The 57671-nt window shown below is 65.0% G+C and carries 50 protein-coding genes (1 of these 50 running past the window's edge); 6 read left to right on the top strand and 44 right to left on the bottom strand.

Features of this window, described 5'->3' with window-relative positions; translation table 11 throughout:
• The 16 genes from QM797_RS13655 to QM797_RS13580 form a co-directional block, all read right to left on the bottom strand.
• On the bottom strand, positions 1 to 423 hold the 5' portion of the coding sequence (locus tag QM797_RS13655) for a primosomal protein N' (RefSeq protein WP_283276303.1). The gene continues 1545 nt to the left of window position 1, outside the view; 423 of the gene's 1968 nt are visible here — the first part of the coding sequence; it begins with the start codon at positions 421 to 423; its stop codon lies off the left edge, out of view.
• Between the two features lie 149 nt (positions 424 to 572).
• Positions 573 to 1787 (bottom strand): methionine adenosyltransferase, encoded by a 1215-nt coding sequence (metK, locus tag QM797_RS13650; protein ID WP_283276172.1) that lies wholly within the window; start codon positions 1785 to 1787, stop codon positions 573 to 575.
• A 184-nt stretch (positions 1788 to 1971) separates the two neighbouring features.
• Complete coding sequence (gene coaBC, locus QM797_RS13645) at positions 1972 to 3252, bottom strand: bifunctional phosphopantothenoylcysteine decarboxylase/phosphopantothenate--cysteine ligase CoaBC (RefSeq protein ID WP_502942342.1); 1281 nt, start codon at positions 3250 to 3252, stop codon at positions 1972 to 1974.
• Positions 3249 to 3554, bottom strand: coding sequence for a DNA-directed RNA polymerase subunit omega (rpoZ, locus tag QM797_RS13640; RefSeq protein WP_008716576.1), 306 nt, complete (start codon positions 3552 to 3554; stop codon positions 3249 to 3251). Before rpoZ ends, coaBC begins: the two co-directional genes overlap by 4 nt.
• 72 nt (positions 3555 to 3626) lie before the next feature.
• A complete protein-coding gene (gmk, locus tag QM797_RS13635) occupies positions 3627 to 4238 on the bottom strand; it encodes a guanylate kinase (RefSeq protein WP_283276170.1) in 612 nt (203 codons plus the stop codon).
• A gap of 5 nt (positions 4239 to 4243) precedes the next feature.
• Positions 4244 to 4564, bottom strand: a complete 321-nt coding sequence (mihF, locus tag QM797_RS13630; protein ID WP_027496987.1) for an integration host factor, actinobacterial type — start codon at positions 4562 to 4564, stop codon at positions 4244 to 4246.
• 209 nt (positions 4565 to 4773) lie between these two features.
• Entirely contained in the window at positions 4774 to 5601 is an 828-nt protein-coding gene (pyrF, locus tag QM797_RS13625) for an orotidine-5'-phosphate decarboxylase (RefSeq protein WP_283276169.1), read from the bottom strand.
• Positions 5598 to 8939: a carbamoyl-phosphate synthase large subunit gene (gene carB, locus QM797_RS13620; RefSeq protein ID WP_283276168.1), complete on the bottom strand. Its 3342-nt coding sequence runs from the start codon at positions 8937 to 8939 to the stop codon at positions 5598 to 5600. The genes pyrF and carB overlap by 4 nt, the downstream gene beginning before the upstream one ends.
• The gene (gene carA, locus QM797_RS13615; protein WP_283276167.1) at positions 8939 to 10069 is read right to left on the bottom strand and encodes a glutamine-hydrolyzing carbamoyl-phosphate synthase small subunit; all 1131 of its coding nucleotides are present in this window, start codon (positions 10067 to 10069) and stop codon (positions 8939 to 8941) included. Before carA ends, carB begins: the two co-directional genes overlap by 1 nt.
• The gene (locus QM797_RS13610; RefSeq protein WP_283276165.1) at positions 10066 to 10572 is read right to left on the bottom strand and encodes a PH-like domain-containing protein; all 507 of its coding nucleotides are present in this window, start codon (positions 10570 to 10572) and stop codon (positions 10066 to 10068) included. The genes carA and QM797_RS13610 overlap by 4 nt, the downstream gene beginning before the upstream one ends.
• Before the next feature lie 4 nt (positions 10573 to 10576).
• A complete protein-coding gene (locus QM797_RS13605; RefSeq protein WP_283276164.1) occupies positions 10577 to 11893 on the bottom strand; it encodes a dihydroorotase in 1317 nt (438 codons plus the stop codon).
• Positions 11890 to 12870, bottom strand: coding sequence for an aspartate carbamoyltransferase catalytic subunit (locus QM797_RS13600; protein WP_283276163.1), 981 nt, complete (start codon positions 12868 to 12870; stop codon positions 11890 to 11892). Before QM797_RS13600 ends, QM797_RS13605 begins: the two co-directional genes overlap by 4 nt.
• Complete coding sequence (gene pyrR, locus QM797_RS13595) at positions 12867 to 13454, bottom strand: bifunctional pyr operon transcriptional regulator/uracil phosphoribosyltransferase PyrR (RefSeq protein WP_283276162.1); 588 nt, start codon at positions 13452 to 13454, stop codon at positions 12867 to 12869. The genes QM797_RS13600 and pyrR overlap by 4 nt, the downstream gene beginning before the upstream one ends.
• 139 nt (positions 13455 to 13593) lie before the next feature.
• Positions 13594 to 14136 carry a transcription antitermination factor NusB gene (nusB, locus tag QM797_RS13590; RefSeq protein ID WP_283276161.1) on the bottom strand — a complete coding sequence of 181 codons (543 nt, stop codon included), beginning with the start codon at positions 14134 to 14136 and terminating at the stop codon, positions 13594 to 13596.
• A 1-nt stretch (position 14137) separates the two neighbouring features.
• Positions 14138 to 14701 (bottom strand): elongation factor P, encoded by a 564-nt coding sequence (gene efp / locus QM797_RS13585; protein WP_283276160.1) that lies wholly within the window; start codon positions 14699 to 14701, stop codon positions 14138 to 14140.
• A gap of 77 nt (positions 14702 to 14778) precedes the next feature.
• The gene (locus QM797_RS13580; protein ID WP_283276159.1) at positions 14779 to 15882 is read right to left on the bottom strand and encodes a M24 family metallopeptidase; all 1104 of its coding nucleotides are present in this window, start codon (positions 15880 to 15882) and stop codon (positions 14779 to 14781) included.
• Positions 15883 to 15989: 107 nt separating this feature from the next.
• On the opposite strand from QM797_RS13580, the gene QM797_RS13575 reads away from it, so the two are divergent.
• Positions 15990 to 16688, top strand: a complete 699-nt coding sequence (locus QM797_RS13575; protein ID WP_283276158.1) for a B-4DMT family transporter — start codon at positions 15990 to 15992, stop codon at positions 16686 to 16688.
• A gap of 88 nt (positions 16689 to 16776) precedes the next feature.
• Here the strand turns inward: QM797_RS13575 and aroB are convergent, their stop codons facing one another.
• The 13 genes from aroB to QM797_RS13510 all read right to left on the bottom strand — a co-directional run bounded on the left by aroB (position 16777) and on the right by QM797_RS13510 (position 35703).
• Positions 16777 to 17889, bottom strand: a complete 1113-nt coding sequence (aroB, locus tag QM797_RS13570) for a 3-dehydroquinate synthase (protein ID WP_283276156.1) — start codon at positions 17887 to 17889, stop codon at positions 16777 to 16779.
• 14 nt (positions 17890 to 17903) lie between these two features.
• Complete coding sequence (locus QM797_RS13565; protein ID WP_283276155.1) at positions 17904 to 18455, bottom strand: shikimate kinase; 552 nt, start codon at positions 18453 to 18455, stop codon at positions 17904 to 17906.
• Entirely contained in the window at positions 18452 to 19639 is a 1188-nt protein-coding gene (gene aroC, locus QM797_RS13560; protein ID WP_283276154.1) for a chorismate synthase, read from the bottom strand. Before aroC ends, QM797_RS13565 begins: the two co-directional genes overlap by 4 nt.
• Positions 19640 to 19651: 12 nt before the next feature.
• Positions 19652 to 20224, bottom strand: a complete 573-nt coding sequence (locus QM797_RS13555; RefSeq protein WP_283276153.1) for a prepilin peptidase — start codon at positions 20222 to 20224, stop codon at positions 19652 to 19654.
• A 104-nt stretch (positions 20225 to 20328) separates the two neighbouring features.
• On the bottom strand, positions 20329 to 21141 hold the full coding sequence (locus QM797_RS13550; RefSeq protein ID WP_283276152.1) for a shikimate dehydrogenase: 813 nt from the start codon (positions 21139 to 21141) through the stop codon (positions 20329 to 20331).
• 1 nt (position 21142) lies between these two features.
• Positions 21143 to 22525 carry an endolytic transglycosylase MltG gene (locus QM797_RS13545; protein ID WP_283276151.1) on the bottom strand — a complete coding sequence of 461 codons (1383 nt, stop codon included), beginning with the start codon at positions 22523 to 22525 and terminating at the stop codon, positions 21143 to 21145.
• Positions 22522 to 23097 carry a Holliday junction resolvase RuvX gene (gene ruvX / locus QM797_RS13540; protein WP_283276149.1) on the bottom strand — a complete coding sequence of 192 codons (576 nt, stop codon included), beginning with the start codon at positions 23095 to 23097 and terminating at the stop codon, positions 22522 to 22524. Before ruvX ends, QM797_RS13545 begins: the two co-directional genes overlap by 4 nt.
• A gap of 5 nt (positions 23098 to 23102) precedes the next feature.
• Positions 23103 to 25772 carry an alanine--tRNA ligase gene (gene alaS, locus QM797_RS13535; protein ID WP_283276147.1) on the bottom strand — a complete coding sequence of 890 codons (2670 nt, stop codon included), beginning with the start codon at positions 25770 to 25772 and terminating at the stop codon, positions 23103 to 23105.
• A gap of 43 nt (positions 25773 to 25815) precedes the next feature.
• Complete coding sequence (locus tag QM797_RS13530) at positions 25816 to 27198, bottom strand: replication-associated recombination protein A (RefSeq protein WP_283276302.1); 1383 nt, start codon at positions 27196 to 27198, stop codon at positions 25816 to 25818.
• Between the two features lie 73 nt (positions 27199 to 27271).
• Entirely contained in the window at positions 27272 to 28441 is a 1170-nt protein-coding gene (locus tag QM797_RS13525; protein WP_283276146.1) for a protein kinase family protein, read from the bottom strand.
• Positions 28442 to 28595: 154 nt separating this feature from the next.
• Positions 28596 to 29495 (bottom strand): transglutaminase family protein, encoded by a 900-nt coding sequence (locus tag QM797_RS13520; RefSeq protein WP_283276144.1) that lies wholly within the window; start codon positions 29493 to 29495, stop codon positions 28596 to 28598.
• Entirely contained in the window at positions 29495 to 32188 is a 2694-nt protein-coding gene (locus QM797_RS13515; RefSeq protein WP_283276143.1) for a circularly permuted type 2 ATP-grasp protein, read from the bottom strand. Before QM797_RS13515 ends, QM797_RS13520 begins: the two co-directional genes overlap by 1 nt.
• Positions 32189 to 32313: 125 nt before the next feature.
• Positions 32314 to 35703, bottom strand: coding sequence for a transglutaminase family protein (locus QM797_RS13510; RefSeq protein ID WP_283276141.1), 3390 nt, complete (start codon positions 35701 to 35703; stop codon positions 32314 to 32316).
• Between the two features lie 523 nt (positions 35704 to 36226).
• Between QM797_RS13510 and QM797_RS13505 the strand changes: the two genes are divergently transcribed.
• Complete coding sequence (locus tag QM797_RS13505) at positions 36227 to 36925, top strand: DUF2189 domain-containing protein (protein ID WP_283276140.1); 699 nt, start codon at positions 36227 to 36229, stop codon at positions 36923 to 36925.
• Between the two features lie 69 nt (positions 36926 to 36994).
• Here the strand turns inward: QM797_RS13505 and aspS are convergent, their stop codons facing one another.
• A complete protein-coding gene (aspS, locus tag QM797_RS13500; protein WP_283276301.1) occupies positions 36995 to 38806 on the bottom strand; it encodes an aspartate--tRNA ligase in 1812 nt (603 codons plus the stop codon).
• Positions 38807 to 38976: 170 nt separating this feature from the next.
• Between aspS and ypfJ the strand changes: the two genes are divergently transcribed.
• Positions 38977 to 39891, top strand: coding sequence for a KPN_02809 family neutral zinc metallopeptidase (ypfJ, locus tag QM797_RS13495; protein ID WP_283276139.1), 915 nt, complete (start codon positions 38977 to 38979; stop codon positions 39889 to 39891).
• Between the two features lie 9 nt (positions 39892 to 39900).
• On the opposite strand, the gene QM797_RS13490 is transcribed toward ypfJ, so the two are convergent.
• A complete protein-coding gene (locus QM797_RS13490) occupies positions 39901 to 40929 on the bottom strand; it encodes an Rv2578c family radical SAM protein (RefSeq protein WP_283276137.1) in 1029 nt (342 codons plus the stop codon).
• A gap of 126 nt (positions 40930 to 41055) precedes the next feature.
• Here QM797_RS13490 and QM797_RS13485 point away from each other — a divergent pair, with 126 nt between their 5' ends.
• Positions 41056 to 41526, top strand: coding sequence for a DUF3237 domain-containing protein (locus QM797_RS13485; protein ID WP_032377784.1), 471 nt, complete (start codon positions 41056 to 41058; stop codon positions 41524 to 41526).
• 11 nt (positions 41527 to 41537) lie between these two features.
• On the opposite strand, the gene QM797_RS13480 is transcribed toward QM797_RS13485, so the two are convergent.
• From QM797_RS13480 to QM797_RS13470, 3 genes are read right to left on the bottom strand one after another with little or no spacing between them, the layout of a single operon-like run.
• Positions 41538 to 42191: a hypothetical protein gene (locus QM797_RS13480; RefSeq protein WP_283276135.1), complete on the bottom strand. Its 654-nt coding sequence runs from the start codon at positions 42189 to 42191 to the stop codon at positions 41538 to 41540.
• The gene (gene hisS, locus QM797_RS13475) at positions 42181 to 43452 is read right to left on the bottom strand and encodes a histidine--tRNA ligase (protein WP_283276134.1); all 1272 of its coding nucleotides are present in this window, start codon (positions 43450 to 43452) and stop codon (positions 42181 to 42183) included. Before hisS ends, QM797_RS13480 begins: the two co-directional genes overlap by 11 nt.
• A gap of 2 nt (positions 43453 to 43454) precedes the next feature.
• The gene (locus QM797_RS13470; protein WP_283276133.1) at positions 43455 to 44147 is read right to left on the bottom strand and encodes an MBL fold metallo-hydrolase; all 693 of its coding nucleotides are present in this window, start codon (positions 44145 to 44147) and stop codon (positions 43455 to 43457) included.
• 192 nt (positions 44148 to 44339) lie between these two features.
• Between QM797_RS13470 and QM797_RS13465 the strand changes: the two genes are divergently transcribed.
• Together QM797_RS13465 and QM797_RS13460 are read left to right on the top strand one after the other, a co-directional pair.
• Positions 44340 to 45203 (top strand): peptidylprolyl isomerase, encoded by an 864-nt coding sequence (locus tag QM797_RS13465; RefSeq protein ID WP_283276132.1) that lies wholly within the window; start codon positions 44340 to 44342, stop codon positions 45201 to 45203.
• Positions 45200 to 46003, top strand: coding sequence for a peptidylprolyl isomerase (locus QM797_RS13460; RefSeq protein WP_283276131.1), 804 nt, complete (start codon positions 45200 to 45202; stop codon positions 46001 to 46003). The genes QM797_RS13465 and QM797_RS13460 overlap by 4 nt, the downstream gene beginning before the upstream one ends.
• Positions 46004 to 46069: 66 nt before the next feature.
• Here QM797_RS13460 and QM797_RS13455 read toward each other — a convergent pair whose 3' ends face one another.
• From QM797_RS13455 to QM797_RS13410, 10 genes are all read right to left on the bottom strand, one after another.
• Positions 46070 to 48442 carry a RelA/SpoT family protein gene (locus QM797_RS13455; RefSeq protein ID WP_502942341.1) on the bottom strand — a complete coding sequence of 791 codons (2373 nt, stop codon included), beginning with the start codon at positions 48440 to 48442 and terminating at the stop codon, positions 46070 to 46072.
• A 164-nt stretch (positions 48443 to 48606) separates the two neighbouring features.
• Positions 48607 to 49146, bottom strand: a complete 540-nt coding sequence (locus QM797_RS13450) for an adenine phosphoribosyltransferase (protein ID WP_283276129.1) — start codon at positions 49144 to 49146, stop codon at positions 48607 to 48609.
• Positions 49143 to 50846 (bottom strand): ABC transporter substrate-binding protein, encoded by a 1704-nt coding sequence (locus QM797_RS13445; protein ID WP_283276127.1) that lies wholly within the window; start codon positions 50844 to 50846, stop codon positions 49143 to 49145. Before QM797_RS13445 ends, QM797_RS13450 begins: the two co-directional genes overlap by 4 nt.
• Before the next feature lie 26 nt (positions 50847 to 50872).
• A complete protein-coding gene (gene secF / locus QM797_RS13440; protein WP_283276125.1) occupies positions 50873 to 52054 on the bottom strand; it encodes a protein translocase subunit SecF in 1182 nt (393 codons plus the stop codon).
• Position 52055: 1 nt separating this feature from the next.
• Complete coding sequence (secD, locus tag QM797_RS13435) at positions 52056 to 53825, bottom strand: protein translocase subunit SecD (RefSeq protein WP_283276123.1); 1770 nt, start codon at positions 53823 to 53825, stop codon at positions 52056 to 52058.
• A gap of 161 nt (positions 53826 to 53986) precedes the next feature.
• Entirely contained in the window at positions 53987 to 54397 is a 411-nt protein-coding gene (gene yajC, locus QM797_RS13430; protein WP_283276122.1) for a preprotein translocase subunit YajC, read from the bottom strand.
• 139 nt (positions 54398 to 54536) lie between these two features.
• A complete protein-coding gene (gene ruvB / locus QM797_RS13425; protein ID WP_283276300.1) occupies positions 54537 to 55565 on the bottom strand; it encodes a Holliday junction branch migration DNA helicase RuvB in 1029 nt (342 codons plus the stop codon).
• Positions 55566 to 55619: 54 nt separating this feature from the next.
• Complete coding sequence (gene ruvA / locus QM797_RS13420) at positions 55620 to 56225, bottom strand: Holliday junction branch migration protein RuvA (RefSeq protein WP_283276120.1); 606 nt, start codon at positions 56223 to 56225, stop codon at positions 55620 to 55622.
• Positions 56222 to 56839, bottom strand: coding sequence for a crossover junction endodeoxyribonuclease RuvC (ruvC, locus tag QM797_RS13415; RefSeq protein WP_032403327.1), 618 nt, complete (start codon positions 56837 to 56839; stop codon positions 56222 to 56224). The genes ruvA and ruvC overlap by 4 nt, the downstream gene beginning before the upstream one ends.
• A 106-nt stretch (positions 56840 to 56945) precedes the next feature.
• Positions 56946 to 57671 (bottom strand): YebC/PmpR family DNA-binding transcriptional regulator (locus tag QM797_RS13410; protein ID WP_283276117.1); only part of this gene is annotated, 726 nt, incomplete at its 5' end.

Raw genomic sequence — 57671 nt, 5'->3', positions numbered from 1 at the left:
AAGGCGACCGGACGCCAAGGCGTCGAGGAAATTCGGGCCGTGGGTATAGGCGGACCACGCCACGCGATCGACCGCAGGCTCGCTCGGAGGATCGACCACGGGTGTGGCTTCCGCCTCGACTCTCGCGTGGCGGGCCGGTACGGCCAGACGCAGCACGTCCGCTCGTGTTCCGGCGTAGCGATCCGCAACCACCTCGGCGAGCTCGGCGATCTCGGGAGTCAGAACCCGCTCCGCGGACACCACCCGTTCGAGCCATCCGAGTTTGCCGTCATGGTCGGTCTCGGCCAGCCTGGCCAGCACGAAACCGTCGACCAAACGGCCCGCGAATCGCACTCGTACGCGGACGCCGGGTTGCGCATCCGCACCGAGCCCCTCGGGAACGAGGTAGTCGAATTCGCGGTCCAGATGCGGAAGCGGCAACATCGGGAGTATGCGAGCGATGGGAAGACTCGACGCTGCCACCCGTGCCGAGACGTCCACCGCACCTCCCTCTCGACTGCTTCCTACCTCGATCGACGTGGATAACCGAGCCGGTGCGAGGGGAGGTGCGTACAGGACCGTCTTCGACGTGTCTACAGACCGGCCGCATCCCGGAGCTTGTCGGCCCGATCGGTGGATTCCCACGGAAGATCGATGTCGGTACGGCCGAAGTGACCGTATGCGGCCGTCTGCGCGTAGATCGGGCGGAGCAGATCGAGATCGCGGATGATGGCACCGGGGCGGAGATCGAACACCTCGCTGATCGCCGCCTGAATACGCGCGGGATCGGTCTTTTCGGTGCCGAACGTCTCGACGAACAACCCGACCGGCGCAGCCTTGCCGATGGCGTACGCCACCTGGACCTCGATACGATCGGCGAGCCCGGCGGCGACCGCGGTTTTAGCGACCCACCGCATCGCGTAGGCGGCACTGCGATCGACCTTGGATGGGTCCTTTCCGGAGAAGGCTCCGCCGCCGTGCCGCGCCATGCCGCCGTAGGTGTCGACGATGATCTTGCGTCCGGTCAATCCGGCATCACCCATCGGGCCACCGAGCACGAACTTTCCGGTGGGATTGACCAACAGACGCACATCGGAGGTATCCAGCGTCGGCACGTCCAATTCGGCGAGCACAGACCCGAGCACCTTCTCCCTGATATCGGGAGTGAGCAGGTTGTCGAGATCGATGTCGGCCGCATGCTGAGTCGAGATCACCACGGTGTCGAGGCGAACGGCGTTGTCACCGTCGTATTCGATCGTCACCTGCGTCTTGCCGTCCGGACGCAGGTACGGCAGCACCCCACTCTTGCGGACCTCGGTCAATCGCCGAGAAAGCCGGTGCGCCAACGCGATCGGCAACGGCATCAGCTCGGGAGTATCGGTGTTCGCGTACCCGAACATCAAACCCTGATCTCCCGCGCCCTGCCGATCGATCTCGTCGTCGGACAGCCCCTCGACCCGGGCCTCGTGCGAATGATCGACGCCCTGAGCAATTTCGGGAGACTGCGCGCCGATAGCGACGTTCACACCGCATGAATTTCCGTCGAACCCCTTGGCCGACGAGTCGTACCCGATCTCGAGCACCTTCTCGCGCACGATCTTGGGGATGTCGGCATATGCGGTGGTGTTGACCTCACCCGCGACGTGCACCTGGCCGGTGGTGACCAAAGTCTCGACGGCCACACGTGAACGCGGATCCTCCGTCAACAGAGCATCGAGTATCGAATCGCTGATGGCGTCACAGATCTTGTCGGGATGACCCTCTGTGACGGACTCGCTGGTGAAAAGCCGACTGCCGGACGTGCTCACGAACTTCCTCTCGACGCATGTTCCTGCCCGACCCGACGGCTCGCGCCGGTTGGGCACTACACGAAAATTGACGTTCCCTCGGTGTTATCGCCCCTGCGGGAACATGGCAAACCTGATCTCTACGATCGATACGACCGGTGCCCCGCACAGTAGCCGGGACAACATCGCTCGTGCACCCTTGGCATCATCGCGGATTCGAAGTCGGTCGAGGGCTCCTCGTATCGAGCATCTGCACCACCGAATCCAGCACGCGGCTCGCGAGCAGAGCTTTCGAGCCCTCTCCCAATGCAGCCTCGGAACCGTCGGCCCCGAGTAACCAACCGTCGTTGTGGTCCACCTCGAAAGCCTTGCCGTCACCGACCGCGTTCACCACAAGCAGATCGCAGCCCTTGCGTTCGAGCTTCGCCCGCGCGTATGTCAGCACATCGCCGTTCGCGTCGCCTGTCTCGGCGGCGAACCCGACGATCACGGTCGATGGCTCGATATCGCCGTCCCGTCGAGCCGCGACGAGGCCGGCGAGTATGTCATCGTTGCGGATCAACGGGATCGACGACGGCTCGTTGGCGCCCTTCTTGATCTTGCTTCCCGCGATGGACTCGGGGCGGAAATCCGCAACCGCGGCGGCCATGACCACTGCATCGACGCCGACGGCATGCTTGCGAACGGCATCCTGCATGTCCGAGGCGGTCTTGACGTTCACGACGTCGACTGCAGCCGGGGCGTCGAGGTCGCTGGTGTACCCGGCAACCAAGGTCACCTGGGCACCGCGCTGCGCGGCGACCCTGGCCAGCGCGTATCCCTGCTTGCCCGAACTGCGATTACCCAGAAAGCGAACCGGGTCGAGAGGCTCTCGGGTGCCTCCGGCGGACACCAGAACATGACGACCCTCGAGATCTCGTGGGAGCGCATCGTTTCTTTCGCTCACCAGCATCGACAATGCGAAGATCTCGTCCGGTTCCGGGAGCCGCCCCGAACCGGTGTCACGTCCGGTCAATCGCCCGGACGCCGGCTCGATCACGTGTGTGCCACGCGATCGAAGGGTGGCGACGTTGGCGACCGTGGCCGGGTGCTCCCACATCTCGGTGTGCATCGCCGGTGCGAGAACAACCGGGCACCGTGCAGTGAGAAGAGTTGCGGTGAGCAGGTCGTCCGCGCGCCCTCCCGCTATTCGGGCCATCAGGTCCGCGGTGGCCGGTGCCACTACGACGAGGTCCGCCTCTTGCCCCAGGCGCACGTGAGGAACTTCCGGAACGTCCGTGAAGACGCCGGTGTGCACCGGTTGGCCGGACAGCGCCTCGAACGTTGCCCGTCCGACGAACTCCAGGGCCGAGGCGGTCGGAATCACCCGTACCTGATGCCCGCTCTCGGTGAAACTGCGGATGAGCGAACAACTCTTGTAGGCGGCGATACCTCCGCCGACTCCGACGACAACGCGCAAGTCAGATTTCCTCTGTAGGGTTCTTATTCGCCTTCGGTGTGCTCGAGGAGGTCCGCGTGGATCTCGCGGAGAGCGATCGACAGCGGCTTCTCCTGCAGACCCGGCTCGACGAGCGGTCCCACGTACTCGAGGATGCCGTCACCGAGCTGGTTGTAGTAGTCGTTGATCTGACGCGCACGCTTCGCTGCGTAGATCACGAGGGCGTACTTGGACGAGGTGCGGGCAAGCAACTCGTCGATGGGTGGATTGGTGATGCCGAGCGGCGTGTCGTAGGCCGGCAGAGCGCTGCGTCCGTCGAAGTCGGAAACGGCCGCTGAAGTGCTGCTCACTGATGATCTCCTGAAATTGCATCGTTGGTGCTACGAACTAGCTGGTCGGGGCCTCGTGCGCCGTGGGAATGGTCAGCTGTTGCCGACCGACGACCTACCGACCAACAAGGATACCAACTGTTCGCACGAATGGTCGACATCGGTATTGACAACCACCGTGTCGAACTCGTCCTGCGCGGCCAATTCCACCCGCGCGGTCTCCAGTCGACGCTCCGTCGCCGCGCTTTCCTCGGTCGCGCGACCGACCAACCGGGCGACAAGATCCTCCCAGGTCGGCGGAGCCATGAACACCAGCAGAGCCTCCGGTTTGGATACGCGTACCGCCCGGGCACCCGCCAGATCGAGCTCGAGCAGAACCGGGCTGCCCGCCTCGAGAGCGGCATCGACGGGCGCGGACGGAGTGCCGGACCGCTGCAGGCCACCGTGGATGCTTGCCCACTCGAGCAGCTCGCCGTCGGCGATCATCCGGTCGAACTCGTCGGCAGGCACGAAGTGGTAGTCCTGTCCGTCGGTCTCACCGGGTCGCGGTGATCGAGTCGTGACCGACACGCTGAAGACCAGCTCGGGCAGCGCCGCGCGCACCAGCCGAACGACACTGGACTTGCCGACGCCGGAGGGTCCCGACAGCACCACCAACCGGCCGCGCTTGTTCTCCGGGACCGATGTCGCCGCAGTGTCACTCACAGTCGTCAGGCCTCGAAATCGAACTTCGTCAACAGCGCCTTGCGCTGCCGATCGCCGAGACCGCGCAGTCGACGGGTGGGCGCGATCTCCAATTCCGTCATCAACTCCGCGGCCTTGACCTTGCCCACCTTCGGCAGGGCCTCGAGCAGCGCGGAGACCTTCATCTTTCCGAGAATCTCGTCCGTCTCGGCGTCTTTGAGCACCTGCTTGAGATCGGTGCCGCCGCGCTTGAGGCGCTCCTTGAGCTCGGCGCGCGCTTTCCTGGCGATCGCTGCCTTCTCGAGGGCAGCGGCACGCTGCTCCGGGGTCAACTGGGGAAGGGCCACTGTCGGTTCCTCCGTCTTCTCGTTCTGGGCGATACGACGCACACGATCGTTGTCGGCACGTCGACCATCGGTGTTCCACTGCCGCAAACCGCGGTCATCGGCGCTCCGCACTGGCGATCCGCACTGTTCGTCGGCAGCGCTAGCGACCGTACCGACGACTCGCGTTCACCGCTAACTCGCCCCCTGGTGCCGGAGCGCAGCAGCGTCGACTATGCGAGACCGGCTTCGATCTCATCGCGCAACCGCGTCGCCGCGTCCCGCAATGCCGTCACCGACGGGCCGGCCGCCAGAACACCACGAGACGAGTTCGGGAGCACGAGCTCACGGCAATCGCGGAAGATGTCCGCGAGATCGGCAACCGTCGCCCCCTGCGCTCCCAGACCTGGCGCGAGGATCGGTCCGACGTAATCCGAGAGATCGAGTCCGTGATCACGCGTGGCACCGACGACCAGTCCCACGGTGTCGCGATCGACACGGTTACGTACGACCGCCGCGTCGACGATCGACTGAGCGACCGATCTGCCATCCGAGGCCGTGGCCTGCTGCAGAGTCGCCCCCTCGGCATTGGATGTTCTGGCCAGCACGAACACGCCGCGATGGTGGCGCACCGCACGCTCTACGGTCTCGTTCAGAGAATCGAAGCCCAGGTACGGCGACACCGTGACCGCATCGGAAGACAACGGCGACTCGGGCTCTATCCAGGCCTGCGCATACGCATCCATCGTGGTGCCGATGTCGCCGCGCTTCGCATCTGCGATCACCAGGGTGCCCGCATCCCGAAGCACACTGACAGTACGTTCGAGCACCGCGTACCCGGCAGATCCGTACGCCTCGAAGAAGGCCACCTGAGGCTTGACGATCGCCACCTCACCGACGAACGCCTCGACGCACAGCTCGGCGAACACCTCGAGACCGTCCGCCGAGCGTGGCAACTCCCATGCCTCGAGCAGCGCCGGATGCGGATCGATACCGACACACAGTCGACCGCGCGCACTCACCGCCGCGCGCAGCCGATCCGACCAACTCCGATGGCTCATTCCACTCCCAGCCCCTGCTTCAGCCCCGCATGCAGGTCCTGGAGCGAGCGGACGCCGATTCCGCCGGCGATACCGGCTTCGATGCCCTGCACTGCAGCCGACGCACCCTGCACCGTGGTGATGCACGGAATGTTCTGCGCCACTGCGGCGCTACGGATCTCGTACCCGTCGACGCGGGGACCGGAGTTTCCGTACGGGGTGTTGATCACCATCGCGATGTCACCTGCAAGTATCCGGTCGACGATGGTCCGCTCCCCCACCGGCACGTCCTCGCCGGACTGCTTGTACACCTGTTCGCATTTGATTCCATTGCGCCGCAACACATCTGCGGTACCTTCGGTCGCCAGGATCGTGAAGCCCAGATCCGCCAGTCGCTTCACCGGGAAGATCAGTGACCGCTTGTCCTTGTTCGCCACCGACACGAACACCGCTCCGCTCGCGGGCAACGAGCCGTATGCAGCGGTCTGACTCTTGGCGAAAGCGGTACCGAAATCGAAGTCGATTCCCATCACCTCACCGGTGGACTTCATTTCCGGGCTGAGCAGAGTGTCCACTCCGGTTCCGTCCGCACGACGGAACCGGTTGAACGGCAACACCGCTTCCTTGACTGCAATCGGGGCGCCGGCCGGGACGGTGCCGCCGTCCCCTGTCTCGGGCAGGATGCCTGCGGTCCGCAGCTCGGCAATACTCTCCCCGAGCATCACTCGGGCGCAGGCCTTCGCGAGCTGTACGGCAGTCGCCTTGGAGACGAACGGAACCGTGCGGCTCGCACGCGGGTTGGCTTCGAGGACGTACAGGATGTCGTCCTTGAGTGCGTACTGAACGTTGAGCAGGCCGCGCACGCCGATGCCCTTCGCGAGAGCCTCGGTGGATCGCCGCACGTTCTCGATGTCGGTCTTGCCGAGTGTGATCGGCGGCAACGCGCACGCCGAGTCGCCGGAGTGGATACCGGCCTCCTCGATGTGTTCCATGATTCCGCCGATGTACACCTCGGTGCCGTCGCACAGTGCGTCGACGTCGATCTCGACAGCATCTTCGAGGAAACGGTCGACCAGCACCGGGCGGTCGTCCGAGATCTCCGTCGCATTGGAGATGTACGTCGCGAGTGACGGCTCGTCGTACACGATTTCCATCCCGCGTCCGCCGAGTACGTACGACGGGCGGACGAGTACCGGGTAGCCGATGCCCGACGCGATCTCACGGGCTCCGTCGAACGTCGTCGCGGTGCCGTACTTGGCAGCGGGCAGGCCGGCAGCGTCGAGCACCTTGCCGAACTCGCCACGGTCCTCGGCGAGATCGATGGCCTCGGGCGATGTTCCGACGATGGGAACGCCCGCGGCCTTCAGCCGCTTCGCCAGGCCGAGCGGAGTCTGGCCACCCAGCTGGACGATGACCCCGCGCACCGTTCCCGAGGCGGCCTCGGCCCGGTAGACCTCGAGCACGTCCTCGAAGGTCAGTGGCTCGAAGTACAGGCGGTCGGCGGTGTCGTAGTCGGTGGAGACGGTCTCGGGGTTGCAGTTGACCATGACCGTCTCGTAGCCGGCCTCGGACAGTGTCAGTGCCGCGTGCACACAGCTGTAGTCGAATTCGATTCCCTGACCGATGCGGTTGGGACCCGATCCGAGGATCAGGACCTTGGGTCGGTCCGGCTGCGGCGCAACCTCGGACTCGGCTTCGGGATCGAGCTCGTAGGTGCCGTAGTGGTATGGGGTCTTGGCCTCGAACTCCGCCGCGCAGGTGTCGACCGTCTTGTAGACGGGATGTACACCGAGCTCGTCGCGCAGCGCACGCACGCCGTCCTCGCCGTCGAGTTCGGGGCGCAGAGCAGCGATCTGGCGGTCGGACAGGCCGTGGTACTTCGCCTGACGCAGCAGCGCCTCGTCGAATTCGGCCGCCTCGCGGACCTGGACGCCGAGTTCGTGGATCTGCTGGAACTGGTCGAGGAACCACGGGTCGATCTTGGTCGCCTCGAAGAGCTGCTCGAGAGTGGCGCCCATTGCGAATGCCTTCTCGATCCCGTACATCCGACCGTCCTGAGGAACGGACAGGTCCGCGAGCAGCGCTTCGAGGCTCTCCGCCTCCACCTCCGGGCCGGTCCAGTAGCCGGCCCGCTTCGTTTCGAGCGAGCGCAGCACCTTGCCGAATGCCTCGGTGAAGTTGCGGCCGATGGACATGGCCTCACCCACCGACTTCATCGTCGTGGTCAGAGTGCCGTCGGCACCGGGAAACTTCTCGAATGCGAACCGCGGTGCCTTGACGACCACGTAGTCGAGCGTCGGCTCGAAGCACGCCGGGGTTTCGCGTGTGATGTCGTTGACGATTTCGTCGAGCGTGTAACCGATGGCCAGTTTGGCGGCCATCTTGGCGATCGGGTAGCCGGTTGCCTTCGACGCCAACGCCGACGAGCGCGAAACACGCGGGTTCATCTCGATGACCACCAGTCGACCGTCGGTCGGATCCATCGCGAACTGGATGTTGCAGCCGCCGGTGTCGACGCCCACCTCGCGCAGGATGTCGATCGAGAGATCGCGCATCTTCTGATATTCGCGGTCGGTCAGGGTCATCGCCGGGGCGACGGTCACCGAGTCGCCGGTGTGCACGCCGACGGGATCGACGTTCTCGATGGAGCACACGATGACCACGTTGTCGCGGCCGTCGCGCATGAGCTCGAGCTCGTATTCCTTCCACCCGAGGATCGACTCCTCGATGAGGACGTTCGCCGTGGGCGACGCAGCGAGTCCGCCGCCGGCGATGCGGGTGAGATCCTGGTCGTTGTATGCAAGTCCCGATCCGAGACCACCCATCGTGAACGACGGTCGGACGACGACGGGGAAGCCCAATTCGGCGACGGTCGCACGGACCTCGTCCATCGTGTAACAGACGGCCGATTTCGCGGATTCACCGCCGACCTCGGCCACGATGTCCTTGAACTTCTGCCGATCCTCACCACGTTGGATCGCGTCGAAATCGGCCCCGATCAGCTCCACGCCGTATTTGGTCAGGATGCCTTGATCATGCAGTGCGACAGCAGCGTTGAGCGCCGTCTGGCCGCCGAGGGTGGCGAGCACGGCCTGGATCGGGTGGCCCTGCTCGGCCTCGCGGGCAAAGATCTTCTCGATGAACTCCGCCGTGATGGGCTCGACGTAGGTGGCGTCGGCGAACTCGGGATCGGTCATGATCGTCGCCGGGTTGGAGTTGACGAGGCTGACGCGGAGCCCTTCCTCGCGCAGCACTCGGCAGGCCTGGGTACCGGAGTAGTCGAACTCGCAGGCCTGACCGATGACGATCGGGCCGGATCCGATGACCAGGACGTGGTTCAGGTCTGTGCGGCGTGGCATTACTTCTTCTCCTGAAGGACGCTGGTGAAACGATCGAAGAGGTAGGCCGCGTCGTGTGGACCGGCCGCGGCCTCGGGGTGGTACTGCACGGAGAAGGCGCTCCCGTCGATCAGCTCGACGCCTTCGACGGTGCCGTCGTTGGCGCACGTGTGGCTGATCCGGGCGCGGCCGAAGTCGGTGTCGAACTCCTCGCCTGCTTCGCCTTCGAGTGCAAATCCGTGGTTCTGTGCAGTGATCGCGATGCGGCCGGTGGTGTGCTCGATCACCGGGATGTTCATGCCGCGGTGGCCGAACTTCATCTTGTAGGTGCCGCGGCCGAGCGCCCGCCCGAATATCTGGTTGCCGAAGCAGATACCGAACAGCGGCAGCTTCCGCTCGAGCACTTCTCTGGTCAACGCGACGCTGGTGTCGGCCGTGGCCGGGTCGCCCGGTCCGTTGGACAGGAAGACACCGTCGGGGTTCAGCTCCAGAACTTGCTCGATGGTGGTGTTCGACGGCACCACGTGCACGCGGATACCGCGCTCGGCGAACATCCGCGGAGTGTTGGTCTTGATACCGAGATCGACTGCGACGACGGTGAATCGAGCGTCGCCGGACGGCTCGATGGTGTAGCGGGCTCCGGTGGTCACTTCACCGGCGAGATCGGCACCGAGCATCGACGGCTGGCCGACCACCTGCCCGAGCATCTCGTCCGAGGTGCCGAGCGCGTCGCCCGAGAACACTCCCGCTCGCATCGAACCTCGGGTGCGCAGGTGCCGCACCAGGGCGCGCGTGTCGATTCCGGCGATGCCCACGACGTTCTGCGCCTCGAGCTGATCCTGCAGAGTCCCGGTCGAGCGCCAACTCGAGGTGCGGCGGGCCGGATCTCGGACGACGTAGCCGGCGACCCAGATCTTGTTGGGATCCTGAGCGCTGGCGGCTTCACCGTCCTCTTGGTTCCAGCCGGTGTTGCCGATCTGCGGCGCAGTTGCGACGACGATCTGTCGGTGGTAGCTCGGGTCGGTGAGTGTCTCCTGGTACCCGGTCATTCCGGTGCAGAACACGGCCTCGCCGAGGGTGCGCCCCTGTGCGCCGAATGTGGTGCCGCGGAATGTTCGGCCGTCCTCCAGAACAAGAACTGCGCTGCTCACGCGGTTTCCTCCTTGGTTTCTCCGGTGGCACTCGCTGTCCACACCGGGTAGATCTGCTTGTCGTCGGCCCGGAAGCCGGTGTCTATCTCGGTCCCAGTCGGCAGCTCCCAGCGAATCACCAGGAGCCCGTCCTTGGTCATCACCTTGCCTGCCAACCCGCGTTCGGTGCGGATCGCGCGAATCGATTCCGCCGGAATCCAGATGGGCGATTCGCCGTTTCGATCGAGAAGAATTCCCTTCTCGTATCGGGAGAGTTCACCGGTAGCGCGGTGGCCGATGTCGCCGACGGCGATCCGGTCCTGCCAGCTCGGCGCGATGGTGCTGCCGACGTACAGGCCGGTGGTCGGCTCGATGTGCGTGGCACCCAGATCGTCGGGCACGGCCGGGAATTCACCGATTCGGTCTTCTTGACGCTTCTGCCGTCCTCGCCAACCCCAGAAGATCAGCGCGATCATCAGCGCCCAGAACAGGATGAATCCGATGACGATGAGAACTCTGTCCACGGCTCTACTCCCCTGCCCTGTTCGCCACGACTCCGTCGCGGACGGTGATTCGTCCGCGCAACACGGTCGTGGTCACCTTCGAGGAGAAGGTCATGTCCTCGAACGGTGTGTTGTGCGCGACGCTGGCCAACTTCTTGCCCGATACCGTCCAGCTCGCGTCCGGATCGACCACGGTGAGGTTGGCGATCTCGCCCACCTCGATCGGCCGGCCCTGGTCGGACAACCCGACGATCTGCGCTGGACGCTCGCTCATCACTCGGGCCACACCCAGCCAATCGAGCAGGCCGGGAGTCACCATCGTGTCGACCACGATGGACAGTGCGGTCTCGAGTCCGAGCATGCCGGGACGTGCGATCGAGAATTCGCAGCATTTGTCCTGCTCGGCGTGGGGCGCGTGATCGGTGGCCACACAATCGATCACACCGTCCGCGAGGCCTCGACGGAGGGCGTCGACATCGGACTTCTCGCGCAGTGGTGGATTCACCTTGTTGATCGCGTCGTACGTTTCGAGCCGCGAATCGTCGAGCAACAGATGATGCGGGGTGACCTCGGCAGTGATCGAAATACCCTGTCCGCGAGCCCATTTCATCAGCTCGACGGTTCCCGCAGTGGAGGCATGGCAGATGTGCACCCGTGCGCCCGCGTCTCGGGCGAGCAGTGCGTCGCGCGCAACGATCGATTCCTCTGCCGCACGCGGCCACCCGGCCAGTCCGAGGCGCGCAGCAGTGGGTCCCTCGTGTGCGACGGCACCGACGGTGAGCCGGGGCTCCTCGGCATGCTGCGCGATGAGTACGCCGAGTGAGCTCGAGTATTCCAACGCCCGACGCATGATCAGCGGATCGTCGACGCAATGTCCGTCGTCGGAGAACATCTTCACTCTGCCGATTCCCGCAGCCATCGTGGCCATCTCGGCGAGTTGCTTGCCCTTCAACCCGACGGTGATCGCCCCGACGGGGTGGACGTCGACGAGCCCGACTTCCTGTCCGCGGCGCCACACATGGTCGGTAACGACCACCGAATCGGCAACCGGATCGGTGTTCGCCATGGCGAACACCGCGGTGTAACCGCCCAGAGCCGCTGCTGCCGAGCCGGATTCGATCGTTTCGGTATCTTCACGGCCCGGTTCGCGCAGATGCGTGTGCATGTCGACGAATCCGGGAAGCAGAATGTGGCCGCGGGCGTCGATCACCTGCGCGCCGTCAGCATCGAGGTCGGCACCGATTGCGGCGATCTCCTCGCCGGTGATGAGCACGTCGGTTTCGGAGCCCTCGCCGTACAGTAGGACGCCTCGCAGCAGAACCGAGGACGTGGATGCGGTCATGAAGCACCCCCGTCCGAACCGACCAGCAATCGGAACAGCACTGCCATCCGCACGTGAACTCCATTCGTAACCTGTTGCAACACTGCAGTTTTGGGAGAGTCCGCGACCGACGACGCAATCTCCATACCGCGCAGCATCGGACCGGGGTGCAGCACGACGGCATGATCGGGCAGCAGCTCCAGCCGGCGCTGCGAGAGCCCGTACGTGATGGAGTACTCCCGAGCCGAGGGGAAGAACCCGCCGTTCATCCGTTCTGCTTGGACGCGCAGCATCAGCACGGCGTCCAACCCGGGCAGTTCGGCGTCGATGTCGTGTGACACCCGCACCGGCCAGCCGGTCACTCCGACGGGAAGCAAAGTCGGTGGTGCGATCAGCACCACCTCGGCACCGAGCTTGGCCAGCAGGATCGCGTTCGAGCGCGCCACTCGGCTGTGCAGGATGTCGCCGACGATCGCCACTCGTCGGCCGGCGATGTTTCCGAGACGTTGACGAACGGTCAGGGCGTCGAGCAGGGCCTGCGTGGGGTGTTCGTGAGTACCGTCACCCGCGTTGATCACCGCCGGGCCACCACCAGGAGTGGAGCCTGCGGAACGACCATCGAGGCCAGTTCCTTGATCGGCGGTCCACTGAGCGATCTGGTGGGCAGCACCCGATGCCGGGTGTCGAACGATGAGGGCGTCGGCTCCGGCAGCGCGCAACGTCATCGCGGTGTCGCGGAGCGACTCCCCCTTCGACACCGACGAACTGCTGGCACTGACATTGATGACGTCGGCACTCATCCACTTGCCGGCCACCTCGAAGGAGACGCGAGTGCGCGTCGAATTCTCGAAGAAGACCGTCATGATCGTGCGGCCGCGCAGCGTAGGCAGCTTCTTGACCTCCCGGCCGAGCAGCGCTTGCTCGAAGCGTTCGGCTTCGTCGAGAAGTTCGGTGGCCGAGTCGACGGTGAGATCGGCGACCGAGAGAAGGTGTTTCATCGCGCCGATCCTCCCTCGGACAGGCTGACACCGTCGCGGCCGTCGTGTTCGGACAGCAACACCGAGACGTCCTCGGTGCGCGCGGTGGGGACGTTCTTGCCCACGTAGTCCGCGCGGAGGGGAAGTTCGCGGTGGCCGCGGTCGATGAGGACCGCCAACTGCACGGCGCGGGGACGACCGAGATCCCGTAGCGCATCGAGCGCGGAGCGAACCGTTCTGCCCGAGAACAGCACGTCGTCGACCAGCACGACCAATGCGTCGTCGACACCACCGACCGGGACCGAGGTCCGCTCGAGCGGACGGTGCGGCTTGTTCCGCAGATCGTCGCGGTAGAGGGTGATGTCGAGAGAACCCAGCGGGGGTCGTACCCCGGAAAATGCCTCGATACGTTCGGCGAGGCGCTCGGCCAGAGTGGTTCCGCGTGTAGGAATGCCCAGCAGCACGACACGTGGCGAGTCGGGGGCGTCGAGCGCCGTCTTCTCGATGATCTGGTGAGCCATGCGGGAGATGGTTCGTCCCACATCGGCCGAGGACAGCAATTCGCGAACATCGGGGTTCGCAGACGAGCTTTCGGGCGCAGGCAAACTACGACCTCCTTCTCCGCCTCTCTGGACGGATCGTTAAAGGATGTCTGACATGAACTGCGTAGAGCCTAGCAACGCTCTGCGAACCACACCTACCAGGCTCGCAGAGCGTTCGGTCACAGGACCGTCGAGCGTTCGGTCAGTGCTCGGTGTCTCCGGCCGTGTCGACCTGCGGATGGCTCGACACGGCCGCCGCGGCGGCGCGTACCTGCGGTGCCACGAGGACTATCTGGCCGAGCACACCGTTGACGAAACCGGGCGAATCGTCGGTGGACAACTGCTTGGCCAGCTCGACGGCCTCGTCGACGGCCACGACAGGAGGCACGTCGGTGGCATGGAACAGCTCCCAGACAGCAACGCGAAGGATGGCCCGGTCGACCGCAGGAAGACGTGTGAGCGTCCAATCCTTGAGGTGATCGGCGATGACACCGTCGAGGCGATCCAGGTTCTCCGCAACACCCTCGACCAACGTCGAGGTGTAGTCACTGACCGGCGCGATGGTGTCGTCGGCGCGCGCGAGTTCGATGCGCTCCGCGGTCAGGTCCACCGGGTCGACGTTGCGCGCCTCCGCCTCGAACAGAAAGTCAACCGCACGCTTGCGGGCCTTGTGACGCGCGCCCAGCTTCTTCGTGCCGGGGGCACCGTTCTGCGAGGCGGAGGATGTCGACTTCTTCGATGACACGTTAGGAGTTCACACGCCCGAGGTAGTTGCCATCACGCGAGTCGACCTTGAGCTTGTCACCGGTGTTGATGAACAGCGGCACCGAGATCTCGGCTCCGGTTTCGAGGGTCGCCGGCTTGGTGCCGCCGGTGGACCGGTCGCCCTGCAGGCCGGGATCGGTGTGCTTGACCTCCAGCTCTACGGTGACGGGAAGCTCGACATACAGCGGGAGGCCCTCGTGCATGGCGACCTGAACCCGGAGGTTCTCGAGCAGGAAGCGAGCACCGTCACCGACGGTGGCCTCACCGATCGAGATCTGGTCGTACGTGTCTGCGTCCATGAACACGTAATCGCTGCCGTCGTGGTAGAGGTAGGTCATGTCGCGACGGTCGACCGTTGCGGTCTCGACCTTCACACCGGCGTTGAACGTCTTGTCGACGACCTTGCCCGAGAGCACGTTCTTGAGCTTGGTCCGCACGAATGCGGGCCCCTTACCGGGCTTGACGTGCTGGAATTCGATGATCGTCCACAGCTGGTTCTCCAGGTTGAGAACCAGTCCGTTCTTGAAATCGCTGGTGGAAGCCACTTGCTTCGCGTCTCCTCAATCGTTTGTGCGCGTGACGCGCCGTCGGTCACGTGCTTAGATTCGCTCCCGCCCGCGCGCTAGACGGACGTGAGTTCCTTGCTTGTCAGGGTGAGCAGTTCCGGACCCCCGTCGCGAACGACGAGTGTGTCCTCGATCCGAACGCCGCCGCGACCGGAGAAGTAGACACCCGGCTCGACGGTGACCGCTGCACCGCTCAGCAGTGTACCGGTGCTCGTCTTCGCGATTCCCGGCGCTTCGTGGATTTCCAGGCCCACGCCATGACCGAGCCCGTGCAAGAAGTACTCGCCGTACCCTGCGTCCTCGATGACCGAGCGCGACGCCGCGTCGACCGAAGCGGTGTTCACCCCTGGCGCCAGCGCCTCTCGACCGGCCGTCTGGGAGCGCTGCACCAACTCGTACAGGTCGCGCTGCCACTGCGCCGGACTACCGATCACGAAGGTCCGGGTCATGTCGGAGTGGTACCCGCCCACCAGCGCGCCGAAGTCCAGCTTCACGAAGTCACCCTCGGCCAACACCGCATCCGTCGGTCGGTGATGCGGCACTGCGGAATTGACGCCTGCAGCCACGATGGTCTCGAACGAGATCGCATCGGCGCCGTGGTCGAGCATCGCAGATTCCAGTTCGCGGGCCACCTCACGCTCGGTTCTCCCAGCCCGAATGCTGCCTCCGCTCAGCAATTGCGCGAGCGCATCGTCGGCTGCGCGGCACGCATCACGGAGCAATCCCACCTCGAATTCGTCCTTGACCATGCGCAACGACTCGACGACACCGGGTGCGCGCACCAACTCGACGCCCCCATCCAACTCGGCCCAGCTGCGATGGGCGTCGACCGTCACGACGTGACTCTCGAAACCGATGCGGCCGCCACGACCCGACACTCCCGATCGAAGGAGGTGTATCGCCGACGCCCGGTCGATCTCGGCACGCAGATCCGGCACCTGCTCGGCGACCTGGGTGACATACCGACCGTCGGTGCAGATCACGGTCTCGTTCTCACCGTCGACCGAATCCGCCGCCGAGACCAGCAGTGCCGCATTCGAGCCGGTGAAACCGGTCAGATAACGCACGTTCAGCAAGTCGGTGATCAACATCGAATCGAGGCCGTCGGCGGCCAACAGTTCTCGCAGGGCACCACGACGGGCACCGAAATCAGCAGGCATGCGCTCGACATTACTGCTCGCCCCGACGTGCCTCGCCCAGGACGCATCGGACTCGAACTTTGTGGGCCCTGCCACACGAACGGCGACGTGCGGATATGCTGTGCCGCATGACTGGGTGGGCAGTGCGTGGCATAGGTATGGGATTGATCAACGCCGTCGTTCGATTGCTGCTGGGGGCGGCAGTATCGATGTGGCCGCTGAGCGGCTCGGCGTTGCGATGGGTGGCGTATGCCCTCGTGATCCTCGTGATCGTTGTCTGGGCAGGAATCGACGGCGTTCGCGATCGACGCAATCATCCTGATCCCGATGACGGGCAGGACCTCACGATGGTGTGGCTCAAGGCCGCGGTCGTCGCGGGATTGCTCGCTGGACTGCTCAGCTGGATCATCGACTTCTTCGTCGACTTCAGCCTCGGTCAGAACGGTCTGATCTTCGAGCTGACCTCCGGTGCAGCTTTCACCATCCTCACCATTTTCGTCGTTGCCAGCATTGCGGTGTTCGTGGGTCGGCTGATCGTCAACCGCGACGCGAAGAAGAAGCTGGCCACCTCCGACGCCGACCGTGCACACGACCGCGAGCTGGTCAATGCAGGCAGCGCGCAACGTGCCGAGGCGAGTCGCGACACTCGATCGCAGGCAGAACCGACGCGCTCCGAACCGACGCGCTCCGAACCGACGCGCTCCGAACCTCAGTGGGCCGCCGAGCACGGCGAAGCCGACACCGAGGTGTTCTCGGCAGTGGACGCCGACGGAAAGCCCCGACTGGACAAGCGCGGCAACCGGCACGGCACCGCCGACGGTTCCTGACTCGCGCTACAAACACACGGGCGGTGAGTGACGCATGACGCGTCGCTCACCGCCCGTTCTCACCGCGTTCGGAGCGCGGGTCCGAGTGTCACAACATTATGGCGGACCCACCGGTTGCCGGAGCCTCGCGACCGACTGCGGAGAACGCGGCGACGAGCAGAGCCGGATCGGGACCCTCCAGCCGTCCCGGCTTGGCCAGACCGTCCAGGACTACGAACCGCAACAGGCCGGCGCGATTCTTCTTGTCCTTCTGCATGCCCTTCAGCAGGTCCCCGAACGCGTGCTCGTCGTAGGTGACCGGCAAGCCGACCGATTCGAGAATTGATCGATGTCTGTCGGCCGTGGCGTCGTCCAGACGGCCGGCCAGGCGTCCGAGTTCGGCCGCGAACACCAGACCGACCGACACTGCGGCACCGTGGCGCCAGCGGTACTGCTCACGCCGTTCGATGGCGTGGGCAAGCGTGTGACCGTAGTTCAGAATCTCGCGCAGGTTCGACTCGCGCAGATCCGCCGCCACGACCTTCGCCTTGACCTCCACCGATCGCTTGATCAACTCCGGTAGAACGTCGCCGGTCGGATCGAGCGCCGCCGCCGGATCTGCCTCGATGATGTCCAGAATCTTCGGATCGGCGATGAACCCGGTCTTGATCACCTCGGCCATGCCCGAGACGATCTCGTTCTTGGGCACGGTCTCGAGCGTGGCGAGGTCGATCAGCACGGCAGCCGGTTCGTGGAAGGACCCTACGAGGTTCTTTCCGGCATCGGTGTTGATGCCGGTCTTGCCGCCGACGGCCGCGTCGACCATGGCCAGCAGCGTCGTCGGGACGTGGACGATACGGACTCCGCGCATCCAGGTCGCTGCCACGAATCCGGCCAGGTCCGTTGCCGCTCCGCCGCCCAGACTGACGATGGCGTCGCTGCGGGTGAGACCGATTCGGCCGAGGACTTCCCAGCAGAACCCCGCCACTGCAAGGTCCTTGCCGTCCTCGGCATCCGGGATCTCGATGCGGTGAGCGTCGATTCCCTTGTCCGCCAACGCTGCTCGCACTGCCTCCGCGGTCTCTGCCAGCGGAGGCTGGTGGAAGATCGCCACGGTGGCCGTTCCGGCGAGCTCGTCGACGAGGTCCGTCAACAGACCTCGGCCGATGATCACCGGGTACGGGTTGGCAGTCTCGACCTGGACGCGCACTGGCTCTGTCATCGAATCACCTTCATCTACTGGGGGTTTTTCTCGTTCGCATTGCGCCCGGGAACAGGGGCGATGGCCGTCAGCTTCGCGACCAACTGGCCCACGACCCGAGCGGGGCTGCGACTGTCGGTGCGCACTCGCACCGTGGCCACCGAACGGTAGAGAGGTCGCCGATGACGCATCAGTTCCTGATACTTCGCACGCGGGTCAGGACCGGCTAGCAGCGGCCGAACCGTGTTCGCACCGGTTCGCCGAAGCCCTTCTGCCACGCTGATTTCCAGGTACACCACGGTGTGCCCGGACAGCAGGCTACGGGTCGCCGGCGACAACACAGCACCACCGCCGAGGGAGACGATCCCGTCGTGCGAGGCCAGAGCACCGGCGACTGTCCGCTCCTCGATCTGCCGAAAAGCCGGTTCGCCGTCGTGCGAGAAGATATCGGCGATCGTACGACCGGTGTCTCGCTCGATGGCCACGTCGGTGTCGAACAGGTCCAGGTCGAGGGCCTGTGCCAGCCGTCGACCGATCGTCGACTTGCCTGCTCCCGGCGGTCCGACGAGGACCGCGTACGGGCTCATCGTGGAGGTCGGGCGGCGGTGCCCTTCACGTAGTGGTCGACGTTGCTCGTCGTCTCCGCCAGCGAATCCCCACCGAACTTCTCCAACGCTGCCTGAGCGACCACCAAGGCAACCATGGTCTCGGCTACGACACCGGCGGCCGGAACGGCGCAGACGTCCGAGCGCTGATGAATGGCGACTGCTTCGTCTCCGGTGGTCATGTCGACGGTCGCCAGCGCGCGCGGCACGGTGGAGATGGGTTTCATCGCGGCCCGCACTCTCAGTGGCTCGCCGTTGGTCATCCCGCCCTCGATGCCGCCTGCGCGGTTGGTCGAGCGCAGCACCCCGTCGGGGCCGGGCTTGATCTCGTCGTGGGCGACGCTGCCGCGGCGGCGCGCGGTCTCGAAGCCGTCACCGATCTCCACACCCTTGATGGCCTGGATTCCCATCAGCGCGGCAGCCAATCTGGCGTCGAGCTTGCGCTCCCCCGAGACGAACGACCCGAGGCCGACGGGGAGGCCGTGCACGACAACCTCGACGACGCCGCCGAGGGTGTCGCCGTCCTTCTTCGCCGCTTCGATCTCGGCGATCATCGACTCCTCGGCGGCCTTGTCGAATGCGCGCACCGGGGAGGCGTCGATCGCGTCGAGGTCGTCACCTGCAGGCGGCGGACCCACGTACGGATCGGATGCTCCGATGGAGATCACGTGGGACACGACGTCGACGCCGAACGCCTGCTTCAGGAAGAGGCGCGCGACCGTGCCGATGGCAACCCGGGCCGCGGTCTCGCGTGCGCTCGCGCGTTCGAGAACCGGGCGTGCATCGTCGAAGCCGTACTTGAGCATTCCGGAGAAATCTGCGTGCCCTGGGCGTGGGCGGGTCAGCGGGGAGTTGCGCGCGAGATCGGCAAGCACGGCGTCGTCGACCGGATCGGCCGACATCACCTGCTCCCACTTGGGCCATTCGGTGTTGCCGACCTCGATCGCGACGGGCCCGCCCATGGTGCGGCCGTGCCGTACGCCGCCGGTGAGCGTGACTTTGTCCGCCTCGAACTTCATTCGGGCCCCGCGGCCGTAACCGAGACGACGGCGGGCGAGTTGGGAGGCAATATCGTCCGAGGTCACCTCGACTCCCGCGACCATTCCTTCGAGAATGGCGACGAGAGCAGGTCCGTGGGATTCTCCGGCAGTTATCCAGCGCAGCACTCGAACATCTTTTCACGTCAGGCAAGCTGCGGATGCCAGCAGGGTCGCCGCGCACATGGACGGGCCGTGCGCGACACGTGCCCGCCTGTGCCCGAAGGCTGCGACGATCGACCCGACCACGGCAGTTGCCAGTGGCGCCGACAGCGCCGCGATCACCCACCCTTCCCCACCGCCGAGAGCTGCGATCGAGCCCACCGACCATGCCAGCTTCACGTCCCCGGCACCGAATGCCGACGGCGCGAGAAGGTGTACGACGAGGTAGATCGCGAACAGCAGGGCTCCGCCGAGCAATGCTCTCGCCGAACCCGCCGACACGAGCATCGTCGTGACCACGATCGCACCCGGGATCGTCAGTTCGTTCGGCAACCGGCGATGCCGCAGGTCGACGGCACTGAGCGCCGCAAACCACCATGTCAGTACAGACATCGGACCAAAAAGGGTGGACTCGCCGAACCGCCACCAGGCCCATCCGGTACCCACCGCGGACAACAGCGGCAGAAACCGTGGATCCCACCGGACCAGACCGAATCGCATCGCTACCCCGGCAACGGCACCGACCACCGACGCTGCACACAGACTGAACATGGCCCGAAGGGTCGCATCCCTCCGATGCCCGGCCACGACAGAACACCTGATCGCAGATTGCCCTGTGGACAACCCGCTGCCTGTGGACTACGGGGAATTCGTGCTCACTCGGCAGTGGCCAAGGCAGCACGCATGACCGCCCGAGGTGCCGGCTCGCCGGTGAACTGCTCGACTTGTCCGTACGCCTGCTCGAGCAGCATCGCCAGGCCACCGACAACAGTTCCACCGGCTGACTCCACCGCGGCTGCCAGCGGCGTCGGCCAGGGATCGTAGATGGCGTCGAGCACCAACGGCGCGTGTGCGAGTGCAGTGGCGATGTGTGCGGCTCCGGCCGCGGGCACGGTGCTGACCAGTACGGCAGATGCACCCGCGATCTCAGCGAGACGGGGATCGGTCATGTCAGCGAACTCAGCACGCAGTCCTGCGGAGACGGCGCACCGGAGTGTGTCCGACGCCCGGTCGGCCGAGCGCGCGACGACGGTGACGGCGGCAGCCCCCAATCCGGCCAATGCGACGATCGCCGGCCGCGACGTTCCCCCGGCTCCGACCACCGTCACGGCGCTACCCGACAGGTCTACGACCCCCGCACCGCGTAGGGCACCCACGATGCCGTCCACATCAGTGCAGTCGGCACGCCAGCCCGAGGCCGTGCGCACCAGTGTGTTCGCCGAGCCGGCCAACACCGCCCGTTCGGTGCGTTCGCCGGCGTAGTTCAAGGCTGCGACCTTGCCTGGCATCGTGACGGAGACGCCGACCCACTCGGGACCGAAACCGTCGAGCATGCCCGGCAGCTGCTCACCGGTGCACTCGATTCGGTCGTAAGTCCAATCCTCGAGACCGAGGGCGCGGTACGCAGCGCGATGCAGTAGCGGCGATTTCGAATGTGCGACGGGGCTTCCGAGTACTGCGGCCCGCATGTCAGCGCCCGCTGTCGAGGAAGCCTGGTTCGACCTTCGCGATGTTCGCGAGGTGTTCCTCGTAGCTGCGAGTGAACAGCGTTTCACCCGCCTGATCGATGGTCACGAAGTACAACCAGTCACCGTCGGCGGGAGCCTCGACGGCTTGCACCGCACCGATGCTCGGCGAGGAGATCGGCGTTGCCGGCAACCCTTCGCTGGCATAGGTGTTCCACGGGGTCACACGCGCCCGGTCGGCGTCGGTGGTGGCCACCTCGGTCGTGTCGAGCGAGTAGTTGACCGTCGAGTCGAACTCGAGTTTCTGCGGCACCGCGAGCCGGTTGAGAATCACCCGGGCCACCTTGCTGAAATCCTGTGGCAGGGACTCCCGCTCGACGAGAGACGCAGCCACCAGAGTGTCGTAGGGAGTGAGCCCGGAGTTGGTGCCCGCGGTGAGAATCCCGGTGTCCTCGTAGCGAGTGGCACTCTCGGAAACCAGCTGCTTCAGGATGTCGGCGGGTGCGGCGCTGGGATCGAAATCCCAGGTCCCCGCTGCGATCAGGCCTTCGAGCTGACGATCGCGATCCGGAACTCCCTCGACGCGATCGGTCGCCCAGTCGGGAACGCCGAGGGCTGCTGGGTCGTCGACCGCTCCGGCCGCATTGAGATCGTCGTAACTCACGCAGATCGGACTGCCACTGCCGGTTCGATCCACACAGCTGGCCTCGGAGATCAGTGTGTAGATGCCCTTCTTGACGGCACCGGTGTTCACGTCGCGCGCGTCGTGCAGCTGACGTCCCTCCGAGATGACCATGTTTCCCACCCGGGAGGCGGGGTCCACCAGTTCGCTCACCGCTCGCGAAGCGGGCACATTACTGGTGAGCAGATAGAAGCCCGGCTGGACAGAGGTGATGGCGTTGTTCGCAATCGCAGCTTCGAGGAATGCCCCCGAGCTGGCGACGACACCCTTGTCCGCTGCCTCGGTACCGATTTGTTGGGCGGTGTCGTTGGGATGAACCTGAATGACGACACCGTCACCGGAGGACCCGGCCGCGAAGTCTGCGTTCGGGGTCGTGCGATTGCTGAATTTGCTCACTGCGAAATACCCTCCGCCGGCCACTGCGACGATCAGTATCAACCCGAGCGCCAACGCCACGATCCGGCCACGACGCTTGCGAGTGGACGCGGCACGGTCCCTGCGGCTCGCAGCACGGCTGCGGCCTACCTCCCGCGGCTCCGCGCCAGGTGCAGGGTGCGGTTCGTGCCGTTGCGGCGGGCGCGGACGGCCATCCATACGGCGATCGAAGTCGCTGCCCTCGTCCACGCGATACCCGATCGGATCGGTGTGCGCCTCGTCGGAGCGCGCATGTCGCCGATCCCGATCGAAGGACCCATGGTTGTTCACTTGTCGACCTCCGTCGATCCTGAATTCGTCCCTGCGTGATCCGAGACCGCGTCATCCGAGACTGAACGATCGGCAGCACTGCGAGTCGACACGGCACGACGCTCGTCGAGCCAGCCCTGCAATATCGCCACCGCCGCAGCCTGATCGATCACCGATCGTTGATTCTTGGCCCGCACACCGCTGTCCCGTAGTGCACGCGACGCACTCACGGTAGTCAGTCGCTCGTCGGCCATTCGAATCGGCACGTCGCCCAACCGTCTGTGCAGGGAACGGCCGAATTTCTCGGCGGCATCGACGGCACTGCCGCGCTCACCGCGAAGTGTGCGGGGCAGGCCGATCACGATCTCGACGGCCTCGTACTCGGCCACGATCTCCGCGACGCGTACCACGTCCGGGGCATCGGGACCCTTGATCTTGGAGCGCGACACCGTTTCGACCGGAGTCGCGAGCACACCGTCTGGATCGCTGGACGCGATTCCGATACGAACACTGCCGACGTCGATACCGATTCGCCGTCCCCGGCCCGGATCGTCGACGCCGGGCCGATCGGGGCCTCGCCCCAGGTTGGCCACAGTCGTCAGCGGGTCGTGAGTTCGGACAGTCGAGCCCGGGCGGCGTCGATACCGGCGTTGATTCCGGCGACGTCCGACCCTGACCCCTGGGCCAGTTCGGGCTTACCGCCACCCCGGCCACCGATGCTCGGACCGAAAGCCGCCACCAGGTCACCGGCGGCGACGCCCGCATCCTGGGCAGCCTTGTTGGTCGACACCACGAACGGGACCTTGCCGCCGACCGTGCCGAACAGCACCACGACGGCCGGATCCGCGCCGAGGCGTCCACGAATATCGGTCACCAGGGTGCGCAGGTCGTTGCCACCGACACCGTCCGGTGCCTGCGCGACCACCGCGCGAACATCGCCGAACCGCTCGGCCTTCCCGACGAACTCGCCCGCCGAGGCCAACACCGCAGCGGCCTTGACCGCGTCGAGTTCCTTCTCTGCGACACGCAGACGCTCGACGAGGGTCTCGATACGAGCCGGGACCTCCTCGGACGGCACCTTCAGCGAGGACGCTACGCCGGCCAGCAGCGCGCGCTCCTTGGCGAGATAGCGGTAGGAATCGAGGCCGACGAATGCCTCGACGCGGCGCACTCCCGAGCCGACCGATGATTCGCCGAGAATGGTGACCGGGCCGATCTGCGACGAGTGCTGCACGTGCGTACCACCGCACAATTCCATCGAGAACGGCCCACCGATCTCGACCACTCGTACTTCGTCTCCGTAGTTCTCACCGAACAGCGCCATTACGCCCATCTTCTTCGCACTGTCGAGGTCGGTGACCACAGTGTTGACCTCGAAGTCGGAGCCGACCGCGTCGTTGGCAACGTTCTCGATGTCGTCGCGCTGGGCGTCCGAGAGCGCGCCCTGCCAGGAGAAGTCGAACCGTAGGTAGCCGGGTTTGTTGAGCGAACCGGCCTGAGTTGCGTTGGGCCCGAGGACCTGTCGCAGGGCAGCGTGCACCATATGGGTACCCGAGTGGCCCTGAGTCGCACCTTTGCGCCAGGCGTGGTCGACGTCGACGTGGACGGTGTCGCCCTCGGTGATCTGACCCGACTCGACCACCGACTTGTGCGTCCAGACCTTCTTGGCGATCTTCTGCACGTCGTTGACCTTGACGCCGAGGCCGGGCGCGGTGATGGTGCCGATGTCGGCGATCTGTCCACCGGACTCGGCGTAGAGCGGGCTGCGGTCGAGGATGATCTCGATGCTCTCGCCCGCAACTGCGGTCGGAACACGAACACCGTTCGAGATCAAGGCCAATACCGTTGCCTCGGAACCGAGTTCGTCGAATCCGGTGAATTCCGTCGGCGAACCGTCGACGAAGTCCCGGTAGACCGTGAGGTCGGCGTGTGCATGTTTGCGCGCACGGGCGTCGTCTTTGGCTCGGTTGCGCTGCTCGGTCATCAACGACCGGAAACCGTCCTCGTCGACCGACAGACCCGCCTCGGCGGCCATTTCGAGCGTCAGATCGATCGGGAAGCCGTAGGTGTCGTGCAGCGCGAATGCTTCCGCACCGCCGATCTTTTTCGCGCCCGACGCCTTGACGGCCTCTGCCGCGCCCTCGAACAGCCGCGAACCCGAGGTGAGGGTCTTGAGGAATGCCGTCTCCTCCCCCACTGCCACGGTCAGGATGCGGTCGAAGTCGGTGACCAGGTTTGGGTAGGACTCCGCCATCGTGTTGCGCACGACGGTGACGAACTGCGCCATCGTCTGGTCGGGCGCACCGAGCAGACGCGCCGATCGCACGATGCGGCGTAACAAGCGACGCAGCACGTAGCCACGCCCGTCGTTGCCGGGGTTGACGCCGTCGGAGATGAGCAGCGCAGCGGTGCGTGCGTGATCGGCGATGACGCGGAAACGCACGTCGTCGTCGTGATTCGCTCCGTAGGCGCGTCCCGAGAGTTCCTCGGCCTTGGCGATCACCGGTCGAACGAGGTCGGTCTCGTAGACGTTGTCCACGCCCTGCAGCAGGAACGCGACGCGCTCGACGCCCATGCCGGTGTCGATGTTCTGCTTCGGCAGCGGACCGAGGATCTCGAAGTCGTCCTTGCTGATCCCCTTGCCGCGCTCGTTCTGCATGAACACGAGGTTCCAGATCTCGATGTACCGATCCTCGTCGGCCTCCGGACCGCCCTCGGCACCGAACTCGGGTCCGCGGTCGTAGTAGATCTCGGAGCACGGGCCACAAGGTCCCGGAATGCCCATGGACCAGTAGTTGTCGGCCATTCCGCGGCGTTGAATTCGCTCGTCGGGCAGACCGGCGATTTCCTTCCAGAGTTCGATCGCCTCGTCGTCGTCGAGATATGCAGTGGCCCAGATGCGCTCGGGGTCGAACCCGTAACCGCCGTCCTCCACGCTGTCGGTCAGCAACGACCAGGCGTGCCGAATCGCGTCGCGCTTGAAGTAGTCACCGAACGAGAAGTTGCCTGCCATCTGAAAGAACGTGTTGTGGCGGGTGGTGATGCCCACGTTCTCGATGTCGAGGGTGCGGACGCATTTCTGGACGCTCGTCGCGGTCGAGTACGGCGGCGTCTGCTGACCGAGGAAGAACGGCACGAAGGGAACCATGCCCGCATTGACGAACAGCAGGTTCGGATCGTCGAGAATCAACGACGCACTGGGTACTTCGGTGTGCCCCGCCTTCACGAAATGGTCGAGGAAACGCCTGCGGATCTCATGGGTCTGCACTGACACAGGTTAGCGTCGTCGGACCCCGTGCCGACTCGAGGGCCTATCGGCCCCGGATGATCCGACGCAGTTTGCCCACTCTGGTCGCAATTTCGCGCTCGGCACCGTGCTCGGTGGGCTCGTAGTAGTCCACACCCACCAACTCGTCCGGTGGATACTGCTGGCCGAGGACCCCGCCGGGACTACTGTGCGGGTACCGATACCCGACGGCATTCCCCAACCCCTGGGCTCCCTTGTAGTGCCCGTCGCGCAGATGCGGCGGCACCGATCCCGACTTTCCGGCCGCTACATCGGCCATGGCCGCACCGAGAGCCGCGATCACCGCACCCGACTTCGGTGCGGTGGCCAGGTGAATCGTTGCCTGCGCCAGCGCCAACCGCGCCTCGGGCATGCCGATCATCTGTACGGCGTTCGCCGCGGCCGTCGCCGTCTGCAGTGCCGTCGGATCGGCCATCCCGATGTCCTCGCTCGCGTGCACCACCAACCGACGGGCGATGAACCGCGCGTCCTCGCCCGCAGTGATCATGCGCGCCAGATAGTGCAGCGCGGCATCGACGTCGGACCCTCTGATCGACTTGATGAATGCACTGATGACGTCGTAGTGCTGGTCGCCGTCACGGTCGTAACGCACCGCAGCCTTGTCCACGCTGGCCTCGACGGTCGCCAGATCCAACACCCCGTCGGACACCGCACCTGCCGCTGCTTCCAGCGCCGTCAACGCCCTGCGCGCGTCCCCGGCCGCGAGTCGCACGAGGTGGTCCATCGCATCCTCGGCGATGGTGACCGCCCCGTCCAGACCACGCGGGTCGTTGGCGGCGCGGGTCAACAGCAACTCGATGTCCTCGGTCCCCAGCGGCTGCAACTGCAGCACCAGCGACCGCGACAGCAGAGGCGACACCACCGAGAACGACGGGTTCTCGGTAGTCGCCGCCACCAGCAACACGATTCGATTCTCGACGGCCGCGAGCAATGCGTCCTGCTGCGTCTTGGAGAAGCGGTGCACCTCGTCGATGAACAGCACCGTCTGTTCGCCCGACAGCAACCGGCGTCGCGCGAGTTCGATGACGTTGCGTACTTCCTTCACGCCTGCCGACAGGGCCGACAACGCCTCGAACTTGCGTCCTGTTGCGCCGGAAATCAACGACGCGAGCGTCGTTTTTCCTGTTCCCGGCGGACCGTAGAGCATCACCGAGGACGCACCGGATCCCTCGACGAGCCGCCGCAACGGCGCACCGGGAGCCAACAGATGAGATTGTCCTACCACCTCGTCGAGGGTCGTCGGACGCATTCTCACCGCCAGCGGCGCGTCGGGCCGGACGTAGGTCGAGGTCGGGCGCGACTCGGTGATCGTCGTCTCCGGGGGTGCTGGGGTGTCGAAGAGACCATCGCCGGGGTCGTCGCTGCTCGAAACATCACTGCCCGACATGTCACTTCCGAAGCCGCCACTCACCGGTCGAACGCTACCGATCGCGCTGTCGAGAAGGCGAATGACGTCGTGGCTACCGCTCCCACTTCGCCCGCAACGCGGTCGCGACCGATGCTGCGTACTCGGCGATGCCGGTCTCGCCGGCACGTTCTGCACTGTCGGCCAGCACCGTCCACCGAGAGACGAGCGCCTGCGACCGTGGAACCGACAGGTGGTGCGCCCGCGCCGCGGCGATGCGCGTGTGGTCGTCCGGGAGGAACCAGTACGTGGTCAGCCATACCCATATCAATCGCGCGTCGAGGATCTTGCTCGCCAGGGCGGTGTCGTCGGCCAGCGCAGGCCAGATCCCGACGACCTCCGACCGCCACGCATCGATCATCGCCTGCTCACGTTCGTGCGTGAGCTCGAAGCTGCACAGACACCCCGGGAACGAGGCCAGCGCATAGGTGATGTCGAGGGTGGCGTCGCGGAAACCGCCCCACTCGTAGTCGAGAAAACGGACACCTTCGTCGTTGACGATGATGTTGTCGGGGCACAGATCGGACGGGCTGAATGCGCGGAAGGCGCCGTGCGCGAACAGTCGTCCGCTACGAGACACGCGATCGAGGAGCGCGTCCGGGGTAAGACCTACCCCTGGCAAGCCGGACAACAATTCGGGAACCTCGGCAAGAGCATAGGGAATCTGCGCGGAAATTCCGTCCGTGGTGTCCGGTTGCCCTACGCGACGGAGCAGCGCTGCGAAATCGTCCTCGCGGCCGACGGTTGCAGCATGCATTCGACCGAGGGCCTGCGCCATGGCCATCAGCGAGTTGGTCACGGCAGCCTCGTCCGAGTTTCGCAATAGGGTTGTGATGGGGCTGGCGTCACCGAGGTCGCTGAGTACGAGTAGCCGCGCGTCGAGATCGTAGGCGTGCAGTTCGGGCCCCGGCCTGCTGTCGGTGGCCAATGCGTTGGCGAACTGGTACGAGGCTGCCTCCCGCAGGAAGGCACTCGACCCTGCGATGTCGGCCAATTCGGTATGCAGTTCCGACTCGCCCGTCACGTCGCGCACTTGCTTGAGCACCAGGGTCCGGGGCAGCTGAAAAGGGTTCTCGGAGACCTTGACTCGCAATACGATCGCCTGGCCGCTACCACCGAGGTTCACCGGGTCGATCAGCGTCACCGGAGCTCCGGTGCGTTTGGCGAGGAGGCGCTGAGCTGCTGCTACTACCTCTGATACAGGGTCTGCCAGTGTTGCGGTCATCGATATCCAAGCTACCCGTTCGCTGCGATTTTCTGTGCTGTGTCGACGACTACGAATGGGACACGATTGTCCGTTTTGCGGCTTTCGCGCGTCACATCCCCAGATTTGACCAGAAGGTCGGATACCCCCGAACCATCGAATTATGCAGGGTTCGCTACTGCGGTGCAACGTCCACCGACACGGAAATGGTGCTCTTCTCCGCCTCGGTGTAGATGATCCCGCGCAGGGGTGGCACATCGGCGTAGTCACGCCCCCACGCCACCGTCGCGTACCGCTCGTCGACCAACTGGTCGTTGGTGGGGTCGAACGCGAGCCACCGATCGTTCGGCATCCACACTGCAGCCCACGCGTGGGTCGCATCGACCCCGATCATTCGTTCCTTACCGGGCGGGGGCTCGGTCGCAAGATATCCCGACACGTACCTCGCGGCGAGACCGTGCGACCGCAGGCACGCAATGGCCAGTCGAGCGAAGTCCTGACACACGCCCGACCGCGCGGCGAGCACATCTGCCACGGTGGTCGAGACCGTCGTGGAACCGGACAGATACCGAAAGTCCGTGAAGATGCGATGGGTCAGATCGACGATGACGTCCGCCAGCGGTCGACCGGGTCGGAAGCTGGGCTCGGCATACGCACGCACTTCGTCGGTGATCTCCGGAGTGGGAAGATCCAGGGCAAATTCCACCGCGGACGCGCGGGCCGAATCCGCCGGCACGGTCGGGTCGAACAGTGCCATCCGAGCGGATTCCCACGGCGCGGTTGCGGGCCACGACGTGGTCTCGTCCGCGGGCCGCGGATAGACCTCCACCAGGGAGTCCGCCGTCACCACCAGCTTCTCGTGATCGTGCGTCACGTGGAAGTACACGTCCTCGTTGCCGTAGACGTCGACCCCGAAGGACTGATCGGTAGGCGCAGGCTCCACGGTGACGGATTTCTCCGTGCAGTGTTGCCCGTCCATGTCTCGCGGCGCGAGAAAACCTCGCCCGTACGACGAGGAAACGCGATCTGAGTAGGTATAGGTCGTGATGTGCTTGATTCGGTACCGACGGCTCATCACCGCACCCCGTTCGCAGTTCGAATGTTCGAGCTACCCCACAGCGGCTGTGTGCCACCCGGCAACGACATGTGCGTCGCGAGGACCACACGCGACAACTCCTCGAGGGAATCGTGAATGCCGTCCACCAACTCGATCAGATCGACCCGGCGACCGTTGGCGTCGACCGATTCCAGATCGCCCGGATCCACTCGCCGCAACCGCACCCGCATCTGCTCGACGAGTTGCTCGGGCCGTGAGGTCCCCGAGGCATCGGGCAGCGATCCGAGGTCGTCGCGGAGACGATCGAGCTGATACACCAATGCTCGTGGGTTCCCCTCGTCGAACAGCAGCAGCTGCGCAACAGCTGCCGGACGTGCCCGGCCGCTGTTGCGTCGGCGATAGATCACCGAGGACTCGGCCGCCGACAACACCGAATCGATGACTGCCTGTTCGGTGGACGGAGTGAGGGCGTGGCTCAGTGTTGCCGACAGCAGCGCTGTCAGTTGCAGACCACGTTCGATTCGTTTGCCCGCGTCCATCAGGTACCAGCCGGCATCTCGAACCATCGACTCCGACGCCAATCCGGACACCGCGAGCAGACCCCGCAGCACGCTCGACTGCGACGCAGCCAGTTGGGCACCGTTGTTGGCCGGGGATTCCGCCAATTCTTCGAGCGCGGTGTCGATGCGGTTGAGCACCGCCCAGGTGTCGTTCGAAAGCTGATCGCGCACCGCGCGCGCCGCCTGCTGCATTCGATCCACCGATTGCGCCAACGATCCGAGGCGTCCCGCCGACAGCATCAGTGAACGCATTTCGACGATCGCGTCGGCACGGGTCTTCTCGTCGAGAAAACCCGGTCCGGTCCGCGAGACCTTGGTGACCGCTTCGAGCAGGATCGGCAGGCTCTCGCTGCCCTCCAACCACGGCATCGAGCGGTAGTCCTGATTGCGTTCGCGCGCCGCGATCAGCAGGCGAGTCATGTCCTCGGCACGCTCGGTGTAGCGACCGAACCAGAAGAGATCGCCCAGCACACGTGGTGAGCTGACCACATCGACGTTGGACGCGGCGTAGTGCGGCAACTCTTCTACCGTCGCAGGCGGGGTGTGCGGCGCAGAATCGGCCGGCGTGACCCGTTCCAGCGACTTCACCCAGACATCCTTCGAGGCCACCGTGATGAGCGGATCGGTGACCGGAGCCGTGATCATCACCTGTCCCAATCCACCGCGCATCGGGGTGTACCCACCGCGCTGCGCGACGGTGAACAGCCTCATCCCCACTTGCGCGGGAGCAACCGCCAACTGCTCTGCCGCTCCCCCGCCGATCGACGAACCGACCGGAGCCAACGAAAATTCCGGCACTTCCTGACCGGTCCACTTCCAGGGCTCGGCAGCGATCCGACCCCACACATCGCGAGCTCCGGCATCCGTGAGGTCGTGTCCCACCACCGTGCGACGCGACGTGATCGACCGCAAGATCAGCGAACGCAGTCGACTGCCGATGTGCGCGAGCTGATTCGGGTCACCGCCCCAATAGGTAGGAACCGAACCGAGCACCAAATCCTCGCCCAGTAGCGCCCTGCTCAGCGCGGGCAGCAACGGAACCAGTGCCGGGTTCTCGAGTACCCCACTGCCGAGGGTGTTGACCACACTGACAGCACCGCGCCGCAACACCTCGACCAGGCCCACCACACCCAGATGCGAGTCCGGGCGCAGGTCCAGTGGATCGGCGAACTCGGCGTCCACCCGACGAAGCACCACATCGACCCTGCGGAGCTTGCCGAGCGACCGCATCCACAGACAGCCGTCACGAACGACGAGATCCGCGTTCTCCACCAGCGGGAAGCCGAGAACCGTTGCGAGATAAGCCTGATCGAACGCAGTCTCGGAATGCGAACCGGGGCTCAGTACAACCACCACCGGGTCCTCGGCGGACGCGGGCGCAGCGTCGCGCAGTGCCAACCGCACCGCACGTGCGAACGTGGACAGCGGCCTGGGGTTGCTCTCCTGGAACAGCTCGGGCATTGCTCGCGACATCACTCGCCGATCCGCGAGCGCATACCCCACGCCGGACGGTGCCTGAGTTCGGTCGGCCACGACCTGGAACAGACCGTCCGAGCCGCGGGCGACGTCGGCGGCATGCATGAACAATTGATGCGGACCGGGGATGGTGATCGCATGGGCCGTCCGCAGATAGCCGGGGTTGCCGAAGATCAGCTCCGGCGGGATCAGCCCCCGCCGAACGGTCTCCTGGGCACCGTAGATATCGGTGAGCACCGCATCGAGCAACATCGAGCGCTGAACCAAACCGGCTTCCAGACGATCCCATTCGTCGGCCGCGACCACCAACGGAACGCTGTCCAAGCCCCACCGCACGGCACTGGGCACAGCCTCGGAACCGCCGGTCGGAATGGGGTTGTACGTGATGCCGTGGTCGTCGACGAGTCGACTGACCCGTGACTGCAACGTCTGCATGGCCCCCGAACCGGCCTCGCGCATCCCGTCGATCAACCCCGCCCAATGCGGACGCACGTTGCCGTCGGGATCGAGCATCTCGTCGAAACGATCTGCCCGACCGACCACGGCCTCACGCCGACCCTGATAAGCAAGCCAGGGCGACCCGTCGCCACCCGTGACAGGTTCGTTCCGGCCGACTCCACCTGCCACAGGTTCGTTCCGGCCGGCTCCACTCAGGGCGGTATCTACGGGCGCCATCGAGCCGCTGTTCCTTCCGTCGGTCGATCTCCCTTCGCCACCGGATGAGTTCATGACCGAATTCACCCGGAGCGCGTCGGACCGAGATCGCTACCGGTCGACTCGTTCTGTTGTGCAGGCATGCGTCAGGGCGTGTGAACTCCTGTTCGGCGCAGGTCCAACATGCCCGGAGCACTCACATCGATCGCCTGTCGAGCGTGTATCTCGAGCAATCTTGCTATGTCCACCTTGCCCGAGGTGAACCCACCCTCCTCGAAGCGGCCGTTGCGGCGCGCTTCGGCCTCGACGGAATTGACGGGCGGGCCGTCGTACGACCTCCCGCCCGGGTGAACGACGTGGTACGAGCAACCGCCCACCGCGCGTCCGGTCTGCATCTCCACGAGATCGAAACGCAGCGGACTCTGTACCTCGATCGTCGGGTGCAGAGCGCTCGGCGGCTGCCATGCGCGATACCGCACCCCAGCGACCTGAACATCCTGTCGATCGGTGCGCAACAGCGGCACCGGCACCCCGTTGCACGTCAACAGGTATCGACCCGCATCGGCTCCGGCGACCTGTACCTGGATCCGCTCCACCGAGGAGTCCACATAACGCGCAGTTCCCGAGGACGTCGATTCCTCACCGAGGGTATTCCACGGCTCGATCGCACCGCGCAGTTCGATTTCGGCATCGCCGACCACCGTGGTCCCGATTCTGGGAAATCTGAACTCGGTGAACGGGTCGAGCCAGCTGGTGTCGAACTCGATTCCGTGTTCGCGAAGGTCCTCGACCACGCGGCCGATGTCGTTGATGACGAAGTGCGGCAGCATGTACCGCCCGTGCAGGTTCGCACCGTGCCGAATCAGAGGTGCCTGGAGCGGGGTGTCCCAGAACCGCGAGACCATCGAACGCACGAGGAGTGACTGCACCATTGCCATCTGATGATGGGGCGGCATCTCGAACCCGCGCAGCTCGAGCAATCCCAGTCGGCCCCGAGTGGAGTCAGGGCTGTAGAGCTTGTCTATGCAGAACTCGGAACGGTGCGTGTTCCCGGTGATGTCGGTGAGCAGGTGACGCAACGCCCGATCCACCACCCAGGGCGACCCGGATCGATCTCCATCGGTCAGTCGCCTGATCTCGCTGAACGCAACCTCGAGTTCGTAGAGCGATTCCTCGCGACCCTCGTCGGCACGAGGTGCCTGCGACGTGGTTCCGATGAATCGTCCCGAGAACAGGTACGACAGCGACGGGTGACGCTGCCAATGCGTCAGCAGCGACACCAGCAGGTCCGGTCGACGGAGCACCGGCGAGTCCACGGGTGTGACCCCGCCCAGGGTGATGTGGTTGCCACCCCCGGTTCCGCGAGTGGTGCCGTCGTTGTCGAATCCTTCGGTGCTCAACCGGGACTTACGCGCCTCGAGGTAGAGGCGTTCCATGAGCTCGTTCTGTTCCGCCCACGAGGACGTAGGTTGAACGTTGACCTCGATAACACCGGGATCCGGTGTGACGGTCAGGGTTTGGATGCGCGGATCCGACGGCGGACCGTAACCCTCGATGACGACCGGCGTGTCGATGGTCGAGGCCGCGTGCTCGACGCGCGAGACGAGGTCGACGAAATCGTCCAAACGATCCATCGGCGGCATGAACACGTGCAGAACGCCGTCGCGGACCTCGGCGACCAGCGCGGTCACGGCCGTGCCGCCTACCCCGGACGTCTCGTTCACCAACTGCGCGTACCGCGACTCGGCCGGATTCACCGCACGCGGCGGTTGCTGCGTCAGTTGCCGAATGGGTAGATCGGGAGTGGGCGCGGTGGGATCGGACGGGTTCTCGACCGGACCACCGTCCCAGGAGATCGCGCGGAGCGGCAACCGTAGACCGGCGGGAGAGTCACCCTCCAGCAAAACGATTCGGCCTCGGCGCAACTTCCAGTCCGAACTCTCCCAGCCGGAGCCGTCCTCGGTGCGAGATATCGGCAACACGAACGCCGCAGGCTCGTCCGTGCTGGCATCGAGCCGCTCGAGCAGTTGTCTTCTGGCCTCCGCGGAATCGGCTCCCGGTTCGAGATCCTCGTCGTCGGCGGGCGGGTCACCGTACGGCTGACGAACCAGGTCCAACAGTTTCACCAGCGGGTCCTCGTAGGCGGGGCGCGCTTGTGAGGCGGGCAGTCCGAGCGCCTTGACCAACTCGTCGATCAATTCCTGCGACGCCGAGTTGTCCACCGGCTCCGGGCGAAGGTCCTCGGCCAGCCAGGGATCGGCGATCAGATCGGAATCGTGCCACAGGGCTTGGCCGTCGGTGCGCCAGAACAGTCCCACCTGCCACCGCGGCAGCGGCTCGCCGGGGTACCACTTGCCCTGACTGCGCTGTACCAGTCCGTCCGGTGCGTAAATGGTCCGAAGTCGTTCGGCCAGGACACTGGCCAGCTTTCGCTTGTGTGGGCCGTCGGCTGTGGTGTTCCACTCCGGGGCTTCCTGATTCTCGATGGCTACGAACGTCGGCTCACCACCGACCGTCAACCGGATGTCCTGATCGTGCATCCGCTTGTCGATCTTCTCCGCCGTGACCTTGATCGATTCCCACTGATCGGTTGTGTACGGCAACGTCGTTCGCGGATCCTCGTGCACACGGACGACGGTGTTCGAGAAATCGAGTTCGGCCTTGCACTTGCTCGTCGCGCCGGAGATCGCGGCGGCCGTGGACGGGTGCGGCGTCGCCGACAGTGGGATATGTCCCTCGCCTGCGAACAGACCCGACGTCGGATCCATCCCGACCCAGCCCGCCCCCGGCAGATATACCTCGGTCCACGCGTGCAGATCGGTGAAGTCCTCGACAGGACCGGACGGACCGTCCAACGACTTGACGTCCGAGGACAACTGAACGAGATAGCCGGAGACGAAACGCGCGGCAAGACCCATCTGGCGCAGCACCGAAACCAGTAGCCATGCCGAATCACGGCACGACCCCACAGCGGACGTCAGCGTCAGATCGGGCGTCTGAACCCCGGGCTCCATCCGCACGGAGTACCCGACGTCACCCATGACGGCTTGGTTTGCCATGACGAGAAAGTCGATGGTGCGCAACGACTCTCCGCGTTCGACGACGGCTGCCTGCAGCTTCTCCACCCAGGCCGAGACCACCGGACCGGGGCCCGAGCCGGCCTTGCCTTCGTCCACCGGACGCAGGTACGGCTCCAGATCGGGAAGGTCGTGTTCTTCGTACGCGAATCCGAAGTGCTCCGCCCATTCTTCGACGAAAAAGTCCAGCGGGTTGATCGACGCCATGTCTGCGACGAGTCCGACCGTGATCGACAGATGGTCGGTGCGCTCGGGAAACACCACCCGAGCAAGAAAGTTGCCGAAGACGTCCTGCTGCCAGTTGACGAAGTGTTCCGCTGGTTCGATTTTCAGCGAATACGCCTCGATCGGTGTGCGCGAATGTGGCGCGGGGCGCAATCGGATTTCATGCGGAAAGATCTTGACAGTGCGGTCGAACTGGTAGCTGGTGCGGTGTTCGAGTGCAACCTTGATGCCCACGGCGAGCCCCTCGTGATAGTCCCGGTATGGGTGGAACACACAACCCTAGTAGGGCCGAGCCGGGTGCGCTCGGCAAGAATTCGCGATCGGTGGACCCGGGCTGGAACATTTTCGACCCCCGCACCGTCCACATGTCGACGCCTTGACACACAGAACTGTCTACGGTTCGCTCAGCCTGAAATTACGGACGAATAGTCGACGTACTTCGCAAGACACCGAAGGGTAAAACGTGAGTGAAAACCCGCCCAATGGACCGCAATACGGTGGCGACCCCAATCCGGACCAGCCGGACCTGAACAAACCGCAGACGCCAGGCAGCGGTTATCCCCCTCCCGGTGGCTATCCCCCTCCCGGCGGCTATCCCCCTCCCGGGAACTACCCGCCGCCCGGGAACTACCCACCCCAGGGCGGCGCACCCGGTGGATATCCCCCACCGCCCGGAAACTACCCACCCCCCGGCGGTTACCCACCGCCTCCCGGAAACTATGGGAATTACGGAAACCAGGGCTACGGTCAAGCTCCGATGGCCCCCAATCCCGGGCGCCTCGACGTCGGTGCGGCGCTGAGCTACGGCTTCGACAAGTTCAAAGCCAATGTCGGTCCATGGCTCGGACTGACAGCCATCGTGCTGGCGGTGGGCGTGGTCGCCTTCGTGGTGACGTTCGCGTCGACCTTCGCCGCTGCGATGGACGCCGGCAATCGAGGTGAGACCCTGGACGTCGGTACATTCTCGATACTGTCGATACTCCTGACGGCTGTCGCCACGTTCGTGGGGTACTTCGTCAACGCGGCGTTCGTACGCGGTGCGCTCGACGAGACCGTCGGCCCGCAGAAGCCGACGTTCGGCCGGTTCTTTCAACTGACCAATGTGCCCCAGCTCGCTGTCCTGGCCGTGATCTGGACCGTGGTCACTGTCGTGCTGGGATTCATCCCGTTCCTGGGTACGGTGCTGCAGATCGTGGTCGGCGTGCTGACGGCTTTTACCCTGACATTCGCACTGGACCGGAACCTGGCCGCGCTGGACGCCATCAAGGCAAGCGTCGATCTGGTGGTCAAGAACTTCGGCCCCGTCATCCTGCTGATCCTCGCGTTGGCCGCGATCAATATCGTCGGTGCCATACCGTGCGGACTGGGGCTGCTGGTGACCGTCCCCGTTTCGGTGATTGCGCTGAACTACGCATACCGCGTGCTTACCGGTGGGCCGTTGTCCTTCGCTCGCTGACGTCGACGCCAGACATACGCGAATGTCCCCGTAACGCTCGGCGCTACGGGGACATTCATGTTCGCGGGACTACTGAAACGCGTCGACCACGGTCTCGGCCGCAGCTGAAGACTCTTCCTTCTTCTCCGGCTTGAAATCGACGCCCGATTCCTTACGCTGCTGCGGCGTGATCGGAGCAGGCGCGTCGGTCAACGGGTCGATGCCGCCACCGGACTTGGGGAACGCGATGACCTCACGGATGGAATCGACTCCGGCGAGCAGCGCAGTGATGCGATCCCAGCCGAACGCGATTCCGCCGTGCGGCGGTGCGCCGTAGGAGAAGGCATCGAGCAGGAAGCCGAATTTCTCCTGCGCCTCCTCCTTGTCGATACCCATGATCGCGAACACTCGTTCCTGAATGTCCTTGCGGTGGATACGAATACTGCCGCCGCCGATCTCGTTGCCGTTGCAGACGATGTCGTAGGCGTAGGCCAGAGCAGACCCGGGGTCGGTGTCGAACGAATCCATCGACTCCGGCTTCGGCGAGGTGAACGCGTGGTGCACGGCCGTCCACGCGCCGGATCCGACGGCCACGTCACCACTGGCTGTGGCATCGGACGTCGGCTCGAACAGCGGAGCGTCGACGACCCAGACGAATGCCCAGGCCTTCGGGTCGATCAGGTCGAGCTTGCGGGCGATCTCGCCGCGGACGGCACCGAGCAGTCCGCGCGAGGCCTTGATGGGTCCGGCGGAGAAGAAGATCGCGTCGCCGTTGGTCGCACCGACGTGTGCGGCCAGGCCGTCGCGTTCGGCGTCGGTCAGATTCTTCGCGACCGGGCCGCCGAGCGTGCCATCTTCGCCGACGAGAACGTACGCGAGTCCCTTGTGTCCACGTTGCTTGGCGAATTCCTGCCAGCGGTCCAGTTGCTTGCGGGGCTGAGACGCGCCACCGGGCATGACGACCGCGCCGACGTAGGGAGCCTGGAACACCCGGAAGGTGGTCTCGGAGAAAAAGTCCGTGCACTCGACCAACTCGATGTCGAATCTCAGGTCCGGCTTGTCGGAACCGTAGCGCCGCATGGCCTCGGCGTAGGTGATCCGCGGAATCGGCGCGGAGAAGTAATGCCCGACGAGCTTCCACAGCGACGCCAGAATCTCCTCTGCCAACAGGATGACGTCGTCCTGGGTGACGAAGCTCATCTCGACGTCGAGCTGAGTGAACTCGGGTTGACGATCGGCACGGAAATCTTCGTCTCGGTAGCACCGGGCAATCTGGTAGTACCGCTCGATACCACCGACCATCAGCAGCTGCTTGAACAGCTGCGGGCTCTGTGGCAGAGCGTAGAAACTGCCCGGCTGCAGACGTGCGGGCACGAGGAAGTCTCGTGCGCCTTCGGGAGTGGAACGCGTCAGGGTCGGGGTCTCTACTTCAACGAACTCGTGGTGTGCGAGCACCGAGCGAGCGGCAGCATTGACGTGCGAACGCAGCCGAATGGCGTGGCCGGGGCCCTCGCGTCGCAGGTCGAGGTAGCGGTACTTGAGCCGCGCTTCCTCGCCAGGCTGATCGTCGAGTTGGAACGGCAGCGGTGCGGCCTCGGACAAGACCTCGATCTCCGAGGCCTCGACCTCGATGGCACCGGTGGGAATCTCGTAGTTTGCGTTGCCCTCGGGACGACCCTCGACCTTGCCGGTCACCTTCACCACGTACTCGGCACGCAGTCGGTGTGCCTGCTCGAGTGCTGCTCCCTCGCGGAAGACGACCTGGGACACACCGGAGGCGTCACGAAGGTCGATGAAGATGACGCCGCCGTGATCGCGTCGACGGGCCACCCATCCCGTCAGCGTCACGGTTCGGTCGACGTGCTCGGGGCGTAATGAGCCGGCGAGGTGGGTGCGCAGCACGGGTGTCCTTTCGAGAAAAATCCGCTGATCGTGTTCTTCGCTCACCGATCCTACGGAGCACATCACCGTAGAAGGAAACGAGATGCCGTCCCGGCATGCGAAGCTAAGGCCGACAGTGGCGGTATCGGTTCGCATCTGAAGATGCTGGCTCGGTGGAGGGGAACTCGGTCATGACGTTCAGAGAAGGCTCGCAATCGGAACCGGGCCGAGTCTCGGTCGGCGGCGGCGGGGGCGGCGGACGGGGGAAGTTGGCCATCGGTGGCGGAGCGGGTGGCTTGGTCATCATCGTCCTCGCCCTGCTGTTCGGCGGCGATCCGGGAGCCATCCTGAACCAGATCAGCGGCGGCGACAGTTCCGCCGGGCAGAACGACTCCGGGTCATCGGGAACGCTCGACTGCGACCTGGCAGAGGCGAACAGCAGTGTCGACTGCCGAGTCGATTTCACGGTGGCGAGCCTGGATACCGTGTGGGAGTCCCAACTGCAGTCGCAGACCGGTGTCGCGTACGTGCAGCCTGAAGTGCGGTTGTTCTCCGGCGCGACGAACACCGGCTGCGGCAACGCCACCAGCGCCGTCGGTCCGTTCTACTGCCCGGCCGATTCCACCGCATACTTCGACACGAGCTTCTTCCAGGTTCTCGTCGATCAATTCGGTTCCAGTGGCGGACCCCTCGCACAGGAGTACGTGGTGGCGCACGAGTTCGGCCACCACCTGCAAAACCAGCTGGGCGACATCGGACGCGCGCAGGCCGATCCGCAGGGACCCGAGTCCGGTGGTGTCAAAGTGGAGTTGCAGGCCGACTGCTACGCGGGAATCTGGGCGCACTACGCAGCCGACCCCGTCGACCCGAAGGCAGGTGTGGCGTTTCTCGAACCGCTGACTACCACCGACATAAACGACGCCCTGTCGGCCGCGTCGTCGGTGGGCGACGACCGAATTCAGCAGGCCTCGACCGGCCGCGTCAACCCCGAAGGCTGGACACACGGCTCGTCAGCCCAGCGACAGGCGTGGTTCACCGCCGGGTACGAGACCGGACAGGTGGCGGCCTGCGACACTTTCTCGGCGCGCGACCTGAACAACCCCTGATCGCACCACTCAGAACAGAGTGAGTGCCGGTCCCGAGGTCGCCAGTTCTCGGGGTTCGACAGGCTCGTTCGCGGGCAACGAGCGGGTCTGTTCTGCAGCGAAACCGTAGGTGTCGAGCAGTGGATCGATTCTCGCTTTCAGCCACTGCTTGTAATCGGCAGTCACGTACGCCCCATGTCCGTAGAGCTGGCGGTATCTGCGTACCAACGCCGGGTGCTCCTTCACCAGCCAGCTCATGTACCAGTCCTTGGTGCTGGATCGAAGATGCATCGGCAGCGCCGTCACGGTCGTCGCGCCGGCCTCGGCCAGTGCAGCGATCAGCCCGTCGAGTTGTTTGGCTCCGTCGGTGAGAAACGGAATGACCGGTGCCACGAGCACACCGCAGTCGAGCCCCGCATCCCGTACGGCGCGGATGAGGTCCAATCGTGCTCGCGGACTGGGTGTTCCGGGTTCGAGCTGCTTCTGCAAATCTGCATCGTGGATCGCCAGACTGATGCTCACGTGTATGTCGACCTTCTGGGCGGCCAGTGTCAGCAGCGGCAGGTCCCGTCGCAAGAGCGTCCCCTTGGTCAGGATCGAGAACGGCGTACCAGACTCTGTCAACGCCCGAATGATGCCGGGCATCAACCGGTATCGTCCCTCGGCGCGCTGATAGGGATCGGTGTTCGTCCCGAGCGCCACCGGCTCCCGCTTCCAGGATCGACGTGCGAGCTCTTTACGTAGGACTGCCGCAACATTCGTCTTGACGACGATCTGCGAGTCGAAGTCGTTCCCGGAATCGAGGTCCAGGTATTCGTGTGTCGGCCTGGCGAAGCAGTACCGGCACGCATGCGAACATCCCCGCATCGGATTGACGGTCCACGAGAACGGCACCTGCGATTCACCCGGAACCTCGTTCAGCGCACTCTTGCACAGCACCTCGTGGAAGGTAATTCCCTCGAACTCCGGGGTCTGCACGCTGCGGACGAGCCCGGACCGTTCGAGTCCCGGTAGCGCGCCGTCGTCCGCGGCATCGAGAGTCTGACCGGCCCATCGCATGCACACAGTCGAACATTTGTTCTATGCGGTGTCAAGGTCGGTACCGTTCCCCGCATCCCCGCTCGGATCCGGCAGCCGACAAGCGATAGCGTAGGGCCTGAAGTCGATCCTAGGAGTGCACCGCACGTGACCGCCCCGAACACACCGACCCTCGAACCCATTCTGCGCCTGGGACTCACACTGGGCCCGGCCATCGAGATCGGGTCGGTGCCCGAAGGCGACCGAGTCGTCACCACCGTCCTCGGCGGGGCCGCCCCCGGCCCGGACATCGAGGGCACTCTGGCGGCTCGATCGACCGTCGTCAGCGTCACCCGACCCGACGGATGCACCGAGTTCAGCAGTGATCTCGTCCTCGAATTGGCAACCGGCGGTTACCTTTCGCTCGACTATCGCGGGGTTCAGTTCGGCCCGGCCGAGGTCATCGACGCGCTCGACGATCCCGACCGGGAAGTCGACCCCGCGACCTACTACTTCCGTGGCACGTTGCGAGTGTCGACGGCTGTTCCGAAGTTCACGTACCTCAACCGTGCGCTGGTCGTCACTTCCGGCTCACGATCGGCCGAGGCCGTGGTCCTCGACGCGTTCCTGGTGACCTGAGACCCATTCGCTCATCGGAGCAGTTGTGCGACCTCGTGGTCGGTCAGCGTCGCATGCGGAGTGCGGCCCTTACTGCGAACCAGTTCGATCGCTCGGTAGAGGGGCCGTTCGTCGAGTCCGGCGTCACGCGCCTCGGCCCGTAGCTGGTCCACCAGGACCGACGCGATGGCCGCCGCAGGGACGAGCTCGGTGGTCCACAGCGAATCGGCGAGGGTGCGCAGGGCGAGGATCGGCAGTTCACGACCGCCACCTTTGGTGTACAGCGCCAGTGGTAGCACTACGCGAGTGCGGCCGTCGTAGAGCCGCAACGAGATCTGATCGATTCCGGCCGTGCGAATCGTCAGCTCGGCCGTCACCACTTCCGGCATCTGCAATCGGCGGGTACGCACCCCACGCGCGCACAGCTGGGGACCGTCGAGCCACACCCGGCGCCGCAGGCCGAGCCAGCCGGACACCGCGGCCGGTCCACCGACCACCACTCCGACGAGGACTGCCACCCACACCGGCACAACCAGTGCGAGTACGACGGCGAGCACGATTCCGATCGCCACCGAACCGACCGCGATTTTTCGTAGGCGCGGGGCCAGGAACTCTGCGGAAACCAGATCGAGGGCTACCGAACCCGCGGCGCGCCGCGGGTCACCGGGCCCGGAATCACCGGGCAAGACGGGCCCCGAGGGCGTCGACCACGTCGGCCAACTCGACGGTGCTCTGCTCGCCGTTCGAGAGGTCTTTCACCACAATCGATTCCGCTGACAGTTCTTGATCGCCCAGCACCAGCGCGTATCGGGCACCCGATCGATCGGCTGCCTTCATCGCTCCTTTGATGCCGCGACTTCCGTATGCCATGTCCACGGCGATACCCCGTTCGCGTAGTTGCGCGGCGATATCGACGATCGCCAGTTTGGCAGCGGCACCCATCGGGATGCCGAACACCTGACACCGAGACGTGGCCCCCGCAGTCTTTCCCTCGGCGGCCAGGGCGAGGACGGTGCGATCGACGCCGAGCCCGAATCCGATACCCGACAGCGCTTGCCCGCCCAGCTGTTCCATCAGCCCGTCGTAGCGGCCGCCGCCGCCGATGCCGGATTGCGCCCCCAGCCCGTCGTGCACGAACTCGAATGTGGTCTTGGTGTAATAGTCCAGCCCGCGCACCATCCGCGGGTTCACCAGATACGGAACGTTCATCACGTCCAGATACGCCAGCACCTCGTCGAAGTGTTCTTTGGCCGAATCGGAGAGGTGATCGAGCATCAACGGCGCGTCCGCGGTCATCTCGCGCACCTCCGGCCGCTTGTCGTCGAGAACCCGCAGCGGGTTGATCTCGGCGCGTCGACGCGTGTCCTCGTCCAACGGAAGCGCAAAGAGAAACTGCTGCAACAACTCTCGATACTGAGGGCGGCAGGTATCGTCACCGAGCGAGGTGATTTCCAGACGGAAACCGGTGAGCCCGAGAGCTCGAAAACCGGCGTCGGCCACGGCGATGACCTCGGCGTCCAATGCCGGGTCGTCGATGCCGATCGCTTCGACACCAACCTGCTGCAGCTGCCGATACCGCCCGGCCTGCGGGCGCTCGTAACGGAAGAACGGCCCGGCGTAGGCCAACTTCACCGGAAGCGCGCCCCGATCCAATCCGTGCTCGATCACCGCACGCATGACCCCAGCGGTGCCCTCTGGACGCAGGGTCACCGACCGATCTCCGCGATCGGCGAACGTGTACATCTCCTTGCTCACCACATCGGTCGACTCTCCGACGCCGCGGGCGAACAGCCCGGTGTCCTCGAAGATCGGGAGTTCGATATGTCCGTAGCCGGCGTTGCGGGCGGCGTCGAGCAACCCCTCTCGCACGGCGACGAACTCGGCCGAGTTGGGGGGAAAGTAGTCGGGAATACCCTTGGGCGCAGAAAAGGTGGTCGGCTTGCTCACGCTCACAGCTTCCCTTGCTCAGGGTCGCCGAGTCCAACGAGGAACGGATTGGACGCACGTTCCTGGCCGATCGAACTCTGGCCGCCGTGTCCGGGCAGTACCACGGTGTCGTCACCGAGCGGCAGCAACCGGGTCGCGATGGACCGCAGTAGTTGATCGTGATCACCGCCGGGTAGATCCGTCCTGCCGATCGACCCCGCGAAGAGGGTGTCTCCGGTCAGCGCCAACGGAACCGCACCGTCCGGCCCGTCGGCCCGAACGAGAAACACCACCGAACCCTGGGTGTGACCGGGCGTGTGCACCACCGAGAACTCGATTCCGGCGAGATCCAGCTGCTCGCCGTCGGCGAGTTCGATCACCTCGGCCGGTTCGCGAAACTCGATGTCACCCAGCACGGCAGCCAACGCTGGACCCGTTCCCTTGATCGGGTCCGACAGCATGTATCGATCTTCGGGTGCGATGTACGCAGCAATGCCGTACTTTTCGCAGATCGGCTCGACCGACCACGTGTGGTCGAGGTGGCCGTGCGTGAGCAGCACTGCGGTGGGAGTGAGCGAGGATCGCGTCAGAAAATCGATCAGCGGATCCGCGGCGTCCTGACCGGGATCGACGACGACGCACTCGGACGCGTCGTCCTGCGCCAGGATGTAACAATTTGTCTGAAACATGCCTGCGGGGAATCCGGTGACGAGCAAACCAATCGCTCCTAAAGGCTGAGGCCGAAGTACCGAACAAGCTTAGTGGGGCCGTCCCGATCGGGTCCCCCCAGCATGCTCTCAGGCAGTGATGGCACACTCGCGTTGGTCGATTTTCGGCCTGTTACCACACGATCGGTCCGTGCATCGAGCGGGCGAGGTCGATTTTCGGACAAGCGGGAGGAACACGAATTGCCCAGCAACGAGCAACGGCGCGAGGCTGCCAAACGAAAGCTCGAACGCCAACTCGTACGCCGCGCGGAGCGAGCACGGCGTCGTAAGCAATTGACGATTGCAGGTTCGATTCTCGGTGTCGTCGCAGTCGTGGCCGTCGTCTCGGTCGTGTACGTGGTGACCCGCGGTGACGACGATGCGAGTACCGCTCAGGAATCGACGACGTCGGCGCCCGCCGACTCCCTCATCGCGGCGGGACGTACCGAGCCCCTGCCCGAGACGGTGAACTGCTCCTATCCCGCTGCGGCACAGCCTGCAGCCAAGGAGAACACTCCCCCGCGCACCGACAACGTCCCCACCAGCGACGAGCCGCTGAGCTACAGCATGACCACGACCCAGGGCAATATCGGTTTGACTCTGAACAATCCCGAGTCGCCGTGCACGGTGAACAGTTTCGTCTCGCTCGCCAACCAGGGTTACTTCGACGGCACCACCTGTCATCGACTCACCACCGGTGCCGGTCTTGCGGTGCTGCAGTGCGGCGATCCCACGGGCACCGGAAGCGGTGGACCGGGGTACCAGTTCGCGGACGAGTTCCCCACCGACACCTTCGCCGAGGGCGATCCCGCCGCGCAGACACCGATTGCGTACCCGCGCGGCACGCTGGCCATGGCCAATGCAGGCCCGGGAACCAACGGCAGCCAGTTCTTCCTCGTCTACGGAGATTCGGAACTGCCGCCGGCCTACACTGCGTTCGGCACGATCGACGAAACCGGCCTCGCCACCCTCGACGCCATCGCGGCCAAGGGAGTGCAGGGCGGCGCATCCGACGGGGCGCCCGCCGAGCCGGTCGACATCACGACCATGCAGAGCGACCTGTGAACCGCACCTCTGCCCTCCTGATCGGGCTCTCGGCTACCGCGTTGGTGCTGGCCGGCTGCTCCAGTTCGGCCGAGCCCGCGGCCCAGCCTGCAGCGGCCACCTCGTCGCCGACGTCATCGACGTCGGCGGCAACGACAACACAGCGGCCGGCGTTGGACCTGTCTCGTTTCGGTGCGTTGCCGGCCGTGCCGCAGCCGACGACCGACACGGTGTCCTGCTCCTATCCTGCCGAGACCCCGGCAGCGAAAGAGGTGAATCCGCCGCCCGTCGACACCGTCGATGTGTACGGAACCGTCGACGTGACACTGGCCACCAGCCAGGGACCGATCGACATCACGCTGGACCGGACGCAGGCACCGTGCACGGTCAACAGTGTCGTCAGCCTTGCCCAGCAGGGATACTTCGACGGCTCTCCCTGCCACCGGTTGACGACGTCGCCGGGCCTCGAGGTGCTCCAGTGCGGCGATCCTTCGGGATCCGGTCGGGGCGGACCCGGATACAGCTTCGCCAACGAGTACCCCACGACGGCGTACACCGGCGACCCCGCGCAGGCCGAGAATCCGGTGGTCTACCCCCGCGGGACGCTCGCGATGGCCAATGCCGGCCCGGACACCAACGGCAGCCAGTTCTTCCTGGTGTACGCCGATTCTGTGCTGCCGCCGCAGTACACGGTGTTCGGGACCATCTCCGAGAGCGGACTGGCCACCCTCGACGCCATCGCGGCGGGAGGGGTGACCGGAGGCTCCGAGGACGGCGCGCCTGCGAACCCGGTGATCCTGGAGTCGGCAACGGCGGCGTAGATCATAAGAAATACGAGAGGGTGAGCAGAGAATCTCTGCTCACCCTCTCGTCGTTGTCGGGACCGCTCAGGCGGCCGATGTCAGCCGGTAGACGTCGTAGACGCCCTCGACATTACGGACCACGTTCAGCACGTGACCGAGATGCTTCGGATCACCCATTTCGAACGTGAATTTACTGATCGCAACCCTGTCTCCCGACGTGGCGACGGATGCCGAGAGGATGTTGACCTTCTCGTCGGCCAGCGCCTTGGTCACATCGGAGAGCAGTCGGTGGCGGTCGAGTGCCTCGATCTGAATGGCCACCAGGAACACCGAGGACGCCGACGGCGCCCACTGAACCTCGATGAACCGCTCGGATTGCTCCTCGAGTGAGCGGGCGTTGGTGCAATCGGTGCGATGCACGCTGACCGAACCGCCGCGGGTGACGAATCCCAGGATCTCGTCTCCGGGCACCGGAGTACAGCACTTCGCTAGTTTCGCGACGACACCGTCCGCACCGGTGACCAACACCCCGGCATCGCCGACCTGGCGAGGCCGCGTCGGAATAGTCGACGGAGTCGACCGCTCGGCGAGTTCTTCCTCGACATCGCCGACACCCCCGAGATGAGCGACCAAACGCTGCACCACGTGCCGAGCGGACACGTGATTCTCGCCGACCGCCGTGTAGAGCGCCGAGACATCGACGTACCGCAGTTCGTGCGCGATGCCCGACATCGATTCCGCATTCATCAACCGCTGCAACGGCAGTCCGCCTCGGCGCACCTCCTTCGCGATTGCGTCCTTGCCGGCCTCGAGTGCTTCCTCGCGGCGCTCCTTCGCGAACCACTGTCGAATTTTGGTCTTCGCTCGCGGCGATGCCACGAATCCCTGCCAGTCCCGGCTCGGTCCGGCGGTCGCGGCCTTGGAGGTGAACACCTCGACCACTTCACCGTTGTCCAGGGTGCGTTCGAGTGCGACCAGTCGACCGTTGACCCGTGCGCCGATGCAGCGGTGGCCGACCTCGGTGTGTACCGCGTAGGCGAAGTCCACCGGACACGAACCGGCCGGTAAGGTGACGACATCGCCCTTGGGCGTGAAGACGAAGATCTCCTTGACCGCGAGGTCGTACCGCAGCGACTCGAGGAACTCTCCGGGATCGGCTGCTTCACGTTGCCAGTCGAGCAGTTGGCGCATCCACGCCATGTCGTCGACCTCGGCGTTGTCCTGAGAGTGCTTGCCCTTGGTCTCCTTGTATCGCCAGTGCGCAGCGATTCCGAACTCTGCCGTCCGGTGCATGTCCCGTGTGCGGATCTGCACCTCGAGGGGCTTGCCCTCGGGTCCGATCACCGTGGTGTGCAGAGACTGATAGACGCCGTAGCGCGGTTGAGCGATGTAGTCCTTGAAGCGACCGGCCATCGGCTGCCAGAGCGAGTGCACGACACCCACGGCGGCGTAGCAGTCGCGGATCTCGTCGCACAGAATCCGTACACCCACGAGGTCGTGGATGTCGTCGAAATCGCGGCCCTTGACAATCATCTTCTGGTAGATCGACCAGTAGTGCTTCGGCCGTCCCTCGACCACGGCGCTGATTCTCGACGCGGCCAGTGTCGCGTTGATCTCGGCCCGCACCTTCTCGAGGTAAGTGTCCCGCGATGGCGCCCGATCGGCGACGAGACGAACGATCTCGTCGTACTTCTTGGGGTGCAGGATGGCGAAAGCCAGGTCCTCCAGCTCCCACTTGACCGTAGCCATTCCGAGCCGATGCGCAAGCGGCGCAATGACTTCCAGCGTTTCCTTCGCCTTGCGGGCCTGCTTCTCCGGCGGCAGGAACCGCATGGTGCGCATGTTGTGCAGTCGGTCTGCCACCTTGATGACGAGCACCCGCGGATCTCGCGCCATCGCGATGATCATCTTGCGAATGGTCTCGCCTTCGGCCGCTGTCCCGAGAACCACCTTGTCGAGTTTGGTCACCCCGTCGACCAGATGGGAGACCTCCTCGCCGAATTCCTCGGTCAACTTGGCGAGCGAATACCCGGTGTCCTCGACCGTGTCGTGCAGCAACGCCGCGACCAGCGTCGTGGTGTCCATGCCCAACTCGGCCAAGATGTTCGCCACGGCGAGCGGATGGGTGATGTAAGGATCGCCGGACTTCCGCATCTGCGATGCATGCAACTCGTCTGCGACGTCGTAGGCCCGCTGCAACAACGCAAGATCGGCCTTGGGGTAGAGCTCGCGATGCAGGCTGACGAGAGGTTCGAGCACCGGCTTGACAGCGGCGCTGCGTCCGGCGGTGATGCGGCGCGCCAGGCGGGCCCTCACCCGCCGCGACGCCGACGTGGGCACCGGTGCCGAATTGCGCGTACCGGACGGAGCCTGCGCGTCGTTCGGCGCAGAATCAGGAGAAACGGTGGACTCGACGCCGGGGCCGGTGTCACCGGAACCGGTCTCGCCGTTGGGCACGACGTCGACTCCGGTCGGATCGGGAACGTCGGGCCTTTCGGGGACGGCAGGCCCATCCGGCAAGGGCTGATCGATGTAACGGGTCACTCTCATCACCTCCTGCCACGCGCTCCACACTGTCGCCGGACGCATCCGGAGAACGCATTATGTAGAGACTTTAGTCCTCATACTCGAACCAGGCAGGCGAGCGGGTAGTCACTGCACCTTTCACGCCCTCCCAGGGCCGTGATCTCGAGAACGACGGCGGCGCCGACTATGACCGCACCCTGATCGGCCAACAATCGTTCGGTCGCTTCGACGGTACCGCCCGTCGCCAGCACGTCGTCGATCACCAACACCCGCCGTCCAGCCACGTCGATTGCCGTCGGAATCTGCAACTCGGCGGTCCCGTACTCGAGGTCGTAGGACCGCGAATGTACCGGTGGCGGCAGCTTGCCGGCCTTGCGCACCGCCAACACACCGCAGCCCAGCTCCAGGGCCACACCGGCACCCAGCAGAAAGCCACGCGCGTCGATTCCCGCAACCAGATCGACGTCGTGGTGGCCCTGTGCCAATTCCGACACGACGCTGCGCAATGCTCGCCCGTCTGCGAACACCGGCGTCAGATCGCCGAAACGCACGCCAGGAACGGGGAAGTCGTCGACCCACCGCGTCAGCCGAGCTACGGCAGCGACTGCGTCTGTCCGATCACCTGCGTCGTTCATCGAAGAAGAACCCACCGATCCATGTTCCATCCGGCACCAGCGGCCGTGGGGTTGGGCACCACGTCCTGCATTCCGTCGCTGACGACGGTGGTGCGCGGCTCGTTGTACAGGGGAAGCGACGGCATGTCGTTCCACAGGATGTTCTCACCTTCCGTGGCGAGAGCCAGCACTCGTTCCGGGTCATCGGTCACCGCCAGCTGATCGACGATGGAATCGATCCTGCCGTTGCTGTAGCCGCCGACGTTCAGTCCGATTCCCGTCCTCAGCGAATACCGTGCGACGACTCCACCTGCCGACCCCGATGGCCCGGGCAGAGAACCACTGCTGCCCAGAACCGCGTCGACCGCACCGCCGCGCAGGGCGGACGGCGTGAACTCCGGCGAACTCGCATCCACGACGGTGATGCCGGCAGCGGCGCAGTCGGCAGCCATGCGGCCGACCTCCTGTGCGCGACGAGCATCCGGTCCCCGGTAGCCGACGCGAACGGTGAGGGCACTCTCGCCTGCAGCGGAAAGTTCCTTGCCCGCCTGATCCAGGTCCGAACGCCGATACCGATCGCCGACCACGGTTGCGACCGCCGGATACTCGAGGGTGTCCAGCTGCACCAGTCGAGCGTCGACGATGCCCGAGCCGAGTCCGGTCGCTGGAGCGTCCGATCCCGGATGCCCCAGCGTGTCGAACAGATCCGATCTCGGGATGCACGCGGCCACCGCTCGTCGCGCGCTGGCCTCTGCCAGCACCCCTTGCGTTGCGAAGGTCAATTGTTCGAGGCCTCGTGACGGTTCCTCGCTGGTCACGAATCCTTCGGTCGTGCCGAGATCGATGGCACCCGCGCCGTGGTCGAGCACGTCGAGCGAGCCGTCCGCCACCTTTGCAGCCACGTCGGTGCCCTTGGGCCAGACGACGACCTGCTCGGTTTCGGGCGGAATTCCCCACCACGCCTCGTTCGCGACGAGAACGAGACCTCCGTCGGCGGTGTACGACTCGACGCGGTACGGCCCGGCCGAGGGCAGCAACGAGGTGTCGATCGCACCCGGAGTCAGGGTCCACCCCGTGTTCCAGAATTCGGCGATGCGGCCCACGACGTCGTTGTCGCCGGCCACGATGGGATCGACGACGTTCGGCACTCCTGCCGCCCTGGCCGCGACGTGCGCAGGCAACAGATCGGTGGCACCGAACAGAGCGCGCCAGTTCTGGTAACTGCGCCCTGGAGCGAATACGACCGTGGCCTCCTTGGCCCCGGGGACGCAGTCGATGCGTTGGATGTCCGAGTACCCGGCCGACGACGCCGCGTCGAACACGGGACCGTCGGTGGCGAATCGGCCGCTGTTCGCAGCCCAGGCCAACACGAGGTCGTCGCAGGCCATCGGTGCACCGTCGGAGTACTTCGCCGCTGGGGCAATGGAGTACTGCACGGTCAACGTGTCACCGGGAACAATTGCTGTTGTCCCGATATCGTTGTCCGACAACGCATCCCCCTCGGGCCCGAGGTAGCTGAAGCCCACCTGCACCCGGGTGAACGCCTGCCGAGCTCCCGACGCCGCGCCGTCGACCGTTCTCGCGTTGTACGTGTCGACGACGTTGTCGAACGAGTAGCCGATCGAGGGCACCTTGTCCTCGGGCGACGAACACGCGGTGATGGACACCGCAGCGACACCCGCCGCCACCAGTGCCGCGCTCCGCCTGCGTTTCACGTGCACTCTCCGTCCCAGTCGAGGGTTGATATCTATCGTCGCTTCTTGTTTCGCTTTCCGGTGGGCCGATTGCCCGGCTGTGGAGTCGACGCCTTCGTGGTGGACACTCCGACCGCCACCGGTTCGGGAGCGAGACCGGCCGCGCGGGCAGCCGCATCGGCCCGCTTGGAGTGGACCTTGCGTGTGTGCGCAGCGACCGGGCCCCATTTCTCCTTGAGGGTCACCAGCAGCGGAGTAGCGAAGAAGATGGACGAGTACGCACCGACGATCATGCCGACGAGCTGCACCAGCGCCAGGTCCTTGAGTGTGCCGACGCCGAGCAGCCAGACCGCCACGATCATGAGCGCGATCACCGGCAGAACGCCGATGACGGTCGTGTTGATCGAGCGCATCAAGGTCTGGTTGACGGCGAGGTTGGCCTGCTCTGCGTATGTCTTGCGATGCAGGTTCAAGATCCCGCGGGTGTTCTCCTCGACCTTGTCGAACACCACCACCGAGTCGTACAACGAGAAGCCGAGGATCGTCAGCAGTCCGATGACCGTCGCAGGAGTCACCTCGAACCCGACGATCGAATACACGCCCGCCGTGACGATCAGGTCGAATCCCAGAGCAGCCAGAGCGGCGAACGCCATATCCCGTTCGTATCGGACGGCGATGTAGATGCTGACGATGACCAAGAACACTGCAAGGGCGATCAACGCCTTCTGGGTGATCTGACCACCCCAGGTCTCACTGACATCGGACACGCTGATGGCGTTGGGAGTTGCGGTGCCGCTGTTGTCCTGGGGCTGGAAAGCCTGGAACAACGCCTGGCGCAAGCTGTCCACCTCGCCGGAGTCGAGAGCTTCGGAGCGAATCTGCACTGTTGCGGCCGCGCCGGAGCCAACCGTCTGTACCGACACCGGGGGCATACCCAGCGAGTCGTTGTAGACAGTTTCGACCTGCTCGGTGGAGATGTTGTCTGCCGCCGGCAGAGCGATCCGCGTCCCGCCCTCGAAATCGATGCCGAGCGTGAAACCGCGCACGAGGAAGCTCAGCAGGCACACCAACACGATGACAGCGGTGAGGATGTAATAGAAGCGGCGACGACCGATGATGTCGAAAGCACCGGTTCCGGTGTAGAGCCTGGACAGCCAGCTGTGCTTGGGCTGGGTCGACTGATCGACACTCGAGTCGTCGAGGGGCGATGGGGTCGACGTGGTCGTATCCGACATGTCATGCCTCCTTCGACGGCGTGGTGCCGGTCTTGACGGCGAGCGCCTTGTTGGCTGCACGCTTGCGTTCGAGCGCGATCTGTTGGACGGCACCGAGACCGTTGACGGACGGCTTGGACCAGAATTTCGACTTCGACGCCAGGTACACCAGTGGCCAGGTCACCAGCACCACAACGATGATGTCGAGGATCGTCGTCAGACCGAGGGTGAAGGCGAAGCCGCGGACCTGCCCCACAGCGAGTACGTACAGCACCGCGGCCGCGATGAAGCTGACCGCGTTGCCGGACAGGATGGTTTTGCGTGCGCGTGCCCAACCGCGTGGTACCGCCGACCGGAAACTGCGACCCTCACGAATTTCGTCCTTGATGCGCTCGAAGAACACCACGAAGGAGTCCGCGGTCATACCGATGCCGATGATGAGTCCGGCGATGCCTGCGAGGTCGAGGGTGAAGCTGATCCACCTGCCCAACAGAACAATGATTCCGTAGACGACGAGACCCGCCAGGGCCAACGACAGGGCCGTGAGCAGACCAAGGGCGCGGTAGTAGAGCAGGCAGTAGACCAGCACGAGCGCCAGTCCGATCGCTCCGGCAATGAGGCCGGCTTCCAGCGACGCCAATCCCAGTGTGGCCGAGACAGTTTCGGCCTCGGAGGATACGAAGGACAGCGGTAGAGATCCGTACTTGAGGGTGTTGGCCAGCTCCGAAGCACTCTGGGCGTTGAAGCTTCCGGTGATCGAGGTGGCGCTGCCCGCGGGGGTGGCACCTTGAATCACCGGCGCACTGATCACCTTGGAGTCCAGCACGAATGCGGCCTGCTTCTGCAGGTTGGCCGCGGTGAACTGAGCCCACGTGTTGGAACCGTCCGAGTCGAACGTCAGGCTCACCTGGAACTGGGCCTGTTGGCTGTCGAATCCGGAGGTCGCGTCGGCAATCTGCTGCCCGTCGATGATCGTCGGGCCGAGCAGGTAGACGGCCGTCCCGTCGGTCGAGCACGCGACGAGGGGAAGAGCCGGATCGTCGTTGCCTGCGAGGGGATCGGCTGCGTTGCAATCGAGGGACTGCATAGCCAGCTGTTGAATCTGTTGATCCTCGCTCTGCCGCAGCGTCTTGGCGTCTGCGATCTCCTGGGCCGCGCGATCGGCGTCCGACAGCGAAGCATCCGCGGCGGGCGCGTCGGTCGCGGGCGCGTCGGTCGCGGGAGCGGGCGTCGGATCCACCGCAGACGGATCCTGCGCAGGGAAGACGCGACCTTGCGGTGCGGCCGGTGCTGCGGGATCTGCAGGAGCGGCGGGATCTGCAGGAGCGGCCGGATCGACCGAAGCGTTGGGATCTACCGGCGCGGAAGGGTCTACCGGTGCTTGCTGCGACCCTGCGCCCTCGCCCGCCGACGGGGCAACCGATCCAACCACGGGTCGGATGAACAGTCGCGCGGTCTGCCCGAGAGTGCGAGCTTGAGAGCTGTCGTCACCGGGCACCGTGATCACGAGGTTGTCACCGTCGACGACCACCTCGGAGCCTGTGACACCGAGACCGTTGACGCGAGTCTCGATGATCTGCTGCGCCTGCTTCAGGCTGTCCTGCGTCGGCGCATTGCCGTCGGGGGTCCGCGCGGTGAGTGTCACGCGCGTGCCGCCCTGCAGGTCGATTCCCAACTTCGGCGAGGGGTCTTTGTCTCCGGTGAAGAAGACCAGGGCATACACCGCTGCTATCAGCACCGCGAAAACGGCGAGATAGCGGGCGGGACGCACCGGTCCGCTGGAAGGTGCCACGGTGAGTGTTTCTCCTCTAAGGCGATGGAAAGTGTCGGTTCCTGCGGGGCTGTCGGCCCGATATGTCAGCGGCGAGCGCTGCGATTGTGCACCACATCGGTCACCGCAGACGAAACCGCTGCCGGATTCTGTCTCCGACAGCGGTTCGAATCAACGGCTGTTCACTCTTTTTCGAGACGCTTCGACGTCTGCTCGACGGTCTCGTCGGGCGCGCTGACGTCGGTCTTGTGCAACGACGGCCCTGCGCTCGTGCTCGAGTCGAGGGCCGCGATGTCCGCGTCGGTGGTGGTCTCGAACTCGGTGTCGTCGAATTCGGAGCCATCGGGCAGCACCTCGCGCACCACCGCGCGAGACCAGGTGGTGATCACGCCGTCCGCGATCTCGAGGTCGATCGTGTCGTCCTCGACCAGAACCACGCGGGCGTACAGGCCTGCTGTAGTGACGACCTCGTCGCCGACCTCGAGCGAGTCCTGCATCTCCGTGGTTTTGGCCACCACCTTCTTCTGTCGACGCGCATTGAGAAACAGCGGTACCAGAAGGGCCACGATCAGCAGCGGAAACAGCAAATCCATCGGAAGGTCAGTCCTCGAAGTTCGGGTCGAAAATCGTCATTGTCTCGTGCGAGAACACCGTGGGTGCGGGCCTCGCAGCTACCCAGTGTGCCATCACCGCGAACCGGTCCGGTCCGATCGTGGGCGTGTTGTCCCCGATTCAGTCGAATAATCCCTGCGCAGCCTCCGAGGATCGGACCGAAATTCCCCCTACCGCGAGGTCCGGCGGCGGAGTCAGACCGAGATGTTGCCACGCGGTGGCAGTTGCAACGCGACCTCGCGGTGTGCGGGCGATCATGCCTGCGCGCACCAGGAACGGTTCGCACACTTCCTCGACTGTCGCAGGTTCTTCACCGACGGCGACGGCCAGGGTCGATACCCCCACCGGTCCCCCGCCGAAGCTCCGGATCAGCGCGCTGAGGACGGCACGGTCGAGTCGGTCGAGGCCGAGTTTGTCGACGTCGTACACCACCAGAGCCGCTTTCGCCGTCTCCCGGGTGACGGTGCCGTCGCCCCGCACATCCGCGTAGTCGCGCACTCGCCGGAGCAATCGGTTCGCGATACGTGGAGTGCCACGCGAACGGCCGGCGATCTCGGCGCAGCCGGCTCGGTCGATCGGCACCCCGAGGATTCCGGCCGACCGCATGAGGATGCGCTCGAGCTCACTCGGCTCGTAGAAATCCATGTGCGCCACGAATCCGAACCGGTCGCGCAGCGGACCTGTGAGAGCACCCGACCTGGTCGTCGCTCCGACGAGCGTGAACGGTGCCACCTCGAGCGGAATCGACGTCGCTCCCGGGCCCTTGCCGACGATGACGTCGACACGAAAGTCCTCCATCGCCAGGTACAGCATCTCCTCGGCCGGACGGGCGATGCGATGGATCTCGTCGATGAACAGCACGTCTCCCTCGACCAGGTTGCTGAGCATCGCTGCCAGATCCCCGGCCCGTTCGAGCGCCGGCCCGGACGTGAGCCGCAGCGAGGTTCCCAGCTCGGCGGCGATGATCATGGCCATACTGGTCTTGCCGAGCCCAGGAGGCCCGGACATCAGGATGTGATCGGGAGTGCCGCCGCGCATCTTGGCACCGGACAGTACGAGCTGGAGCTGCTCACGTACCCGAGGTTGACCGATGAAATCGGTGAGGTTCTTCGGACGCAGGCTCGTCTCGACATCCAGGTCGTCGGACATGGCGTCCGCGCCCACCTGTGACTCGGCGAACTGGTCGTCCTCGTCCACGCCGGCCTACCTGGACTTTCCGAGGTACGCGAGCGCCGACCTCAGTGCAATCGACGTCGTGGCCTCGGGCTGCTGGGCGAGTACCGCGTCGGTGGCCTCTTCGGCCTGCTTCGGCGGGAATCCGAGCCCGATCAGAGCCTCGACTATCTGGTCCCGCACCGAATTTCCGGCACCGGATCCCGGCAGAACCGAATCAGCAGCGCGACCGACCACTGCGTCCACCTTGTCGCGCAACTCGACGACCATTCTCTCGGCGCCACGTTTGCCGATTCCGGGAACCCTCGTCAGCGCTCCGATGTCACTGTCCGCCAACGCCGTTCGCAGCGCGTCCGGTTCGTGGACGGCGAGCGTGGCCATTGCGATTCGCGGTCCGACGCCGGACACGGTGAGGAGCAATTCGAACAGCTCGCGTGACTCCTTGTCCGGAAACCCGTACAGCGTCTGCGAATCCTCGCGCACGATCATGGTTGTCAGGAGCGTCGATTCGCTCCCACGGTGCAGCGTGGCCAGCGTCGCCGGAGTGGCGCTGATGCGGTATCCGACGCCGGCCGCCTCCAGCACGGCGTGATCGAGCGCGATGTCGATCACCGAGCCTCTGATCGATGCGATCATCGTGCGCCCGCCTCTTTCTTGGCCATCTTCTCGATCCTGCGTGCAACAACGGCGCGAGCCTTACGCTCCTCGGCCAGACGCGCGTCGTACTTGCGCTTCTGTTCTGCCGCCATGGCTTCTGCCTTCGCCATCCGGGCGATCATCGGAGCTCTCCAGCAATGACAGATGCCGAGTGCAAGTGCGTCGGCGGCATCCGCGGGGGTCGGGGCCGTTTGCAGACCGAGAATGCGCATGACCATCGCAGTGACCTGGGCTTTGTCGGCCGAACCGTTCCCGGTGACCGCGGCCTTGACCTCACTGGGGGTATGGAAGCAGACATCGACCCCACGCCGGGCCGCCGCCAGCGCGATCACTCCACCGGCTTGCGCGGTTCCCATGGCGGTGCGGACGTTGTGCTGCGCGAACACCCGCTCGATAGCCACCACCGAGGGCTTGTGGGTGTCGAGCCAATATTCTGCTGCCTCGGAGATGCGCAACAACCGCTGCGCAAGATCCATGTCCGCTGGCGTGCGCACCACATCCACGTCGAGAGCAACTACCGATCGACCCACACCACCCTCGATCAAACTCAGCCCACACCTGGTGAGACCGGGGTCGACACCCATCACCCGCACGCCACCACACCTTCCGCTTACGAACTGTTGTTCGATAGCGTAGCGGAGCGCACCGACGGATCAGGGATACGACACCCGGCCTGTTGTCTCGATCGAGTCGAGGCGGTCAGTCCTCTTCGTCGAGCTCGGCCATGACCTCGTCGGACAGATCCACGTTGGACCAGACGTTCTGCACATCGTCGCTGTCTTCCAGCGCGTCGATGAGCTTGAAGACCTTGCGCGCGCCGTCCACGTCCACCGGAACGTTGACCGAGGCCTGAAAGCTCGCCTCGGCCGAGTCGTAGTCGAATCCGGCCTCCTGCAGTGCGGTGCGCACTGCGATCAGGTCCGTCGGCTCGCTGACGATCTCGAACGTGTCGCCGTTGTCGTTCACTTCCTCGGCACCGGCTTCGAGAACGGCCATCAGGACGTCGTCCTCACTCTGACCGTTCTTCTCGAGCGTCACCACGCCCTTGCGTGAGAACAGGTACGACACCGATCCCGGGTCTGCCATGTTTCCGCCGTTGCGCGTCATCGCCACGCGTACCTCGCCTGCGGCGCGGTTACGGTTGTCGGTGAGGCACTCGATCAGAATCGCAACGCCGTTGGGGCCGTAGCCCTCGTACATAATGGTTTGCCAGTCGGCTCCACCGGTCTCTTCGCCTGCTCCGCGCTTACGGGCCCGCTCGATGTTGTCGATTGGAACCGAGGTCTTCTTCGCCTTTTGGATGGCGTCGAAGAGTGTCGGGTTACCTACGGGGTCACCACCACCCGTGCGGGCCGCCACCTCGATATTCTTGATGAGTTTGGCGAAAGACTTGCCACGTCGGGCGTCGATCACCGCCTTCTTGTG

Origin of the sequence: Rhodococcus sp. IEGM 1381 (assembly GCF_030056795.1) — a bacterium.
Taxonomy (GTDB): Bacteria; Actinomycetota; Actinomycetes; order Mycobacteriales; family Mycobacteriaceae; genus Rhodococcoides.
This window is presented reverse-complemented; position numbering and strand designations above follow the sequence as displayed.

Bases quoted from the DNA above. Each gene is read 5' to 3' on its own strand.
- pyrF (WP_283276169.1), bottom strand. From the start codon at position 5,601: ATGAGCCATCGGAGTTGGTCGGATCGGCTGCGCGCGGCGGTGAGTGCG.
- QM797_RS13550 (WP_283276152.1), bottom strand. From the start codon at position 21,141: ATGCGGGCCGCAGTACTCGGAAGCCCCGTCGCACATTCGAAATCGCCG.
- QM797_RS13515 (WP_283276143.1), bottom strand. From the start codon at position 32,188: ATGGCGCCCGTAGATACCGCCCTGAGTGGAGCCGGCCGGAACGAACCT.
- QM797_RS13575 (WP_283276158.1), top strand. From the start codon at position 15,990: ATGACTGGGTGGGCAGTGCGTGGCATAGGTATGGGATTGATCAACGCC.
- secF (WP_283276125.1), bottom strand. From the start codon at position 52,054: ATGTCGGATACGACCACGTCGACCCCATCGCCCCTCGACGACTCGAGT.
- ypfJ (WP_283276139.1), top strand. From the start codon at position 38,977: ATGACGTTCAGAGAAGGCTCGCAATCGGAACCGGGCCGAGTCTCGGTC.
- carB (WP_283276168.1), bottom strand. From the start codon at position 8,939: ATGCCACGCCGCACAGACCTGAACCACGTCCTGGTCATCGGATCCGGC.
- yajC (WP_283276122.1), bottom strand. From the start codon at position 54,397: ATGGATTTGCTGTTTCCGCTGCTGATCGTGGCCCTTCTGGTACCGCTG.
- aroB (WP_283276156.1), bottom strand. From the start codon at position 17,889: ATGACAGAGCCAGTGCGCGTCCAGGTCGAGACTGCCAACCCGTACCCG.
- QM797_RS13555 (WP_283276153.1), bottom strand. From the start codon at position 20,224: ATGTTCAGTCTGTGTGCAGCGTCGGTGGTCGGTGCCGTTGCCGGGGTA.
- QM797_RS13580 (WP_283276159.1), bottom strand. From the start codon at position 15,882: ATGCCTGCTGATTTCGGTGCCCGTCGTGGTGCCCTGCGAGAACTGTTG.
- QM797_RS13600 (WP_283276163.1), bottom strand. From the start codon at position 12,870: ATGAAACACCTTCTCTCGGTCGCCGATCTCACCGTCGACTCGGCCACC.
- QM797_RS13530 (WP_283276302.1), bottom strand. From the start codon at position 27,198: ATGTCGGGCAGTGATGTTTCGAGCAGCGACGACCCCGGCGATGGTCTC.
- QM797_RS13450 (WP_283276129.1), bottom strand. From the start codon at position 49,146: ATGAACGACGCAGGTGATCGGACAGACGCAGTCGCTGCCGTAGCTCGG.
- QM797_RS13525 (WP_283276146.1), bottom strand. From the start codon at position 28,441: ATGACCGCAACACTGGCAGACCCTGTATCAGAGGTAGTAGCAGCAGCT.
- QM797_RS13565 (WP_283276155.1), bottom strand. From the start codon at position 18,455: ATGAGCCCGTACGCGGTCCTCGTCGGACCGCCGGGAGCAGGCAAGTCG.
- QM797_RS13505 (WP_283276140.1), top strand. From the start codon at position 36,227: ATGGCCCCCAATCCCGGGCGCCTCGACGTCGGTGCGGCGCTGAGCTAC.
- ruvB (WP_283276300.1), bottom strand. From the start codon at position 55,565: ATGTCCGACGACCTGGATGTCGAGACGAGCCTGCGTCCGAAGAACCTC.
- QM797_RS13605 (WP_283276164.1), bottom strand. From the start codon at position 11,893: ATGACCGCATCCACGTCCTCGGTTCTGCTGCGAGGCGTCCTACTGTAC.
- QM797_RS13520 (WP_283276144.1), bottom strand. From the start codon at position 29,495: ATGAGCCGTCGGTACCGAATCAAGCACATCACGACCTATACCTACTCA.
- ruvA (WP_283276120.1), bottom strand. From the start codon at position 56,225: ATGATCGCATCGATCAGAGGCTCGGTGATCGACATCGCGCTCGATCAC.
- QM797_RS13490 (WP_283276137.1), bottom strand. From the start codon at position 40,929: ATGCGATGGGCCGGTCAGACTCTCGATGCCGCGGACGACGGCGCGCTA.